The organism is Pseudomonas sp. WSY_20 (assembly GCF_043104335.1).
Taxonomy (GTDB): domain Bacteria; phylum Pseudomonadota; class Gammaproteobacteria; order Pseudomonadales; family Pseudomonadaceae; genus Aquipseudomonas; species Aquipseudomonas parafulva_B.
This window is the reverse complement of record NZ_JBICKP010000017.1, coordinates 170857-225736: the sequence shown is the minus strand read 5'-3', so window position 1 is coordinate 225736 and position 54880 is coordinate 170857. Positions and strand designations below refer to the sequence as shown.

The window sequence follows — 54880 nt, the reverse complement described above, 5'->3', positions numbered from 1 at the left end:
CATTGGCGTAACAGCCTTTGGACGTGGCGAATCGGCCATCCGTTACCGCGGAGTGTGGCGTGCGTCACATTGGGCGCCTAACTAGCACATCCGTACTATTTCACCGTCTTGGGTCGCTCCCGATACTCCCCCTGTTTACCGCCGTACACAGGAACGCCAAGCCCTTGGGGCGCGGTGGCCACGCTGGTGGCATCTCATGGAGTCTCCGGAGCCGTTATGAACCCCTTATTCAAGTTATCACCCCTCACCTTCGCGATTACGCTCGCCCTGGCCCCCGGCGCGTACGCAGCCGACTACGTGCTCGACAGCGGTCAGGACACTTTCAGCAGCGACCGAGGCATTGATGGCGCTGTGGTGCTACGCCCCAGCAACGGCACGCCGTCCACCCTCACCCTCAACAATGGCGCCCAAGTCACCAGCTTCGGCGGCCGGATCGGTGGATCGTCCACCAACGACGCTGCCAGTACGGCCATGGCCACGGTCGTCGTACAGGGCCCTGGTACACGTTGGAACGTGCCACGCACCGGCGCGGTGCTGGGCAACACCATCGTGATCGGCGGCGCCGGGCAAGGCACTCTCAACGTGCTTGGCGGCGGGCAGGTGTCGGTCCGGGACCTGCAGCTGAGCGACAATGGCAATGCCGGCAACGCACTGTCCCGGGCCAACCTGCTGGTCAGCGGCCAGGGCTCAAAAGTGGACACGGTCAACGTCACCTCCGGTGGCGTGTTCCTGTACGACTCGCGCATCAACCTCAAGGATGGCGGGCAACTGGCCAGTGAGCGTGTGGCCATCAACTCGATCAGCGAACTGTCGGGCGCTGGCACGCGCTGGGACAACACCGGCACCTTCAGAAACCGCAACGACCTGAGCCTGAGCGACGGCGCCGTGTTGACCAGCGACTCCATGGCGCTGGGGTCGGCCAACGTCAGCCGCAACACCCAGGTCAATGTCTCCGGTGAAGGCACCCGCCTGGCCACGCGTGCCATGACACTGGGCACCACGACTTCCAGCACCATCCTGACCCTGTCCAACGGCGCCGAGCTGAGCAGCACCGACGGGATCGACATCAGCGAGCTGACCAGCATCAACTCCGCCGCCCGTGGCACGCTCAGCATCGGTGGCGCCGTCGTGCGGGACGATGCGCGTACCGACATCGATGCCATCAGCGCCGGTACCGCCCAGGCGGCGGGCCGCCTCGACCCGCAAACGGCCATTCGCTTCGGCGCCGGCAGCGGTGCGCTGGCGTTCAACCACACCGACAGCAACCTGCAAGTGAACAACCGCATCAGTGGCGCTGGCCGTGTGTACGCGTTCAGCGGCGACACCACCTTGGGCGGCGACCTGACCGGCCTTTCGGGGAGCACGGTGGTACGTGGTGGGCGGCTGGTACTGGGCGGCGACGTGGACCAGACCAACCCACGAGGCACATCATTGCTGAGCGTGGGCAACGGCACCTTGGTGGTCAACGGTACCGTTGGGCATACCGACGCTTCAGGCAACTACAGCAACCGTGCCCAAGTATTGGCCGGTGGCGTGCTGGCGGGTAACGGACAGGTCGGGAGCACGCAAGTGGCCTCGGGCGGTACGCTGTCGCCAGGTGAAGCAGCACTGGGCACCTTGAACATCAAGGGCGACCTGGACATGGCAGAAGGCTCCAGGTACGCCGCCGACATTGCTGGCAATGGCGGCTCGGACCGCGTCAACGTAAGCGGCAGCGCCACCCTGCGCGGTACGCGTGTGGACGTGACCACACTCAACGACGCTCAAAGCTACCAGACCGGGCAAACCTATACCCTGCTGGCCGCTCAAGGCGGTGTGGTGGAGGGCGCAGCGGCAGGTACCGCGTATGCGCAAGCGTTTACCAACTCGGCATTTCTCAATGTCAGCCTGCAGCGCACCGCCAATGAGCTGAACCTGACCATTGCGCAGAAAGGCACTACACCGCCTGTTGAACCACCCGTGGAGCCGCCTGTAGAGCCTCCCGTGAAGCCGCCGGTACAGCCGCCTGTAGAGCCCCCGGTCGAACCGCCCGTACAGCCGCCGGTCGAGCCGCCTGTTGAACCCCCGGTGCAGCCGCCTGTAGAACCGCCTGTCGAGCCCCCGGTACAGCCGCCGGTCGAGCCCCCAGTAGAACCACCGGTACAGCCACCCGTTCAGCCGCCGGTGCAACCGCCAACCACAGGCACCCCGGGCATCTTCCAGACGGTGGCGCTCACACAGAACCAGTGGAATACGGCGGGCGCCCTGAGTGCATTGCAACAGAGCGGCGACCCGCTGCGCCTGTACAACAACTTGCTGGTACTGGATGCAGCCAGTGCCCGCAATGCCATCGACCAACTGTCCGCTGATTATCACAGCAGCACGGGCACCGCGCTGATTGCCAATAGTCAAGTCGTGTCGGGCGTGCTCGGCACCCGCGTACGCGGCCTGTTGGACACTAACACCGTGCGCATGCCGCCAGGGGCATCGAACCTGATGCCGGCCACCCCCGAGGCGCAAGGCGGCGCGTGGGCGCAAGTGTTCGGCAACTGGTCGAAGCTCGATGGCAACAGCGGCGCCAGCGGCCTGCACCAACGCACCGGTGGTGTGCTGATCGGCGCGGACGGCAGCATTACCCAGGACTGGCGTGCCGGCGTGTACGGCGGTTACAGCCGCTCCAAGTTCGATGCCGATGACCGCGATGCCAAGGGCCACAGTGACAACTATCACCTGGGCCTGTACACCGGCGCCCAGATCGACGCGCTGCGCCTGAGTGCAGATGTGGGCTACACCTGGCACAAGCTCGACAGCAGCCGCAACGTGGCGTTTGCCGGTTACAGCGACCACCTCAAGGGCAAGCGCGACGCCAAAACGCTGCAAGCCAGTGGCGAGGCGGCCTACCGCATCGGCCTGGGCGCGGTGGCGTTGGAGCCGTTCGTAGGGGTGTCCCACGTGAACTACGACGCCGACCGTTTCCGCGAAAAGGGCGGCGCAGCGGCGCTGAACGTATCGAGCGAGAAACAGGACACCTGGTTCTCCACGGTCGGCATGCGGGCTTCAACCCACACACGTGTGGCCAATCACGATACGCAGCTGTTCGGCTCGCTGGGCTGGCGCCGGGCCTACGGCGACCTGGACCCACGCAATGAGCAGGCGTTTGCCGGTGGACCGAACTTTGAGGTGCAAGGGATTGCGCAGACGCGAAACGTGACACTCACTGAAGTGGGGGCAAAGGTACAGCTGAACCGTCAGACTGATGTAGGGCTGTCGTATCAAGGGCAGTTTGGTTCTGATACACGGTTCCATTCGGTCAATGCAGGCATCACGGTTCGCTTCTGAGGGGCGGCGGGGGCACAGCCCCCGTCGGACATAGTGACTGCGGCATCCAGGGCTTCCAGGCAGCCCTGGATGAGCACCGGCACTTCCTGCCTGGGGACCCACCAGTTTTGAGGTGCGCGGAATCTAGTCTCGCCAGGTCGCTGCCAATTCAGCGACCGGTTTTGACAGATCCCTGACGTTGCCTTCAGGTGCACACTTTCTATGGTGGCTGTACGTGTGGGCACCCCTGTGGTGCGCCCAGTGCCAACGTCTCGGTCTGTCAACCCGCGTACAGCTGCCACCCTATTGTTTGACAGCAACAGTGAGGCGGCTCCACTCCCTACGTTGGAGTTGAACCATGCTCAAGATCGTCCCCGCCCCCCTCCCCACAATGCCTGCCTAGAAGACATTTTGATCCAGGCCACCGAGTACGCTACGTGCGCGGCCGCTGTAGTGCAACAGGCCTTGTCACTGGGTTCCAGGTCGCCCTCTTCGGTGCTGATGCTGACGTCTCTGCATGAGCTCGAAACGCTGAAAGCTCTGCTTGAGTCAGCGAGCGCTGGGCCAGCATTAAGCGTGCAGGCCCGCCCGAGCGCTACCCTGGCTGCGCCGGTTGCTTGCGATAGAGCGACGGCATGCAAGCAAACAATGCCAAACAGCTCAACACCGCCACCGCCCCGGCGAGCACACCGAAACCTGTGCCTAATACCGCGCTCACACCCATCGCCACAACGGCTGCGCTGCCAATCTGGCAAAACCCCACCAACCCCGAAGCGGTGGCTGCATGCCCATGTTCACTGGCGATAGCACCTGAGATTGCCAGTGAAAGCGATGACCCATTGGCCAGGCTGACCAGGCACATAGGCAGCACCACGGCCGTAACGCTGTGCCACCCCATGGCGTACGCCAGGAGAAACGCCATGGCGCCGAGTACGAAGCAGGTGATGCCGATCGCAACGATCCGGTCGTAAGGTAAGCGGTCAAGCAGCCGCCGGGCCAACAGGTTGGCCCCGATGATGCCCAAGGTAAGCGGCATATACAGCCAACCGCTTTGCGCCTCGCTCAAGCCTGCTTGTACGAAAAGGAACGGCGACTGCGTCAGATAAACGAACCAAGCACAATAGATAGAACACACCACTAACGTGTAGCGGCAAAAGCTGCGGTCACCCAGCACACGGCTAAAACCCGCAAAGGGGGCGTTCCTGCTCCGCGCCGCGACCGGTAGCGTTTCAGGTATTAAAAACAGCGCCAAAAGCAGCGCTAGCGCCCCGAATGCTGCGACGAACAGAAAGTCGGCTCGCCAGCCGAATGCGACGGCCAAGTGCCCACCGATTGCCGGGGCCAATGCCGGCGAGAGTGATACGAGGGGGTAAATCACGGCATAGACTTTCGCCGAGGTTCGCTTGTCGCAGGTGTCGGCGATCAACGCACGACCAATCACCAGCCCCGCCGCCGCGCCCACCGCTTCCACCATGCGCCACGCGATGAAGTCCATGTAGCTGCTGGACAGCGCGCAGCCCACGGAGCCCAGCAGATAGAGAACGCCACCGGCAAGCAGCGCTGGCTTGCGTCCTCCTCGGTCTGACATTGGGCCATAAGCCAACTGCGCAATGGCCAGTGCCAGTAGATAGAACGAAACGGTTTGCGGCATTTGCCAACTGGCAATGCCAAATTCAGTAGCCATGCCGGGCATCGCGGGTAGATAGATATCCGAGGCGACGAGGCCGAAGGCGCTCAGCATGGCGACTGTCAGGATGAAGGATAAGCGAGGCATTGTGCTCCCTGGCATCCGGCTTGGGCCGGCTGCGTGATGGACGATGAATGAACCTCGCTATGTTATGCAGCCTGCATCAATGCGAAAATGCACGTAATCGCAGCCCAGGGCTGCATATTTGCATCTTCAGGAAGCGCGCCACGATGAATTGGGATGACATACGCATTTTCCTCGCAGTGCACCGCGCCGGCACCCTGCGGGCTGCAGCCAAAGCTTTGGGCATCGACCAGACTACGGTCGGTCGGCGGCTGGCGGGGCTTGAGCAAACCTTGAGCAGCCGTCTATTCCTCCGCAGCACTGGGGGGCTGGCGTTGACGACCACCGGACAACAGCTCGTACAAAAGGCTGAGGAAATGGAGCGGATGGCCGTCTCCTTCGAGCGCCAGGCTGAAGGCAGCGACCCTCATCCGTCGGGTGAGGTGCGCGTCACCACCACCGATGCGCTGGCCGTTGATTTCGTCATACCCGCGATCGAGCAACTGCGGGCCACTCATCCTGAGGTGCGGGTCATTCTGACCACCACTACCCGGCTATTGGACTTGGGGCGCAGAGAGGCCGATATAGCCGTGCGCACGGTACGCCCAGAACAACCTGACCTGATCGTGCGACGGCTGGCTCACTGGACTGTCGGACTGTATGCGACACAGCGCTACCTTAAATTGCGTGGGAAGCCAGAGCCTGGTAGCGCCCTGGTGGGGCATGACATCGCCCTCTACCAGAAAGGTGTAACCGAGCGTCAGGATGACACGCTGGCAGGAGAACCCAGATCCGCAGGCTGTGTTGTCGCGGAGCTGGACTCGAGCCTCATGCTGGCAACCTTCGTACGCGCCGGCCTGGCCCTCGGTGAGTTGCCGGAATACATGGCCCGGCGAGATACCAGTTTGGTGCGAATTTGGCCTGATCGTAAGCGGGCCACGCCATATGAAGCCTGGCTTGTGCTGCATCGGGACCTGGCGCACACGGCAAGGGTGAGGGTTGTAGTGGACGCAATCGTTGCGGCATTTGCCAAATGAGGGCTACATGAGCGCTACTTGGCGCAACACCGCATCGGCGGTCAGACTGAAGCTCGCTGGGGCAGGACACCGTAGTGTGAAGTTCGGCTTGGTGAGTGATGGCATTGCGTTTCTCAGATGAGCTGTGTGTAACTGCTGTCGATCAACAGGTCTTCTGGAGCGTTTATGTTCAGCCACATTCAGCTCGGTGCTCGGGACCTGCCGGCCATGATCAGGTTCTACGATGCCGTACTCGCCACCCTGGGGCTTGTCCGCATGCCCGACAACCACGATGGCGGCCCCTGCGGCGCTGGATGGCAAAGGCCGGACAGGGAATGGCCGCAGTTCTATGTGCAACTGCCATTCAACGGACTGCCTGCGACATGGGGCAACGGCGTGCAAATAAGCTTTGCCGCCAGCTCACAGGATCAGGTGCAGGCGGCATGGCGCACAGCGTTGGCGATGGGTGCTCAGGATGAGGGCGCACCTGGGTTGAGGCCGCAGTATGGGCAGGACTACTACGGTGCCTACTGCAGGGATATTGAGGGCAACAAGCTTTGTTTCGTACATGCTTGCGGGCTCGCCCACCCTGATGTCCCATGAAGCAGACGCTCCAGTCTAATACCCCCCTGAATGGCACCATCGCTCGGTAGGCGCTAGGTGATGGCATATTGTTATTCATAAAAGATATTTAAGAAATTTCTTTTATTCCATTAGATTCTGACAGGTGACTTTGATGTAACAAGTCATTTCATCTACTGGGCTGTCACTGCGCACTACTAGGCAGCGGCCTATGACTTGGTCAACTTCCTGTCGGTTTCACATAATGAGTTTCGATGTTGCTTTCGCCCTGTCCACCTTACCCGCGTTCGTTTCGGCAGTCGGCGTCACATTACAAGTGGGGCTGATTGCCATCGTCACGTCACTCGGCGTGGCATCTCTAAACGCCGCGATTGTGATGTTCCGAGTGCCTGTGCTTCAACCGATGGTGCGGGTGTACGTTGAAATTGCACGGAACACGCCGCTGCTGATCCAACTGTTTTTCATCTACTTCGCCTTGCCCAGCATCGGCATACGGGTCTCTGGGTTCGCTTCGGCGATCATCGCCATGACCTTCCTCGGTGGCGCCTACCTCACGGAAATTCTGCGCGCGGGCATTGACGCCGTGCCTGCCGCCCAGATCGAGGCAGGTCTGGCCATTGGTCTGTCTCGCTGGCAGTTGCTTCGCCACGTCATCCTGCCGCAGGCCGGCATCCTCAGTACACCGGCGCTGTTCGCCAACTTCGTGTTTCTGCTCAAGGAAACCACAGTAGTGTCTGCTGTAGCGGTGCCGGAGATCCTCTACACCACCAAGAACTATATCGCCCTTTACTACAAGACCTACGAAATGCTTGCGGTCATGACGCTGCTCTGCGTTCTGCTGTTCGTCCCGCTATCGCTGCTGCTGCGTACGTTAGAAAGGAGGTTGCAACATGGCCAGTTCGGGCATTGATCTGTTGTGGGTGTCCGCGCCACAACTGGCGATCGGCATAGGCCGCACACTAGGAATCTCGTTGCTGGCCATAGTGTTCAGCAGCTTGGGCGGGATGCTCTACGGCGTAGTGCGCAACTTGGAGGTGCGCTGGATCGACGTTGTGCTGATCGTCTACCTGGAGATGTTCAGGGCCATACCGGTGCTGGTCTGGCTTTACCTGTTTTTCTTCGGTATGCCGATCTTTCTGGGATGGAGTATTTCGGGATTTTGGTGCGCTGTGCTGGTGCTGTCGCTATGGGGCGCTTGCGAAGTGGGTGAGGTGGTCCGTGGCGCGCTACGCTCCCTACCCCGCGGCCAACGTGAGGCGGGCCTGGCGATCGGCCTGAACCTGCCGCAATTATACGTCAAAGTGCTCCTGCCCCAAGCCTTGCGCAGAATGACGCCCCCGCTGATCAACGTGTTCACGCGGCTGATCAAGACAAGTTCGCTGGCAGTGCTGATTGGCGTGGTGGACGTGATCAAGATCGGACAGCAGATCATCGAGCGTACCTATGAATCGGTGCTGATCTACGGGTTTCTCTTCGCATTCTTCTTTCTGGCCTGTTATCCGCTGTCAGCCGCGTCGCGTGTGCTCGAACGGCGGTGGAATCACTCATGACTGCATTGATCGAACTGGCGGGATTCTCCAAGAACTTTGGCAGTAATCCGGTTTTAAACCATATCGACCTGTCCGTTCGTGAGGGTGAGGTGGTAGTGATTCTCGGCCCCAGCGGCTGCGGCAAAAGTACCTTGCTGCGCTGCCTGAATGGCCTCGAACTGGGTCACGCGGGAACATACCGCTTTGCTGGACGCCAATTGCCCGGCAATGGCGGTTGGCGTGCGGTGCGCCAAGAGATAGGCATGGTATTTCAAAGCTATCACCTGTTCCCGCACATGACCGTGCTTGACAATATTTTGCTGGGCCCTGTCAACGTGCAAAAACGCCCCGTTCACCAAGTGCGCGCCCAGGCCGAAACGCTGCTTGCGCGGGTTGGACTGCTGGACAAGCGCGATGCCTGGCCCCGCGAATTGTCTGGCGGTCAGCAACAACGAATCGCGATTGTTCGTGCCCTGTGCATGCACCCGAAGGTCATGCTGTTCGACGAGGTGACTGCCGCCCTCGACCCGGAAATGGTCAAGGAGGTGCTGGAGGTGATTCTGGACCTTGCCGACAGTGGCATGACGCTTTTGATCGTCACGCATGAAATGGCCTTTGCCCGTGCAGTGGCTGACCGGGTCCTGTTCATGGACGGCGGTCGTATCACTGAACAGAGTACCCCTGAAACATTCTTCAGCTCCCCGCAGACCGCACGCGCGCAGCAGTTTCTGGAGAAGTTTTCCTATGTAGAAAATCTGCCCAAGAGGAATGCATCGTGAAACTAAAATCTGCCCTCGTTTTTCCACTGCTGGCTGTCGGTCTGCTAATCGGCAGCGCCGCTGCCCACGCTGAAGGGTATCTGGATAAGATAAAAGCTCGGGATAAATTGATCGTAGGCGTATTCAGCGACAAGCCCCCCTTCGGTTTTGTCAACGAACAAGGCGATTACGTTGGCTTCGACACGGACCTTGGCCGCCGCTTTGCAAAGGATCTGCTGGGCGATGAAAAAAAGATCGAATTCGTCGTGGTAGAGCCAGCTAGTCGCATTCCGTTTCTGCAAAGCGACAAGGTGGACTTGATCCTGGCCAACATGACCGTGACGCCCGAGCGCGCTCAGGTAGTGGATTTCACCAACCCTAACCTGCGTGTGGCGGTGCAGGCATTGGTACCGGAGAAAAGCACGGTCCAACGCCTGGATGACCTGGCAAGCAAAACCGTCATTGTCACTGCAGGAACAACTGCTGACGTGTGGCTGACGAAAAATCACCCGGACTGGAAGCTGCTCAAGTTCGAGAAAAACTCTGAATCCTTGCAAGCGCTGGCAAATGGTCGCGGTGACGCCTATGCGCAAGACAACCTGGTGCTGTTCGGATGGGGCAAGCAGAACCCGGGCTATCGCCTATTGCCGCAGAAACTAGGCGACGAAGCGCCGATCGCGCCAGCGGTGAAAAAGGGCAATGCCGAGCTGCAACAGTGGGTCAATACCGAACTGGCGAGCCTGGGCAAGGAGAAGTACCTGCTCAAGTTGTATGATCAGTACGTGCGTGCACAACTGGCGGCCGATACCGATCCTGCTGCGGTGATTGTTGAAGGCGGTGACTGGAAGTAAGCCGTTCGAAGGTGGCAGGCTTGCCTGCCGCCTTGGACATCACTAAGCACTCGGCACCACAGCCGACATTCCTCGCAGACTGCTTGATTTGGTGGCAACTGAAGCGCCGGCGGTGAAGCCTGCGCGTGGATCTATCTGGTCTGCAAGAAGCCAGTATTCACCCGCTTGCAAGCCTTCATGAACGCCGACGATACCCGGCGATCAATAATGCCATCCCAGGCACCAGCATCCCCACTGCAGTGTAGCCAAAAGCGGCCTGCCCCGATGCGCCCACGGCGGCAAACGCCGCACCTACGGCGAGCAGCGGCATTGCAGCGAAGTAAAATGGTTTGGCTACCTTGCTCATATCGAACCTCCTGTTTGCAATTATCTGTGTGGGCATCCAAGCTTACATGCACGTGTACTCGGCAGGGTAGCCATGCTTGCGCACCTGCTTCAAACCAATGTGCAACTGACTGGTCAAGTCCACCGAGCTCTCGATTCAACGCTGATCGCCAACCTCATATTTTGGTCGGGCAAGCGCTCAAAAGAGCTGATGCGCGATGTACTTGGCAAAACGCTCAAGCCGGGATGTGGTTTTGGCGGACTCACCAAGTGGGGGGTTAGGTTCAAGTTCATTGATAAATCAAAAGACAATCCGCCCACTTCGCGCTGCGCTTGATTCGAAGGGCTAAGATCGCAGTCGATTAGCCAGATAACCTTTCACGCAGAGCCTAGCTGATCAAATTCGCCATTCTGATCGATGGCTATACCGCGTGCCCGACCTACCCCCCAAGCCAAGGCTCTGGTCATGGATTCTCCGGGTCGAGTTGAACGCATCTTCCAGGATCGGTAAGCCTCCTGAGGCGTAAATGCCTATGAACAATTGAGTGCTGCCTGTGCGCGAGAGACATACCTGCACATCAATGTATGTACCTTCGTTCAACACTTCTTCGTGTACTCGGTGATGGAGATTCACATCAGCCATCCCCAATAAACGCTGCCACGGCGCCGCATACCAGCCTCCTCCGACTTAAGTCGTACTCGAATGGTGAACCTAGAAGGTAGCTCTCTGTCTGGATGGCGCAACTTCAAAGCGGTATTACAGGAAAACACCTGACGACCGGCTCATTTACCCATACGCGCCCGACACCCCATACAGCTATAAGCACGGTACTCGCCGGCCCGCTGGTCAAAGGTGACCGCAATTCACACCTGGAGTATCCAGGCATTCTCAATTGCCACTGCCCAAGGCTTAGAGGCAGCAAATGAACTGTCGGTCACAGGTTCGTGCGTGCCTGTGCTAACTATTTTGAAGAGGAAGCAGGCGTAACAACCTGAGAAGTTACGTAAAAGTCACGCACATGAAAAAGGCCACCCCTTTCGGAAATGGCCTAAGTCATTGAATATAATGGTCGGGACGGAGTGATTCGAACACTCGACCCCTTGCACCCCATGCAAGTGCGCTACCGGGCTGCGCTACGCCCCGACTGGGCTTTGAAGCATGTTCTCGTTACCGCTGAGAACGATGAAGAATATACCCTAACCTTTTGATTAATGGAAGCTTTTTTTCAAAAATTTCCACTCATCCTAAACAACGGTCACTTCTTCAGCACCACCAACACATCTTCCAACTCGACAATCATCTGACGAATCAGCTGTTTGTACTGGCTCGACTCATCCTTGGCCTCATCACTGGAAAGCCGCAACCTCGCCCCGCCAATGGTGAAGCCCTGGTCGTAAAGCAGGGCGCGAATCTGGCGGATCATCAGCACGTCTTGGCGCTGGTAATACCGCCGGTTGCCCCGCCGCTTCACAGGATTGAGCTGATCGAACTCCTGCTCCCAATACCGCAACACGTGCGGTTTTACAGCGCAAAGTTCGCTGACCTCACCAATGGTGAAGTACCGTTTGCCCGGTATGGGGGGCAGTTCGTCGTTATGGCTTGGTTCCAGCATAGGCCTCAACCCGGGCCTTCAACTTCTGCCCTGGACGAAAGGTGACGACGCGCCGTGCGGTGATCGGGATTTCTTCCCCAGTCTTGGGGTTGCGGCCCGGCCGCTGGCGTTTATCGCGAAGGTCGAAGTTGCCGAAACCGGACAACTTGACCTGCTCGTTCTCTTCAAGTGCGTGCCGAATTTCTTCGAAAAACAGCTCGACCAGCTCCTTGGCCTCACGCTTGTTAAGCCCCAGCTCCTCGTACAGCCTCTCGGCCATCTCAGCTTTCGTCAGAGCACCCATGCCGTTATTTCCTTAACGTGGTGTTCAACCTTTGTTCGAGCGAGGTGAGGATAGTGTGCAAGGTAGTGTTCACCTCATCGTCGTTAAGAGTGCGCGATGGATGCTGCCAGGTCAAGCCGACTGCCAGGCTTTTTCTATCAGGATCAATGCCTTTACCCTGGTAGACATCAAACAGCCTGAGGTCTGTGAGCCATTCGCCTGCATTGTCACGAATTACGTCAAGCACGTCTTGAGACGCTACATCACGACCTGCGATCAACGCCAGGTCACGACGGGTTTCCGGGAACTTGGACAACTCGCTGAATTTCGGCAATCGGCCTTCGACCACATCGGCCAGCACCAGCTCGAAAACGAAGACCGGGCGGTCCAGGTCCAGGGCTTTTGCAAGCTCTGGATGAAGCGCGCCCAGATAGCCAACGGTCTTACCTTCACGCTGGATTTCGGCGGTCTGACCAGGGTGCAAGGCTGGATGCTTGCCAGCGACGAAGGTGAAGTCGCCCAACGCACCAGAATAACCCAGCAGGGCTTCCACATCGGCCTTCACGTCGAAGAAATCGATGGTGTCGCGGCCGTTGGCCCAGCCTTCAGGCAAGCGGCTGCCTGTAGCGACGCCGGCAATCATCGGTTCCTGTGCCAAGTTGCCTAACTGGCCAACGAAACGTAGGCCACTTTCGAACAAGCGCACGCGGTCCTGCTGGCGATTGAGGTTGTGCTGCAATGCCTTGACCAGGCCCGGCCACAGAGAGGCACGCATGGCCGCCATGTCGCTGGAGATAGGGTTGGCCAGCAACAGTGGCTCTACGCCTGGGCTGAACAGCTCGAACAGTTTCGGATCGATGAAGCTGTAGGTAATGGCCTCCTGGTAACCACGAGCAACCAGCAGACGACGCAGGTTTGGCAGCTCGCCACGGGTTTCCGGGCGTGCTTGCGGCGCCAGGCGCGCTTGCGGGTAGCGCACGGGCAGGTTGTTGTAACCGTACAGACGCGCGAGCTCTTCGATCAGGTCGACTTCGAGGCTGATATCGAAGCGGTGGCTCGGAACGTTGACCGTCCACTGCCCTGCTCCGTCTGCCTGGGTAGCCAGACCAAGGTTGTTGAGCAACTGCTCGACCTGGGACGGGTCCATTTCCATGCCAAGCATCTGGGCGATGCGATCGGCACGCAGGGTAACCGGGGCAATGCGGGGCAAGTGTTGCTCGCTGACGGCTTCAACGATAGGGCCGGCTTCACCGCCTACCACTTCCAGCAGCAATGCGGTCGCGCGCTCCATGGCCTCGCGGGCCAACTGGGAATCGACGCCGCGCTCATAACGGTGCGAGGCGTCGGTGTGCAGGCCGTAGGAGCGGGCCTTGCCTGCAACGGAAATCGGCTCGAAGAAAGCGCTTTCCAGGAACAGATCACGGGTTTTAGCGGTGTCGACGCCGCTGTGCTCGCCGCCCATGACGCCGGCGATGGCCAGGGCGCGGGTGTGGTCGGCAATGACCAGGGTGTCGGCACGCAGTGCAACTTCCTGGCCGTCGAGCAGCACGAGCTTCTCGCCTTCCTCGGCCATGCGTACGCGAATGCCGCCGTTGATCTCTGCCAAGTCAAAGGCGTGCATCGGCTGGCCGAGTTCGAGCATCACGTAGTTAGTGATGTCTACGGCAGCGTCGATGCTGCGCACGTCGCTGCGGCGCAGACGCTCGACCATCCACAGCGGCGTCGGCTTGCTCAGGTCGACATTGCGGATGACCCGCCCCAGGTAACGTGGGCAAGCTGCCGGCGCATGGACCTCGACTGGGCGCACTTCGTCGTGCGCGGCAGCCACGGCTGGCACCAGCGGGCGGGTAACCGGCACGTCGTACAGCGCGCTGACGTCGCGCGCCAGGCCGGCGATTGACAGGCAATCACCCCGGTTGGGCGTAAGCCCGATTTCGATGCTGGCATCATCCAGGCTCAGGTACTGGCGAATGTCTTCGCCTACCGGTGCATCGCTGGCCAGTTCGAGCAGGCCATCGTTTTCTTCACTGATCTGCAGTTCGGCCGCCGAGCAGAGCATGCCGAATGACTCCACACCGCGCAGCTTGGCCTTCTTGATCTTGAAGTCACCAGGCAGTTCGGCGCCGATCATGGCGAAGGGGATCTTGATCCCTGGCCGTGCGTTAGGCGCGCCGCAAACGACCTGGAACGATTCCTGACCATTGCTGACCTGGCACACACGCAGCTTGTCGGCGTCTGGGTGTTGTTCAGTGGCAAGGATTTCACCCACCACAATACCGCTGAACTGGCCGGCAGCGGGGGTCACGCTGTCGACTTCCAGGCCGGCCATGGACAGGCGGGCCACCAGTTCGTCACGGGAGACTTGCGGGTTTACCCAACCGCGCAGCCACTGTTCACTGAATTTCATGCTGTTCTTCTCCTGAAGGTTGCGTCGATTGGCTTAGCGGAATTGGGCTAAGAACCGCAGGTCGTTGTCGAAGAACAAACGCAGATCGTTGACGCCATAACGCAGCATGGCCAGGCGCTCGGCACCCATGCCGAAGGCGAAGCCCTGGAATTGCTCAGGATCAATGCCCGACATGCGCAACACGTTCGGGTGCACCATGCCGCAGCCCATTACTTCCAGCCAGCCGGTCTGCTTGCACACGCGGCAGCCATTGCCCGAGCACATGACGCACTGGATATCCACTTCGGCAGACGGCTCGGTGAAGGGGAAGAACGATGGACGGAAACGCACCGCCAGTTCTTTTTCGAAGAACACGCGCAGGAATTCTTCGATGGTGCCCTTGAGGTCGGCGAAATTGATGCCACGGTCGATCAGCAGGCCTTCGACCTGGTGGAACATCGGCGAGTGGGTGATATCCGAATCGCAGCGGTAGACGCGGCCAGGACAGACAATGCGAATAGGTGGCTGGGTCGACTCCATGGTCCGCACCTGCACCGGCGAGGTGTGGGTACGCAGCAACATGTTGGCATTGAAGTAGAAGGTATCGTGCATCGCCCGGGCCGGATGGTGGCCGGGGATGTTGAGCGCTTCGAAGTTGTGATAGTCGTCTTCGACTTCAGGGCCTTCGGCAATGCCGTAGCCAATGTGCGTGAAGAACTGTTCGATGCGTTCGAGTGTACGGGTGATGGGGTGCAGGCCACCGGTGGCCTGGCCGCGGCCTGGCAGGGTCACATCAATGCATTCGGCAGCCAGACGAGCGCTGAGCTCGGCTTCTTCGAAAGCTGCCTTGCGTGCGTTCAGCACAACGGTGACGCGCTCTTTGGCGTCATTGATCAGCGCGCCCACTTTGGGCCGCTCCTCGGCTGGCAGGTTGCCCAGGGTCTTCATCACCTGGGTCAGCTCGCCCTTCTTGCCGAGATAGTTGACCCGGATCTGTTCCAGGGCATTGATGTCTTCAGCGCGCTCCACGGCCTCCAGGGCTTGGGAGACCAGCGCATCCAGGTTTTCCATGTACAGACTCCAGATACGAAAATAGGGGAAGAGCTTTGAAGGCTCTTCCCCTATCGATGACGTTCAATGCCCGACGACGTAGGCGCCGCCGGGTGATTGTCGCGGGTACTTAAGCCAGAACGGCTTTAGCTTTCTCGACAATCGCAGCAAACGCCGCTTTTTCGTTCACTGCCAGATCGGCCAGAACCTTACGGTCGATTTCGATCGAAGCCTTTTTCAGGCCAGCAATCAAACGGCTGTAGGACAGACCGTTGGTGCGGGCACCGGCGTTGATACGAGCGATCCACAGTGCGCGGAACTGACGCTTCTTCTGGCGACGGTCGCGGTAGGCGTATTGGCCTGCCTTGATGACCGCTTGCTTGGCAACACGGAATACGCGCGAGCGTGCACCGTAGTAACCTTTAGCCAGTTTCAGAATTTTCTTGTGACGCTTACGAGCGATGACGCCACGCTTAACACGAGCCATGAGTAACTTCCTCTATCTTAACCAGAATTAACGTACGCGCAGCATGCGCTCGACTTTTGCCACGTCGGACGGGTGCAGCAAGCTGGCACCGCGCAGTTGACGCTTACGCTTGGTCGACATTTTGGTCAGGATGTGGCTCTTGAAAGCGTGCTTGTGCTTGAAGCCCGAAGCGGTCTTCAGGAAGCGCTTCGCAGCACCGCTCTTGGTTTTCATTTTTGGCATGTTGGAACTCCGCATTCGATAAAAATTACACAATAATCATCAGGCCTGCCGTGCCCGGGAGATTATTTCTTCTTTTTGGGGGCGATGACCATCATAAGCTGGCGTCCTTCCATCTTAGGATGCTGCTCGACGGAACCGTATTCGATCAGGTCAGCTTCAACCCGCTTCAACAGCTCCATGCCCAGCTCCTGGTGGGCCATCTCACGACCACGGAATCTCAGAGAGATCTTGGCCTTGTCCCCTTCGGTAAGGAAACGTACCAGGTTGCGTAGTTTTACCTGGTAATCCCCTTCTTCCGTCCCTGGACGAAACTTGATTTCTTTAATCTGGATCTGTTTCTGGTTTTTCTTGGCTTCGTTGGCCTGCTTCTTCTTCTCGAAGAGGTGCTTGCCGTAGTCCATCACCTTGCAGACGGGTGGAACCGCGTCTGCAGAGATTTCCACCAGATCCAGCTTCGCTTCTTCAGCGATACGAAGCGCTTCATCAATCGAGACGATGCCAACCTGCTCGCCGTCTGCGCCAATTAACCGAACCTCGCGGGCCGAGATATTCTCGTTGATCGGGGCCTTCGGTACAGCACGTTTATCATTTCTCATTTCACGCTTAATAGTCATTACTCCGTTGTTTGGCGACCACGCCGGGAAACCGCTTGCGTCAGGAGCTCAGCGAACTGGGCGACGGGCATGGAGCCCAGGTCAGCGCCTTCGCGAGTACGCACTGCTACGGTCTGCGTTTCGACTTCGCGGTCCCCTATAACCAAAAGGTACGGGACCTTGAGCAAAGTATGCTCACGGATTTTAAAGCCGATCTTCTCATTTCTCAAGTCCGACTTGGCACGGAAACCGCTACCATTCAGAGTTTTCTCAACCTCAAGGGCGAAATCGGCCTGTTTGTCGGTGATATTCATAATCACCGCCTGCGTTGGCGCCAGCCAGGCAGGGAATACGCCGGCGTAGTGCTCGATCAGCATGCCGATGAAGCGCTCGAACGAACCCAAAATGGCGCGGTGCAGCATGACCGGGCGCACGCGGCTGTTGTCTTCGGCAATGTAGCTGGCGTCCAGGCGCTCCGGCAGGTTCGGGTCGTACTGCAGGGTGCCGCACTGCCAGTTACGGCCAAGGCAGTCACGCAGGGTGAACTCGATCTTCGGCCCGTAGAAAGCGCCCTCCCCTGGCTGGTATTCCCACTCCAGGCCAGATTCATTCAGGGCATCGGCCAACGCTCCCTCGGCACGGTCCCACAGCTCTTCAGAGCCAACGCGCTTGGCCGGACGAGTAGACAGCTTCATGGCGATGTCGCTGAAGCCAAAGTCCTTGTAAACGTCCAGAGTCAGCCTGATGAAGTCGGCGGCTTCTTTCTTCACCTGTTCTTCGGTGCAGAAAATGTGGGCATCGTCCTGTACGAAGCCACGCACACGCATGATGCCGTGCAATGCACCAGACGGCTCATTGCGGTGGCATGCGCCAAACTCGGCCAGACGCAGCGGCAGGTCGCGGTAGCTCTTGAGCCCCTGGTTGAAGACCTGCACGTGGCACGGGCAGTTCATCGGCTTGACCGCGTAGTCACGGCTCTCGGACGAGGTGGTGAACATGTTCTCGGCGTAGTTGGACCAGTGGCCGGAACGCTCCCACAGGATACGGTCGACCACTTGCGGGGTCTTGATTTCCTGATAACCGTTCTCGCGCTGAACGTTACGCATGTACTGCTCGAGCACTTGGTAGACAGTCCAGCCATTGGCATGCCAGAACACCATGCCCGGTGCTTCTTCCTGCAGATGGAACAGGTCGAGCTGCTTACCGATCTTGCGATGGTCGCGCTTCTCGGCTTCTTCGATGCGCTGGATGTAGGCCGCCAGCTGCTTCTTGTCAGCCCAGGCGGTGCCGTATACCCGCTGCAACTGTTCGTTCTTGGCATCGCCGCGCCAGTAGGCGCCGGACAGCTTGGTCAGCTTGAATGCCTTGAGGAAGCGGGTGTTGGGCACGTGCGGGCCGCGGCACATGTCCACGTATTCCTCGTGGTAGTACAGGCCCATGGCCTGTTCGTTTGGCATGTCCTCGACCAGGCGCAGCTTGTAGTCTTCGCCACGGGCAGTAAACACGTCGATGACTTCGGCGCGCGGGGTCATTTTCTTGATGACGTCGTAGTCAGTATCGATCAGCTGCTGCATGCGCTTCTCGATGGCCGCCAGGTCATCCGGCGTGAAGGGCCGCTCGTAAGCGATGTCGTAGTAGAAGCCTTCGTCGATCACCGGGCCGATCACCATCTTGGCGGTCGGATACAGCTGCTTCACCGCATGGCCAACCAGGTGGGCGCACGAGTGACGAATGATCTCCAGTCCCTCTTCATCTTTGGGGGTGATGATCTGCAGGGTAGCGTCGTTCAGGATCAGGTCGCAGGCGTCGACCAGCTTGCCATCTACCTTGCCGGCAACGGTGGCCTTGGCCAGACCGGCGCCGATGGATGCGGCGACCTCGGCAACGGACACGGGGTGATCGAACGAACGTTGGCTGCCATCGGGAAGAGTAATGGTGGGCATTGGCGCCTCCTCTCCTAGTGGTGACCCCTACCAAAGGTCACGTGGGTTGGGATGAGCCAGTACAAGATCCGAACCTGCCTTCCGTTGACGGGAAGCCTGCCTCACAGTGGCAGAAGCCTTTGGGCTTGCGGGGACGAACCAGAGTGACTGGAAAGAAAATAGAACTGCAGCGGGGACGTTCTCAGCTGCAAGCCGGGCATGCTAGCACGCAGTCAGAGCCGCGCGCAGGAATATTTGGAAATTGCCACTGATGGTGAACTTCCGCGACAGCTTCCCTATCAGACGTGTGGAAACAACTACTCTTGATGAGAACTGACCCAAGGAGTAATCGGTTATGCGAGTTCCGTCTCTTCTGGCCCTGGCGGCCGCTGGCGCCCTGCTGATGCCAATGGCCGCGAACGCCGGCAACTTCCCTGCCGGCAAGGAAGGTGCCTATATGGCCCAATGCACGCAAGTTGCCGCTGGCCAGGGCGTTGATGCCGCCGCAGCGAAAAAGCACTGCGAATGTGGTGCACAAGCGATCAAGAAGAATTTCTCCGACGCTGAAATTGCTGACCTCGACAGCAAGGATGGCGTGGACGCCAAACTCATGCAAAAGGCGCAAAACGTCGTTAAACAGGCCTGCGCACCTAAAAGCTGATGTTATGTAGCTGCGCGTGTCCGGCGATAAATTGCGCTGGATCAACCTGCCACGAAGGTAAAAAGACGCGACAGCTGCAGAATTAGACTATGATGTACCGGTGCTCCGTAGCTTTGGCCGCATTGCACCACCGAAAATACTAAATGTTCTGGAGATTCACCCATGTCCAATCGCCAAACCGGCACCGTCAAATGGTTCAATGATGAAAAAGGCTATGGCTTCATCACTCCACAAGGCGGCGGCGACGACCTGTTCGTTCACTTCAAAGCCATCGAATCTGACGGATTCAAGAGCCTGAAAGAAGGCCAAACTGTTTCCTTCGTCGCCGAGCGCGGCCAGAAGGGCATGCAGGCTGCGCAGGTTCGTCCGGAGTAATTCGGACAGCCGTAAAAAAACCCGCCCCCGTGGCGGGTTTTTTTGAGTTGGCTTTGACAGCTCAACGCGCACAGGGCACTGATGCCCTCCATACGCGAGGCAAATCTTAGCCGCAGTTAACGCGTGTTACACGCCCTTGCTCATCGACATTCAAGTTCAGCCGCTCCGAGCGGTATTCCAGGGTGACCACATCGTGGGGTTTGAGTATGCGCGCCATTTGCGAGCCGCTCGCCTTGCGGGCCTGCTCCAGCAGCTCTGCACTACCCATCTTGCCCACTGCAAAATCAGCGCCGCTGGCCTGGCAGCGACCATCATCGCCCGCAGGTGCCTCAGGCACTTGACCGCCACTGGAGTCGCCACCAGTGCTGCAGCCTGCCAGGACAGCAGCCACCGCCAGGGTCGCCAGATAAGCACGGGTACGTAACATTAAGCCTCCTAGATCATTTGGGAACTGCCTGATCCGACAGCCCCACCCTAAATTCGTTGCAAAACTCGCCAAGTCTGCACCATCCCGGCGGCTGATGGGGGAAGACAATCGTGACCGAATTTTACCATTCGGCCCACACGCCGCTTGGTTTGGCCTGCAAAGTCATGATTTACTTTAAGAAGTGAAGGCATAGTGCCTGCTACGAATACCCGGTTTGGTCATTCGTTCTTTCATCCCGCGCCGCAAGCGAGAGCTTTTCATGAGCACCCACAGCATCGATGCCGACATCAAGGTCAAATGGGCCGAGGGCCAGAGCGCCTATAGCCCCAGCACCCCGGAGGAGCTGCTGCTGATCGCCATCGACCTCCTGGTACGTGACCGCGGCGCAGAAGCAGCGCGCGGCTTCATCGACCAGGTGGTCGAACGGTATGCACCACGCCCTGCTACTTTAAACGCGCCAACCGCTCGCTGAGCAGGTCGAACAGCCCCTGAGCATCCCCCTCCTCCACCCACATGACATTGGCCGGTTGCTTGAGCACCCCGTACCAATCAGCCACGGTCTGGCCGAAGGTAGGGCCCTCGCGGGTATCGATTGACATGTGAATGCGCCGGCCGCTGAACTGCTGGGGTCTGAGCAGATAGGCAATGACGCTGGCGTCATGCACCGGGCCGCCGGGCATCCCGTACAACGCCATGTCATGGGTGATGTAGGCATTGAGGATATCCACCACACGCTTGCTGGCCTGCGTATTGACGCCAGCCAGTTGCTTGAGCCGTGCTTCGCTGGTCAACAGCTTATGGGTCACATCCAGGGGCAGGTAGGTCAACGGCACGCCACTTGCCAGCACCACAGCGGCCGCGTGCGGGTCGGCATACAGGTTGAACTCGGCCACAGGCGTGATGTTGCCACCGTTAAAGTGAGCCCCGCCCATCACCACCACTTCCTTGATGCCCTGAGCGATCTCCGGGCGCTGTATCAAGGCCAGGGCCAGGTTGGTCTGCGGACCGAGCATGGCCAGGGTCACGCTGTGTGGCGGCGCCGCACCTAGGGTGTCGACCAGGTACTGAACAGCGTTGCCGCTCGCCAAAGGCTGCTTGGGTTCATGCACTTCAACCCCGGTGACGCCTTCTTCGCCGTGCACTTCAGCCGCGTAGATCGGGGCGCGCACCAAGGGGCGACCCGCACCGGCGTATACCGGGACATCCTCGCGACCGGCCCACTCACGGGCTAGGCGAGCGTTACGTGCGGTCTTCTCCAGGCGCACATTGCCGGCGACTGTCGTGATGGCACGAATTTTCAGCTCATCAGGCGAGGCCATGGCCAGGAACAGGGCCACCAGATCGTCAGCCCCCGGATCGGTGTCGATGATCAGGTCGATAGGTGCCGCTTGTATGGCAGACGCTGCAGCCATGAGTGCGAGTCCTTGAAGCAGGGGTTTTAGCATGACGAGGGCACTCCTGTTGCCAGTGGATATCGAGTAAGGACCGTCGGTGTCAGAAGGTTACACCGGACACCAGGGCGATGTTGCTGTAAGGCTGGCACTCGCCCGTGCGCACCATGGCCCGGGCCTTGCGCGACAGCATCTTGAACGCTTCGTGGGGCATGTATTCACGCTCGCCCAGCGTGTCGCTCAGGCGCTCGATTTCTGCAAACGCCGGCGGCTCCACGGTTTGTATCTCTTCAGCCAGCACGTGCCGCTCGACCTGCAGCTCGCTCAGGACGCACCGCAGCACACTGGCAAAGTCAGGCAGCCCTGGGATGACAGCCAAGTCGATCAGCTCCACGCCGTGCGGTACGGGCAACCCGGCATCGCCGATGATCAGGATGTCGCCATGGCCCATGCTGGCAATGGCCCGAGACAGTGCAATGTTCAGCAGCGGCGTCTTCTTCATGGCAGCAGCTCCGCGAGCCTGGGGATGGAAGGTTGCGCGCCGGCCCGGGTCACCGACAGGGCAGCCGCCCGTTGCCCGAAGCGGATTGCCTCGCCCTCCTCCAGGCCCTGCACCAACCCCGCCGCAAAGCCTCCGATGAAGGTGTCCCCTGCAGCGGTGGTGTCCAAGGCTTTTACCACGGGTGCCGGATAATGCTGGTGGCCATCGGGCGTGATCAGCAAGGCACCTTGGGCGCCGAGGGTAATGATCACTTTGCCAGCTCCCAGCGCGAGCAGGCGCGTGCCTGCCAGTAAAGCGCTGGCCTGATCATGCACGGCAACACCGGTCAACGCCTCGGCCTCGCTTTCGTTGGGCGTGAGGTAGTCGACATGGTTGAACCATTCGGCGGGCAGCGGCCCTGTTGCTGGCGCTGGGTTGAGTATCACCCGTTTGCCGAGCTGACGGCCTCTGGCCAAGGTCCAGGCCACGGTAGGCAATGGCACTTCAAGTTGGCAGATGATCACCTGCGCCGCCTGCAGCAAGCCGTCGAAGCGCGCTACGGCGTCGGGTACCAGCAACCCATTGCCCCCAGGCACAATGACGATGCAGTTCTGGCTGGCCGCGTCGACGGTGATCATCGCCACCCCCGTGGACACGCCGGCGCAGGTGACCACGCCCTGACAGTCAATGCCTTCCACTTCCAGGGCATTGCGCAATTGCAAACCGTAGGCGTCGTCGCCGACGCAGCCGATCATTGCCGCGCTGGCGCCCAGCCGCGCGACCGCCACGGCCTGGTTGGCACCCTTGCCTCCGGCAGCGGTGAAGAAGGTATCGCCGGCCAATGTCTCGCCAGGCCGTGGCAGGCGCTGAGCGCGCGCTACCAGGTCCATGTTGAGGCTGCCGACTACCACGACCTTGGCACTCATGCGGTTTCCTTAGCGGTAATCGTTGAACAGATCCGGGCGCGGCCCGGTGGACTCGCGCAACACGATGCGCGGGGTGACGATGCGCTGCTGCGCCGAGCTATTGCGAGGCTGAGCGATACGCGCCAGCAGCAGCGCCGCAGCGCTCTCGCCAAGCTCGCGGATGGACTGCCCCACAGTGGTCAAGGGTGGGTAGACGTAGCGGCTCAGCTCGATGTCGTCGAAGCCGATCACCGACAGCGCACCCGGCACGTCGATGTGGCGCTCGGCCGCTGCGCGCAATACGCCGAACCCGATCATGTCGTTGCCCGCAAAAATGGCCGTCGGCCGCGGCCCTGCCAGCAGCTCGGCAGCTGCAGCGTGACCGCCTGGGCTGGTGAAGTCACAATGGCGCACACGCTCAGGGGCCACGGTGACGCCCGCCTCGGCCAAGGCTCGACGAAAACCGCCCAGGCGCATCTGCGTCACCCCGGTTTCTGCTGGCCCACCGATGTAGGCGATATCCCGATGGCCAAGCTCCAACAGATGGCGCGTAGCCAGGTAGGCGCCCAGCTCATGATCGATCCGCACCAGATCGGCATCGACGCCTTCGAGCTCTCGGTCCACGATGACCATGGGTGTGCGCACCTCTGCCAGGCTTTGCAACAAGTCGTCATCCTGCCCTACCGACCCGACCACCAGCCCATCGATGCGCTTTTCCAACAGCACCCGCAGGTAATTACGCTGCTTTTGAGGGTCGTCGTCGGAATTGCACAGGATCACGCAATAGCCATTGCGCTCGCACGCGTCTTCAATGCCGCGGGCCAGCTCGGCGAAATAGGGGTTGACGCTATTGGGCACAAGCAAGCCGATGGTGGCCGTGCTGCGTGCCTTGAGCGACCGCGCGACGGCGCTGGGCACGTAGTCAAGCTCCCGTATGGCGGCCTCGACTTTGAGCCGAACAGGCTCGCTCACCGGCCGCGTTTTGTTCAACACGTGGGACACGGTGGTGTAAGAAATCCCCGCCAGGGCCGCGACGTCTTTGATGGTTGCCATGGTTCAGTTCCGCCGGGCTGCGCGCCGGCTGCGATAAGTGTCGAGCACCACGGCAATGACGATCACAGCGCCGGTAATGATGCGTTTGGTTGGCTCGCTGGCACCGATCTGCGCAAGGCCCGCTGCCAGCACGGAAATGATGAGCACGCCAAAAAAGGTGCTGATGACCGAGCCACGCCCACCCATCAGGCTGGTACCGCCGATCACGACGGCGGCAATCACCTGCAACTCCAGGCCGGAGCCCGCATTGGGGTCGGCCGCCTCCAGGCGCGACACCTGAAACAACGCAGCCAGGCCAGCCAGCAGCCCCATCAGGGCGAAGACCAGTACCTTGTAGGGGCGCGGGTCGATACCAGCCAGGCGCACGGCTTCTTCATTGGTGCCGATCCCGATCAGGTAGCGCCCGAATACGGTACGGGTGAGCACCAGGTGAGCGATTACGATCACCAGCAAGGCGATGATGAACGCGGGTGATATACCGAAGGCTATCGGGTTGGAGAACCAGGCATAGGCATCGCCGATGTAGGCCGTGCGCGAATCGGTGAACTGGTAGGCCAGGCCGCGGGCCATTTCCAGCACGCCCAACGAGACGATGAACGAAGGGATGCGCCAGGCCACGGTGACGACGCCGGTAACGCTGCCAGCCAATGCGGCCACCGCCATGCCCAGCAGTGCAGCCGGCACGATGCTCCAGCCCCAGCCAAGAATCGCAACGCTGACTGTCGATGCGGCCAGGGCCAGCACCGAACCGACCGACAGGTCGATGCCGCCGATGATCAGCACGAACGTCATGCCCACGGCCAATACCATCAAGTCAGGTATCTGGTTGGCCAGGGTACTGAACGTACCGTATGACCAGAAATGGCTGCTCAGCATCGAGAACAGCACGATCATCGCCAGCAAGGCGCCGGCCAGCCCCAGGTAAGTACCAAGGCCCAAGTAGGTGCCGCTGCGGCGTGCCGGGGCAGCGCTTTGGTTTTCGAGCGGTGTGGTTTTCATGCGTCCATCCTGGGGGCTGCAGGGTGCAGCAGTGCGTCACGTTTCTGATAGCCGGCGAAGGCTGCCGCCAGCAACTGGTCCTGGGTCCAGTGGTCACGTTCGAAGGTGTCGATCAACCGACCGGCAGACAAGACCGCAATGCGGTCGCAGATCAGCATCAACTCGCGCAGATCGCTGGAGACCACGACCAGGGCCTTGCCCTGCCGAGCGAGTTCGGCGAGCAAACCGTAGATGTCGAACTTGGCACCGACATCGATGCCGCGCGTAGGCTCGTCGAACAGCAAGACCCGGCAATCGCGCTCGAGCCAGCGGCCGATCACCACCTTCTGCTGATTACCACCAGACAGCTCGCCGACCACTTGATCAGCGCCGGCACTGCGAATGCGCATGGCCTGTATTTGCCGCTCGGCCAAGTCGCGTTCGGCTTGGCGGTCCAGGACGCCAGCCCGCGACACCGCACCCAGGTTGCCCAAGGCGATGTTGGCGCTGATCGACTGGCTCAACAGCAGGCCTTCGCCTTTGCGATCTTCGGTGATCAGGGCAATACCCGCGTTGACGGCGGACTTTGGCGAATCGATGGTGACGGGCAGCGGCGGCTGGCCCAGGGCAATGCTACCGCTGTCGGCGCGGTCGGCGCCGTAGATCAACCGCAGAAGCTCTGTACGGCCCGCGCCGATCAGCCCGGAGATACCGAAGATCTCCCCAGCACGGACTTCAAAGGATACCTCCCGCACCTTCTCGCCCCGGCTGAGCTTGTCCACCCTGAGCAGTGGACCACCTACCGAGCAGCGGCCCAGATCGATGTGTTCGCCCAGTTCACGCCCAACCATCAGGTTGACCAACTCGGCGCTGCTGTAGCGCTGGATCGGTTCGTCGCATACCAGCCTGCCATCGCGCAGCACGACGATACGCTGAGCGACGCGCTGCAGTTCTTCGAGCCGGTGGGAGATATAGATGATAGCCACCCCCCGGGCGCGCAAGCGCTCGATCTGGGTGAACAGCAATTCCACCTCGCGTGCGGTCAGCATGGCGGTGGGCTCATCGAAGATCAGCACGTGGCAATCTCCGATCAGGTTGCGGGCAATCTCGACCATTTGCTGGTGACCGATGCCCAACTCTCCGACCGGGGTATCGGGGTCAATGGCCTCCAGCCCCACCTGGGCCATGGCATCGACAGCCATCTGGCGCAGGCGCTTCTGGCTGATCCAGCCGAAGCGGCTGGGCAGGTTGTCCAGGAACAGATTCTCTGCGACGGTCAGGGTGGGTAGGAGGTTCAATTCCTGCATCACCATGCGCACGCCGAGGCGCTCGGCCTCGCGGCGACTGGCCGGCGCATAGGCCTGCCCGCGGTAGAGCATGTGCCCGGCAGTGGGGGTTTCCAGGCCGCTGATCAACTTGGACAAGGTGCTCTTGCCAGCGCCGTTTTCGCCGGTCAAGGCCAGCACCTCGCCGGCACGCAGCTCCAGGCTCACCTCGCCCAGCACCGGCTGGGCGTACGTCTTGCCGAGGCCGCGGGCAGCCAGGACCACATCATGGACCGATGCGGACATCGCCGTGTCTCCTGGCAGCATCAAGGTTGCTTCGTGATCAGTTCGACCGGGGTCTGGATGACGTTATCGGCATCCACATCCGGCTTCTCGCCCTTGACCATTTTCAGCGCGGCCTGGATACCGAAAACGGCTTGCTGACTGGCTGCCTGATCAAGCGTGGCCAGTACGCGGCCGTCGGCAATCATGGGTTTGATGGCATTGATGTTATCGTAACCGACCACCTGCACCTGGCCAGCCTTGCCAGCCGCGCGCACCGCCGAGACCGCACCCAGGGCCATGCTGTCGTTGCCTGCCAGCAATGCCTTGAGATCGGGGTATTCGTTAAGCATGGACGCGGCGACGGCATTGCCTTTGTCGATTTCCCAGTTGCCGCTCTGCGTGGAGACGATCTTGATCTGTGCAGCGCCCATCGCATCCTTGAAGCCTGCGGTACGCTGCTGGGCATTGGTGGTGGTCGGCACGCCTTCGATGATGCCCACCTGATCGCCCGCCTTGAGTTTTTCCGTGGCCAAGTATTCGCCCACCAGGCGCGCGCCCTTGCGGTTGTCAGGGCCTACAAAGGGTACGCTGATGCCTTTACTCTTGAGCAGCTCGGGGTCAAGTCGGTTGTCGATGTTGATTACCACCACACCCTTGTCCATCGCTTTTTTCACAGCTGAGACCAAGGCTTTGGAGTCTGCCGGCGCGATCACCAGCGCCTTGGCACCGGCGTTGACCATCTGCTCGACGATGCGGATCTGCTCGCCTGTGTCGGTCTCGTTCTTGATGCCGTTGGCAACCAGGTCGAATTCGCCTGCGTGGGTTTGCTGGTAGGCCTTGGCACCGTCTTCCATGGTGCGGAAAAACTCATTGGCCAATGATTTCATGACCAACGCCACCTTGGGCTTGTCTTCGGCATGAGCCGCCGAAAATGGCATGGCGATGGACAAGGACGAAAGAACAGCGACGGCCAGCAAGCGGCCTGGGAACGGCAGTTTCATGGGCGATGACTCCGAATCTTGTTTTTTTGTCGGAAAGCAAACGTTTGCGCTGAGTAACTATGCGAACGCGCCAAGCGTTTGTCAAATACGCTCAGCTGACTCCCGGGCAAGATTATCCGTAAATTTCCGGATAACCGAACACGTTTTCCTACAAATATTCGGGTTTTCGAATGAAATACTTCCGACCCTGATTGCGCACGTCATTCGACCGCCTAACAAGACGTCACCCTCATCACGCACGAGGTAGGGTTGAGCCTGCCCAAACGCTATGTCACGAGTTGTTACAGAGGCTATTGGCGATCTGGTACGGAACATGCCTTAGCGACTGCGCGACGCACTAAAAATCATCTCATTAGGAAGAGAGCACAAAAACGATGAATGCCGCACTGAAATCCTTTGCCCCCAGCGCACTCGCCCTGCTGCTGATCCTGCCCGCTACGGTTTCGGCCGATCAAGCCAAGACCCAGCAAAAGCTCGCCAACGTGGTCATCCTGGCAACCGGCGGCACGATTGCCGGGGCCGGTGCCAGCGCCGCCAATAGCGCTACTTACCAGGCCGCCAAGTTGGGCGTCGACAAACTGATCGCCGGCGTGCCTGAACTGGCAGACCTGGCCAACGTGCGTGGCGAACAGGTCATGCAGATCGCCTCCGAGAGCATCTCTAACGACGATCTGCTCAAGCTGGGCAAGCGGGTGGCTGAGCTGGCCGACAGCAAGGACGTGGATGGCATCGTCATCACCCACGGTACCGATACCTTGGAAGAAACCGCCTACTTCCTGAACTTGGTCGAGAAAACCGACAAGCCTATCGTGGTCGTCGGCTCCATGCGCCCCGGCACCGCCATGTCGGCAGACGGCATGCTCAACCTGTACAACGCCGTCGCCGTCGCCAGCGACAAGCAGTCGCGTGGCAAGGGCGTGCTGGTGACGCTCAATGATGAAATCCAGTCGGGCCGTGACGTCAGCAAGTCCGTGAACATCAAGACCGAGGCCTTCAAGAGCGCTTGGGGCCCGATGGGCATGGTCGTGGAAGGCAAGTCCTACTGGTTCCGCCTGCCAGCCAAGCGCCACACCCTGGACTCGGAATTCGACATCAAGCAGATAAGCAGCCTGCCTCAGGTGGACATTGCCTATGGCTACGGGAACGTGACCGATACCGCCTACAAGGCGTTGGCACAGAACGGCGCCAAGGCGCTGATTCACGCAGGTACCGGCAACGGTTCGGTGTCTTCGCGCGTGGTGCCTGCACTGCAGGAGCTGCGCAAGAACGGCGTGCAGATCATTCGCTCTTCCCACGTCAACCAGGGCGGTTTCGTGCTGCGCAACGCCGAACAGCCTGACGACAAGAACGATTGGGTAGTGGCCCATGACCTGAACCCGCAGAAAGCGCGCATCCTGGCCATGGTCGCCATGACCAAGACCCAGGACAGCAAGGAGCTGCAGCGGATTTTCTGGGAATACTGATCCCATCAACGCTGGAGCCGATCATCGGCTTCAGCGTTACCAGGCACCCTATCTGAACTGATATTCCAAGCCAGCACCGGCGTACCATGAACGCCCCGGGGCTGCCTCGTAATAGCGTTTGTTGCTGTCACCGACAATCACCGAACCCACGTACTGACGGTCGAACAGGTTGTCCAGGCGCACCAGCTGATGGAACGTCCAAGGGCCGACCTGTTGCTCGAAGCGCGTGCGCCAGTTGAACACAGCATAGGCAGGCGCAGCTTTCTGCTGGTTGCTGTCCTCAACGAACACCTTGCTGCGGTACTGCCCCTCGAACCCCATGCTGACCGACGTGGTGGGTTTCCACACCACTTCTGCATACAGGTTGTCTCGCGGCACACCTGGCAAGCGGTTGCCACTGTCGATGACTTGTCCGCCTTGCTTGAAGTCGTCGGCATAGCGAGCGTCGGTATGGGTGTACACCCAAGTGGTCTGCCAGCGCTCGGCAAGGTCGCTCTGTAAGCTGGCTTCGAAACCACGGCGCACGGTCTGCCCGGCATTGTGGTAACTGGTGCGACCGTTGGTGGCATTATCGACCACGATTTCGTTATCCGTACGGATCTCGAACAGGGCTGCGTTCAGCCGCGTGGCGGCGCCCAGGCGATATTTCACCCCTAGCTCATATTGCTTGCTGGTGGCAGGTTCCAGCCCGAAGTTGAAGCTTTCCTGCAGGCCTGGCGCATAGGCCATTTCGGCCTGTGTAGGCGTTTCGAAGCCCTTTCCTAGGCTGGCGTAGCCACGCAGATCAGGCGTGAAGGCATACATCACAGACAGCGTCGGGTTGGCCTGCTGATACCGCTTGGCACCGCTGGCGTCACCGTTTTCCAGATAGTGGTCATCGACCTTCATCTTCATAGTGCTGTAGCGCACACCCAGCTCGCTGGTCCAGTTGCCAATTTCCCAGCGCGCCTGCACATACGGGTCGAGGCTGGTAGCGATGTCTTTCTCGTCGCGCTTGAGCTCGCCCTTGACCCCAAGTTGGTCGCCACGGAAGTTCTGGTAGCCCCTGCGGTCATCCGTACTCTGGTCGTAGTCGGCACCCACGGTGAACGTGAAATGCCCAGGCACGGCCAGTACCGGCTGAATCCAGCGCAGCGTACCGCCGTGAAACTCGCGGTCAAAATCGACCACACCGCCACCGCGCTGACTGTTGGAGTCGCGCTCAGAACCACTCAAACCAGCTTCACGCTGTCTGTTGAAACTGTCCGGCCGAGGAATCGACAGGTACTGCACCACGCTCCGGCGCCCTGCGTAGAGATTGAACTGAAGGGTAGCGTCGCCAACGTAGCGTTCGTAGTTCATGCCCACCTGTTGGTGGTCGATACTCTTGCGCGTGTTGTAGGCCCTTGCGCCATCAGCGACCGAACGTGGGTCGTGCTTGTAGCTGGACCAAAGCTGACCCAGCGGGTCTTGCGTGTTGTTCTGTTCCAGGCTGCTATAAATCAGCGCCAGGCGTGAATCGGCGTCCGGCTTGATGTGCACCTTGGCGAACGTCTGGTCGCGCTTGGCCGCGCTATGGTCACGGTAACCATCGGTGTCCATACGCGAAGCATCCAGCACGAAACCACCGATCTCGTTGCCCCCTTGCGCCGACAGGTGATGCTTGCTGAAGCCATCGCTGCCAAATGTTGTTTCGGCACCAAGGCGAGCCGGCCCTTCCCCATCACGGCTGAACATCTGGATGACACCGCCAGCGTTGCTGCCATACAGCGTAGCGGCCGGGCCACGCAGTACCTCGATGCGGTCGGCCACATCCAGGTTCAGCGTGGCTGCCTGACCCTGTCCGTCTGGGGTGCTGGCGGGGATACCATCGCTGAGCAGCTTGATACCGCGTACGCCGAACGCAGAGCGAGCACCAAAGCCACGTGACGATATCTGCAGGTCCTGGGCATAGTTCTGGCGATTCTGTACTACGAGGCCAGGGACTTTGGTCAGGACCTCTGACAAGTTGACGCCAAGTTGGCCATCCGTGCCATTGGACAGGTCGACCGTGTCCACCGAAAACGGTAGGTCGAAGCTGCTGGTAGGGGCGTAGGCGCCGGTGACGACCATCGGATCGATAACGATCGCGGTCGACGGGTCGGCCCAGGCCTCAGTGTGAGCAGTAACACCACCGACAAACAGCAAAGCGAGGTGTGTGGAAGAGGTAAGGCGTAAGACCAATCGATACATGAGCAATTTCCGGAAAGTGCCGCTATTACAGCAGACCTTGGCCTGGATCGCGAACATGACGAGGACGAGCCGCAGAACTTTCCCTTCAAGCTGTTGCGAAATCCCTTACAGTGAAATACTGTACGTGCATACAGCAAAACAAGGAAATGCCTGTGTCTATCTCCTCGCCCTCACCTGCCAGCTACCAACAATTGGGCATGCGCATCCAGAAAATCATCAACAACCCCATTGCCCAGCGCAGCCGGGCGGCTTTGATCTTTCGCCTGGAACAGGAAACACCGGAGGACTGGGACACGTTGCTGGCCGAGATTGCCGAAAATGACAATGTCACCCTCGCCCACCGTGACGATGGCGGCGTACAGATTTTCTGGACTGTGCCCAAGGAAGACTGACCGCGCATGAGAGTTTCGCTTATTGCAGCTGCCTGCCTGCTGATGGCTCCGCTTGCCCATGCCGATGCGCCCCGTACGTTCCAGGAGGCCAAGAAGGTCGCCAGGCAACTCTACGCACCACAATCCACCGAGTTCTATTGCGGTTGCAAATACAACGGCAACAAAGTCGATATGGCTTCATGTGGGTATACACCACGCAAGAATGCCCAACGCGCTTCACGCATCGAGTGGGAACACATCGTGCCGGCCTGGCAAATCGGCCATCTGCGCCAATGTTGGCAAAGCGGCGGTCGCAAGGCCTGCTCGCAGCACGACGAGGTATACAAACGCGCCGAAGCCGATCTGCACAACCTGGTGCCAAGCGTGGGAGAGGTCAACGGCGACCGCAGCAACTACAGCTTCGGCTGGCTGCCAGAGCAACGCGGGCAATACGGCAAGTGCCTAACCCAAGTGGACTTCAAGGCCAGAAAGGTCATGCCGCGGCCTTCGATCCGCGGCATGATTGCACGCACCTACTTCTATATGAGCAAGCAATACAATTTGCGCCTCTCCAGGCAGGACCGTCAGCTATTCGAGGCGTGGAACAAGACGTATCCGCCGCAGCCTTGGGAATATCAACGCAACCAGCGGGTTGGGTGCCTGATGGGGCGCGGCAATGAGTTCGTGGGACCGGTCGACCTCAAGGCGTGTAGCTGATCGACCGGCTACGAGCGCTTAGCGGGCTGCGCCGTGCTGGATGACCACTGAATCGGTGCCAAGCTTGGCCATGACTTCATCGCGACGGGCCTGCGCCTGCTCCCGGGTCGGAAATGGCCCCAGCAGGACCACAGGCTTGCCGTCCCGGTACTCCACCGAAGACGGTATGCCCTTCTCGATCAGACGCGCGGTCATGTCGCTCAGTGCACCCATGTTGGCGCCCTGGATGACTTCGACGTCCCATCCCTCTGGCGCGGGCTCACCTTCGAGCGCCTGCGCACGGCGCTGCAATTCGGCACCCCCGCACAGCTCTCGGATACGCAGGTTATTGCCATTGTCGTCGACAATGATTTCGTACTGACCGTCGCGTTTGATGGCCACATAACTGCGGTAGGCCTGGTATTGGCCGGCATCGTCCTTACCACGCACCTGACCGCAGATCGTACCCTGGGTATCAATGCGCACGTTACCGAACTTGGCGGTCTTGGGGTTTTGCAGGTATTCGGCCACACGCCTGTGCACGCCCTCCACCTCGTTGTCACACCCCGCCAGGGCCAGTACTGCCATTACCACCGCCAGTTTGCGCACGCGTCTACCTCCAGGTTGGAAGAGGCGGATTCTACCACGCGAGGCCATGAACCGGACTGCGGCCAAAGGTTACACGCTGATTCAAGCAGACATGCAAAAAGGGCGACCATTTCTGATCGCCCTTTTTGGGATTTGGTAGGCACAATTGGACTCGAACCAACGACCCCCACCATGTCAAGGTGGTGCTCTAACCAACTGAGCTATGTGCCTGTCGTGTGGTGCGCATATTAGAGATCTGCTAAGCACCTGTAAAGCTTTTTTTCGATATAAATCAGAAACTTTCGAACACGGCTCGGACGGGAGCCATGCCAAACTTTCCCACGCCAAACGCAAGAAGGGTGACCCTTTCGGATCACCCTTCTTTGATTTGGTAGGCACAATTGGACTCGAACCAACGACCCCCACCATGTCAAGGTGGTGCTCTAACCAACTGAGCTATGTGCCTGTCGTGGTGCGCATTCTACGTAATTACAAAAGCGTGTCAACAGTTTTTTTTGCGCTAACTCACTGAATTGCAAACTCTTTATAAAGAAGCACCAGACGCAGGCGGTGTTCATGATTTTCAGTGGATGACTAGCGGGTGTTTATTATTATTGATAGCATCGCTACATTCGTTAAAAATATAAAACACGAGGTTCTGCAGCATGGCTAACACCCCCTACCCCCAGTCCTACTACGCCGCCTCGGCCAACCCGGTGCCGCCACGTCCGGCGCTGCAGGGTGAGGTGCAAACCGATGTCTGCATCATCGGCGCAGGCTACACCGGCTTGTCCAGTGCCCTGTTCCTGTTGGAAAACGGCTTCAAGGTCAGCGTCGTCGAAGCAGCCAAAGTTGGTTTCGGCGCATCGGGCCGCAACGGTGGCCAGATCGTCAACAGCTACAGCCGCGACATCGATGTCATCGAGCGCACCGTGGGTGCCCGCCAGGCGCAGCTGCTGGGCGAAATGGCCTTCGAGGGCGGGCGCATCATCCGCGAGCGGGTGGCCAAGTACAACATCCAGTGCGACCTCAAGGATGGTGGCGTTTTCGCTGCACTGACCAGCAAACAGATGGGTCACCTGGAATCGCAAAAGCGCCTATGGGAACGTTTCGGCCACAACCAGCTGGAGCTCATGGATCGACAGCGCATCCGCGAAGTGGTGGCCTGCGACAACTATATCGGCGGCATGCTCGACATGAGCGGCGGTCATATCCATCCGCTCAACCTGGCCCTCGGCGAAGCTGCTGCCGTCGAATCGCTGGGTGGTACCATCTATGAGCAAACCCCGGCCGTGCGCATCGAGCGTGGCGCCAACCCGGTCGTGCATACCCCACAGGGCAAAGTGCGCGCCAAGTTCATCATCGTGGCGGGCAACGCCTACCTGGGCAACTTGGTCCCAGAGCTTGCCGCCAAGTCCATGCCCTGCGGTACGCAGGTCATCACGACCGAACCCTTGGGCGATGAACTGGCGCGTACCTTGCTGCCGCAGGACTACTGCGTCGAAGACTGCAATTACCTGCTCGACTACTATCGCCTGACCAGTGACAAGCGCCTGATCTTTGGTGGCGGCGTAGTATATGGGGCACGGGACCCGGCCAACATCGAGGCGATCATCCGTCCGAAGATGCTCAAGGCCTTCCCGCAGCTGAAGAACGTCAAGATCGATTACGCCTGGACCGGCAACTTCCTGCTGACGTTGTCGCGCCTGCCACAAGTAGGCCGGATCGGTGACAACATCTATTACTCCCAGGGGTGTTCGGGCCACGGGGTCACCTATACCCACCTGGCAGGCAAAGTCCTGGCCGAGGCGATGCGTGGCCAGGCGGAGCGGTTCGATGCCTTTGCCGGGCTGCCGCACTACCCGTTCCCGGGCGGTCAGATGCTGCGCGTGCCTTTCAGTGCCTTGGGCGCTTGGTACTACAGCCTGCGTGACCGCCTGGGCTTCTGAGCTAAGGCATGGCAGCCCGTAAAGGGCTGCCACTTGGCGTGATGCTGTTCATTCGATATCGCTGGGCCGTAGCCGCTCCGGCGCCCCGTCAAGGCCGCTCTTACAGTGACCGCGTGACGCTTGATGCGAGCGGTCTCACTTGATGCTGTCCAGGGCCTGCCTGGCCGCTAATTCCTGACCCGCACGCGCCAGTTCGTCAGCGGCCTGCAGCCAGCGCTGACGATCGACGTTCGCCGGCAACTGCCCCGGCGGCTGCACCAGAATTGCCCAGCGCCCCTCCTTCGCCCAGGCAGAGGCGAAATCGTCGAATGCCATCACCAGGCGGCGTTGCATGCCTGCACGCATCAGCACGCGCTGTTTGTACCGGTCATACCCTATCAAGACCGCATACCTGGGTTCGCTCCACCATGCCGAACCGTCCTGATAGCGAACCAGCACCGGGTTTCCAGCGGCAACCTGCGTCAACAAGGCATCGAGCCGCTTGTCCAAGGGGTACACCACCCTCCCGTAGTCCCGCGCAACGCGCGCAATGCTGGTATCGAGGCTGTCGAGGCCCATGGGCAGGTTCAGCGGCTGATCGAGCAACCCTGGCGTGATGGGCGCACCTTGCTGCGACAGGACCGCGGCCAATGCCATGGCTGCGCTGTGGTTGGCGTTACCGCGGTAGAACGGAACGCTGCTGAGCTCCACCCGCTGGGGCAGGCCCTGGAGGGCGGTAGAGGGTGTCCCGGCACAACCTGCCAAGGTGACACCCAACCAACACGCCAGGATGAGCTGACGAACGGCCTTGGTCGGCGACGACGAGGTGAAAGTGGGCATGGGGTACTCGCTTGCTCAAACGCAGGGCAGGCAGCGCCCTGCTGTGTTCGCGATGATAGGTCCCACAACAGCGGCGGTACAGTCCGACAGGGCATGTTGGCGAATCAGCTCGGCGCCGCAGGCGTTATTCGATGGAACGTACCGACGCAGGGGCTACACTAATCAAGTGTCTGGAAGGCAATCGCTGGCGTATCAAGCGCTCGCCGTAGAGATGGAGGCACGAATGAATATGACCTTGGCAATCATCATGTTGGTGTGCATGTGGCTCAGCGTTGCGGTGGCCATGCTCTGGGGCGTACTGCGCATCGCACGGCGGCACGCTCAACCCGTTGCGCAAACACAGCCACGCCCTCAACCCGCCCCTGCACGGCGTGCTCCACGCGCAGCAGCGGCGCACTGACCCCACCCGAAACATGCAGCGAATGGGGCGCCATGCGCCCCGCCTGCTGTCATCCTTGCTTGGCCTCACGCTTGAGGCGTGCCCGACGTGCCAGAATATTCAGAATCTCGATAGCGGTCGAGAATGCCATGGCCGCATACACATAGCCTTTGGGCACGTGGGCGCCGAACCCCTCGGCGATCAATGTCATGCCAATCATGATCAGGAAACCTAGCGCCAGCATGACAACGGTAGGGTTGTCGTTGATGAAGTTGGCCAACGGATCGGCCGCCACCATCATCACGATCACGGCAGTAATCACGGCGATGATCATGATCGGCAAATGTTCGGTCATGCCTACGGCAGTGATAATGCTGTCTACCGAGAACACGATATCGAGCAACAGAATCTGGAAAATCGCTGCGGCAAAGCCCAAGGTGACGGTAGAAGAAGCCTTGGACTCTTCCTTGGCACCGTGTGGGTCGACGTTCTCGTGAATTTCCTTGGTGGCCTTCCACAGCAAGAACAGGCCGCCGGCAATCAGGATCACATCCTTCCAGGAGAAGGCGTTGCCAAACACCTCGAACACAGGGTCGGTCAGTTGCACGATCCAGGCAACGGTGCTCAGCAGTGCCAGACGCATCACCAGTGCCATGCTGATACCGATGCGACGTGCCTTGGAGCGATACGCAACGGGCAACTTGTTGGTCAGGATGGAGATGAAGATAAGGTTGTCGATACCCAGTACTACTTCCATGGCCACCAGCGTGGCAAGCGCCACCCAGGCTGTGGGGCTAGCGGCAAGTTCCAGCAAATATTCCATTGTTCACATCCTGTCACGCGGGTTGGGGATCAAATGTCCTGGGTTTTGGAGGCAGGGTCATCTTGCTCGGGCTCTTGCTTCTCGGGCCCCAGCGCGTCGCTCAGGGCCTGCTGGGCAGCCTGATTGGTTTGCTCGATAACCTGCTGAGCCGACTTCGCTGCCTGGTCCAGCACCTGCTGCGCAGACTTCTCAGCCTGATCACAGCCGGCCAGTACTATCAGCGTCATGCCCATGACCAGCGCAGTACCCATTGATTTGAAATACAGCATAGGCGCCTCCGGAATGATGTGCGCAGGCTCGTATCAGCCTGAATGATGTGGATTCTAGTCGGCGCAACACTTCTGTAAAATTCGTATTTTCAAGCGATATACTTCGGTTTTTTCGAATTGGCCTTTGCGCTCATGCTTAACTATCGCCAGCTTCACTACTTCTGGGTGGTAGCCCGAACCGGCAGCATCGTTCGCGCCAGCGAGCAATTGAACCTGACGCCACAGACCATCAGCGGGCAGATCACTCTGTTGGAACAGGCTTATGGCGTCGAGTTGTTCCAGCGGGTGGGTCGGCAATTGGAATTGACTGAAACCGGACGCCAGGCGCTCACGTACGCCGAGCAGATGTTCCAGCTAGGGGGAGAGCTTGAAGCCATGCTGCGTGCCGGCCCCCAGGAGCAGATTCTGTTCCGGGTCGGGGTGGCTGACGTGGTGCCCAAATCCATTGTCTATCGATTATTGGCACCCACCATGGAGCTTGAGAATGTGCTGCGCATCAACTGCCGTGAAGACAAGCTGGAGCGCCTCCTGGCCGACCTTGCCATTCAGCGACTGGACCTGGTCATTTCAGACAGCCCGATGCCGCCGCACCTGGACATCAAAGGCTATAGCCAGAAACTGGGAGAATGTGGCCTGAGCTTTTTCGCAACCCCAACATTGGCCCACCGGCATGACGGCCTGTTCCCGGAGTGCTTGCACGATGCACCGCTGCTCATACCCGGGCAGGAAACCGTACTGCGCAGCCGCCTGCTGCGCTGGCTTGGTGAGCAACATATCCAACCGCGTATCGTCGGCGAGTTCGACGACAGCGCCCTGATGCAGGCGTTCGGGCAGTCTGGCAGTGGCATCTTCGTGGCGCCCAGCGTAATTGCCGAAGAAGTGTGTCGCCAATATGGCGTACAACTGATCGGACAAACCGAGGCCGTGAACGAGTCCTTCTACGCTATTTCAGTCGAGCGCAAGGTCAAGCATCCTGGCATCGTTGCCATCACTGAAGGGGCACGACGCGAACTGTTCAACTGGTAGCGTTTCCTGACAACGGCCAGCAAGTGCCTGACCAAGGTCTATGGTAAAGTCCAGCCCTTTTCAGATTTCGGGACCTCGCTGCGCATGACACCGCTCCTTCGCCTTCTCAACCGCACCGGCCTGGTGACGCAAATCGTGATCGGTCTGGTGGCAGGTATCGCCCTTGCCCTGATCGCGCCAGCCGTCGCCCGCGACCTGGGCTTTTTCGGTACGGTGTTCGTCAGTGCCTTGAAGGCGGTGGCACCCGTGCTGGTATTCATCCTGGTCATGGCATCGATTGCCAATCATCGACACGGACAGGAAACCCACATCCGTCCCATCTTGTGGCTGTACTTGCTCGGCACGTTCGCCTCGGCTGTCGTGGCGGTGGTTGCCAGCATGATGTTTCCTTCGCACCTGGTACTGAACGCAGCCGACGCCACCCTAAGTGCACCGGGCGGCATCAACGAGGTGTTGAAGAACCTGCTGCTCAGTGCGGTCGACAACCCGATCAACGCGCTGCTCAACGCTAATTTCATCGGTGTGCTGACTTGGGCGATCGGCCTGGGCATCGCATTGCGCCACGCCGGTGACACCACCCGCAAGGTGGTCGACGACCTGTCCAATGGCGTTACGCTGATCGTGCGCATTGTCATTCGCTTTGCGCCACTGGGCATCTTCGGCCTGGTCACCTCCACCTTGGCTCAGTCCGGGCTGAAAGCGATGCTGGGGTACCTGCACCTGCTGGCGGTACTGATCGGGTGCATGCTGTTCGTCGCTCTGGTCATGAACCCGCTGATCGTGTTCTGGAAAACCCGTCGCAATCCCTACCCGCTCACCCTGCTGTGTCTACGCGAAAGCGGTATTACTGCATTTTTCACCCGCAGTTCGGCAGCCAATATTCCTGTGAACATGGCGTTGTCCGAACGGCTTGGGCTGCATGAGGATACTTATTCGGTATCCATTCCGCTGGGGGCCACGATCAACATGGCCGGCGCTGCAATCACCATTACCGTATTGACGCTGGCGGCGGTGCACACCTTGGGCATTCCCTTGGATCTCCCCACGGCCGTGTTGCTCAGTGTGGTAGCGGCGGTCTGTGCTTGCGGTGCGTCAGGCGTGGCCGGCGGTTCCTTGCTGCTCATCCCGCTGGCCTGCAGCCTGTTCGGTATTCCCAGTGAAATCGCCATGCAGGTCGTGGCGGTGGGGTTCATCATCGGCGTGCTGCAGGATTCCGCCGAAACCGCACTCAACTCCTCCACCGACGTGCTGTTCACTGCAGCCGCTTGCCAGGCCGAGGAGCGCCGCAGCGCCTGATTCAGCCGGGCCGTCTTGCGGCCCTCCCCTCATTTACCTACGCTAATGGCCTTTTCCCAGCAATGAGACAGGGCCATGTCCGAGCAAGACACCCCCACTGAAGGTCGCTTGAACAGCGTCGAGATTCGCGTGCTCGGCTCGCTGATCGAAAAACAGGCCACCAGCCCGGAAAGCTACCCACTCACCCTCAACGCCCTGCTCCTGGCCTGTAACCAAAAGACCAGCCGCGAGCCGGTGATGAACCTCACCCAAGGCCAAGTGGGCCAGGCGTTGCGCAGCCTCGAAGCACAACAGATGGCACGCCTGCAGATGGGCAGCCGCGCCGATCGCTGGGAACACCGGGTGGACAAGGCGCTGGAATTGGTGCCTGCACAGCTGGTGCTGATGGGGCTGATGTTCCTGCGTGGCCCGCAGACCCTCAGCGAGTTGCTAGCCCGCAGCAACCGCCTGCACGACTTCGACGACACTGACCAGGTCCGCCACCAGCTCGAGCGCCTGGTATCACGTAACTTGGCCGTGCACCTGCCGCGTCAGGCCGGTCAGCGGGAAGACCGTTACACGCATGGGTTGGGTGACCCGGCAGAGATCGAAACCATTCTGGCCGCAAGGCAGCAGGAAGGTCCAACGCGCAGCGGTACCGGCGCGGCCGCGCAGGATCGAATCGAAGCACTGGAAGCGCGTATCGCTGCATTGGAAGCTCGCCTGGACGCACTTGGCGGCTAGGCTTCAACGGTCTGATTTGGGGAAGTTGCGGCAGCTCTTGCGCTCGGCCATTTCACGATCGCTTGGGCGCTGATCGACGAATACGGTGTGGCCGTTACTGTAGATCTCAAGGTAGCCCCAGTGCAGGTCTTGTTCAGTCTGCCCAGGCTTTGGCGGCACTAGCCACCAGGGTTCGCGGCTGATCAGGGTCATGGCGTGGCTCCTGAAGGGTCTGCATGTAAGCATAGACACCCTCATGCCACGGGGGTTTAGCCAGGCCCATGACAAAACCCCCGCATGCGCTGCGCCGTAGAGCACGGCCAGTGCATGCGAGGGTTGCGGCTCTGCCCAAATGTCGCTTATGCAGGGGCCGAGGTGCGGATCAGGTGGTCGAAGGCGGCCAGAGACGCCTTCGCCCCTTCGCCTACGGCGATCACGATCTGTTTGTAGGGCACCGTCGTCACGTCACCTGCAGCGAACACACCCGCAATACTGGTCTGCCCCTTGGCATCGACGATGATTTCGCCGCGTGCCGACAGTTCAACGGTGCCTTTGAGCCAATCGGTGTTCGGCAACAGACCGATCTGAACGAAAATCCCCTCCAACGCCAGCTCATGTTCGATGTCGCTGGTCCGGTCCTTATAACGCAGGCCAGTTACTTTTTCGCCATTGCCGATCACTTCGGTGGTCAGTGCCTGGGTGATGACCGTCACGTTAGGCAAGCTGTGCAATTTGCGTTGCAGCACCGCATCGGCACGCAGCTGGCTATCGAATTCAATCAACGTCACCTGCGCCACGATACCTGCCAAATCGATCGCCGCTTCCACGCCGGAGTTACCGCCACCAATCACCGCCACGCGCTTGCCCTTGAACAATGGGCCATCGCAGTGCGGGCAGTAGGCCACGCCGCGGCCACGGTATTGCTGTTCACCCGGTACATTCATCTCGCGCCAGCGAGCGCCGGTGGCCAGGATGACGGTCTTGGCCTTGAGCGAAGCCCCGCTCGCCATGCGCACTTCATGCAGGCCGCCGTCGGTAGCCGGAATCAGTGCTTCACCGCGCTGCAGGTTCATGATGTCCACCTCGTACTGCTTGACGTGTTCTTCAAGCGCGGTGGCCAGTTTCGGGCCTTCGGTTTCATGGACGGACACAAAGTTCTCGATGGCCATGGTGTCGAGCACCTGCCCACCGAACCGTTCGGCGGCCACGCCGGTGCGGATACCCTTGCGCGCTGCATAGATGGCGGCAGAAGCACCTGCCGGGCCACCGCCCATGACCAGTACATCGAACGCCTGCTTGGCATTGAGTTTCTCGGCCTGACGCGCGCCGGCGTTGGTGTCGATCTTGCCAAGAATTTCCTCAAGACCCATGCGCCCCTGGCCGAACACCTCACCGTTGAGGTACACGCTGGGCACGGCCATGATCTGGCGGGCATCGACTTCAGCCTGGAACAGTGCACCGTCGATGGCCACGTGGCGTACGTTGGGGTTGAGCACCGCCATCAGGTTCAACGCCTGAACCACATCCGGGCAGTTCTGGCAGGACAGCGAGAAGTAGGTCTCGAAGCTGAACTCCCCTTCCAGCGCCTGGATCTGCTCGATCACTTCCAGGCTGGCCTTGGAGGGGTGGCCGCCCACTTGCAGCAGCGCCAGTACCAGGGACGTGAACTCGTGGCCCATGGGAATGCCGGCGAAACGCAGGCTGATGTCGCCGTTGGGGCGATTGAGCGAGAACGAAGGGCGGCGGGCGTCGTCGCCATCGGCTCGCAGGGTGATGAGGCTGGACAAGCCGGCGATTTCCACCAGCAGGTCGTGTAATTCGCGGGACTTCGCACCGTCGTCGAGGGAAGCAACGATCTCGATCGGCTGGGTGACCCGCTCCAGGTAGGTTTTCAGTTGCGATTTAAGCGTGGCGTCCAACATACGGGCGATTTCCTTTTTCAAAACTCGGATACAAAAACGCCCAGGCGAAGTCGCCCGGGCGTTTGACGGGGCGGTAAGTGGTTCAGCTGTGGCGGCTGCTTACCGCCCGCGTATGGCACATGACTGGCTGATCTCCCCGCAAGGCCTGCGCGGCGCTGCCGCGGCACAGGCGCTTATCGGGCGAGAATCAGATCTTGCCGACCAGATCCAGCGACGGCGCCAGAGTAGCCTCGCCTTCTTTCCACTTGGCTGGGCAGACTTCGCCTGGGTGCGCGGCGACGTATTGGGCAGCCTTGACCTTGCGCAGCAGCTCGGTAGCGTCACGACCTACACCACCATCGTTCAGCTCGACGATCTTGATCTGGCCTTCGGGGTTGATCACGAAGGTACCGCGGTCAGCCAGGCCGGCTTCTTCGATCAGTACGTCGAAGTTGCGGGCGATCACATGGGTCGGGTCGCCGATCAGTGGGTACTGAATCTTGCCGATGGTGTCCGAGGTGTCGTGCCACGCTTTGTGGGTGAAGTGGGTGTCGGTGGAAACACCGTAGATCTCAACGCCCAGTTTCTGGAACTCGGCGTAGTTGTCAGCAAGGTCACCCAGCTCGGTCGGGCACACGAAAGTGAAGTCGGCTGGATAGAAGAACACGACAGACCATTTGCCTTTCAGGTCGGCTTCGCTGACCGGGACGAACTCGCCCTTGTGGTAGGCAGTGGCGTTGAACGGTTTGACCTGGCTGTTGATGATAGGCATGAGAGACGCTCCTTCATGGGTTGAAATCAGTTGACGGAGAGAATCCTAACCGCATGGACCGATAAAGGCTCATTGGCAAACCTGATGCTTATGATTGGTTTTGGCTATGAGCCAGACCGGTCAAGGGCTGCCTAGCCCGGTGTTGCCCAAGCGGGCGACAACCCATGGATGCGGCGGCGTGGGGGCTGCGGCTCGTTAACCCCCACCCCGCAACCAGGCCGCACGTTGCGTGCGGCCTGGGTTGAGTCAGCGAGTCACCGTGCGCATGGTCACGAATTCTTCCGCTGCCGTGGGGTGCACGCCGATGGTTTCATCGAACTGTTGCTTGGTCGCGCCCGCTTTGAGCGCGATGCCCAGGCCCTGGATGATCTCGCCTGCATCCGGCCCGACCATGTGGCAACCGAGCACCTTGTCGGTCTTGGCATCCACCACCAGCTTCATCAGGGTCTTTTCCTGGATGTCGGTGAGGGTCAGCTTCATGGCGCGGAAGCGGCTTTCGAAGATCTTGACCTCATAGCCCTGCTCGACAGCCTGTTCTTCGGTGAGCCCTACCGTGCCGATAGGCGGCTGGCTGAACACTGCCGTGGGGATATTCTGGTAGTCCACGGGGCGGTACTGCTCCGGCTTGAACAAACGCCTGGCCACGGCCATACCTTCAGCCAGTGCCACAGGCGTCAGTTGCACGCGGCCGATCACATCACCAATGGCCAGGATCGAGGGCGCCGTGGTCTGGTATTGATCGTCTACTCGCACATACCCCTTGTCATCCAGTTCGACGCCGGTGTTTTCCAAGCCAAGGTTGTCCAGCATCGGACGCCGGCCGGTGGCGTAGAAGATGCAGTCGGCAACCAGTTCCCGCCCGTCCTTGAGCGTCGCCTTGAGGCTGCCATCCTCGAGTTTGTCGATGCGCTGGATGTCAGCATTGAACTGCAAGTCGAGCCCGCGTTTTTCGAGCTCTTCCTTGAGGTGGGTACGCACCGAACCATCGAAGCCGCGCAGGAACAGATCGCCGCGATACAGCAACGTGGTCGCGGCGCCCAGCCCCTGGAAGATCCCGGCGAATTCCACCGCGATGTAGCCGCCGCCCACCACCAGCACCCGCCGCGGCAGGTCCTTGAGGTAGAACGCTTCGTTGGAGGTGATCGCCAATTCCTTGCCAGGGATGTCCGGCACCTGGGGCCAGCCGCCGGTGGCGATCAGGATGTGCTCGGCGCTGTAGCGCTGACCTTCGACCTCGACTTCGTTGGGCCCGGTCATGCGCGCATGGCCTTGAATCAGGGTTACGCCGCTGTTGACCAGCAGGTTGCGGTAGATGCCATTAAGCCGTTCGATTTCACGGTTCTTGTTGGCGATCAGCGTACCCCAGTCGAAGTGCCCTTCTTCCAAGGTCCAGCCGTATCCAGCCGCTTGCTCCAGTTCGTCGGCCACATGGGCGCCGTACACTAGCAGCTTTTTAGGCACACACCCCACGTTGACACAGGTGCCGCCCAGGTAGCGGCTCTCGGCAACCGCTACCTTCGCGCCAAAACCGGCAGCGAACCGTGCGGCGCGCACGCCACCGGAGCCGGCGCCAATCACGAACAGATCAAAATCGTAGGCCACTTTTCGTTCTCCAAAAAAAAGCTGCAAGCTTCAAGCGGCAGACTGCACAACGGGCAGCGTGGCTTGTCACTTGCAGCTTGGTACCGGCAGTTTCAAGCTTCAAGCATCAGGCGGCAAGAAAAAACGCGCCTGGCTTGCAGCAGGGGCTCAGTAGGCCTTGCCGGTCTTGTAGTAGTTCTCGAAGCAGAAGTTGGTCGCGTCGATGTAGCCTTCGGCGCCACCGCAGTCGAAACGCTGGCCTTTGAACTTGTACGCGATTACGCAGCCATTCTGGGCCTGTTGCAGCAAGGCGTCGGTGATCTGGATTTCGCCGCCCTTGCCGGGTTCGGTATTGGCGATGATGTCGAAGATATCCGGGGTCAGGATGTAACGGCCGATGATGGCGAGGTTGGACGGGGCATCTTCAGGCTTTGGTTTCTCTACCATGTTGGTCACACGGAAGATGTCGTCACGAATCATGTCGCCGGCAATGACACCGTACTTGTTGGTTTCCTGCGGATCGACTTCCTGAATGGCGACGATCGAGCAACGGAACTGGTTGTACAGCTTCACCATCTGGGTCAGCACGCCGTCGCCTTCAGGGTTGACGCACAGGTCGTCCGCCAGCACTACGGCGAAGGGCTCGTCGCCGATCAGCGGACGGCCGGTAAGGATAGCGTGGCCCAGGCCTTTCATCTCGGTCTGACGGGTGTAGGAGAACGAGCACTCGTCCAGGAGGCGACGAATGCCTACCAGATATTTCTCCTTGTCGGTACCCTTGATCTGGTTTTCCAGCTCGTAGCTGATGTCGAAGTGATCTTCCAGCGCGCGCTTACCGCGACCGGTAACGATGGAGATCTCGCTCAACCCTGCATCCAATGCTTCCTCAACGCCGTACTGGATCAACGGCTTGTTGACCACTGGCAGCATTTCCTTCGGCATGGCTTTGGTGGCGGGCAGGAAGCGAGTGCCATAGCCGGCTGCCGGGAACAAGCATTTCTTGATCATAAACGTCCTTAACAAAGGCTAGGCCTGGGGGTTACGGCGCAGTCTAATCAGGCGGCGGTCACCTTACAATGCCCCGCCTGTGGCCGATCGTTGGGAACATAGAGGCAACCGCTCACGGATAGTTCAAAGGGTCGCCCAATATTCCTGACCGGTACGTCACCCCTCCAGGCCCTTGCCCGGTCATCAGTGACCGGTGCCCTGCCCGATCAACACCCCCTCGACCTTCTGGCCATAGAGGTTGACCCCGTCATTGGCATGGAACTTCAGGCGCGTTTTCTCGATGGAGCCCTCTACCAACCGTGGGTCCTGGGGCCGCTCGTGCCGGTTTATCCATGCCGCCACATCCCAGGCCTGCTGGTCGCTGAGCGAACCCGGTCGACCCAGTGGCATGTTGTACTTGATGAATGACGCCGCCGTATTGATCCGGTGCATGCCCGCCCCCCAGTTGTAGGCCTCCCTGCCCCAGAGCGGCGGCATCACATACTCGCCCGCCACCTTCTGCCCTTCGCCCTGCTTGCCGTGGCAGATCGCACATTGTTCGAGATACACCTTCTGCCCACGCGTGAAGTCATAGCCACCCGCTGGCGGCGCCACTTCCGGATAACCTCGCCCGGCCAACTCGACCCCGGTCGGCGCCTTGGTAGAAAGCCAGTAGGAATAAACCGACAGCGCAGTCATCTGCGGACTGTCAGCCGCCGGCGGCTTGCCGTTCATGCTGAACTGAAAACAGCCTTGGATTCGCTCGGCATAGGTGTTGACCTTGTCGTTTTTCTTGCGGTAAGCCGGGTACATCGGATAGGCGCCCCACAGGGGAGCCGAGTGCGCCATGCGCCCTTGATCTAGGTGGCAGTTACTGCAGTTCATGCCGTTGCCAACCGCTTCAGGCATCAGTCGCCGGGTATCGACGAACAGGGCGTGCCCCTCGCGCACCATCTTGCCAAACGCATTGTCCGGCAACTCGCCCTCGGCCGGCGGCACGAAGCGCGGCTGCACCTGTGCATCCGGCACCTTGAGCTGGGACTGGTCCTCCATGGTCACGGGGTTGGCGTGAGCGCTGCCTGCGGCCAGCAGCAGGGCTGTAAGCAAAGGCTTCATGGCTTGGCCTCCAGGTTAGCGGGATGGGCGAAAAACTCGGCAACGGCCGTGATCTCGTCAGGGGTCATGGCCTTGGCCACGCCGACCATCAGCTGGTTGGGATCGTTACTGCGCGTTCCATCCCGCCAGGCGTTGAGTTGTGCCACCAGGTAAGCTGCAGGCTGGCCAGACAACGGAGGGAAGTGCTCGCCCACCCCGCCACCGCCAGGGCCGTGACACTGGATACATCCGGGGATATGCCGCTCCCAGTCGCCATAAAGCGCAAGCCGCAGCGTTGGATCATCGGCAATTTGCTGACGGCGCAGGTCACCGGTTGGCGGTGCCGGCAAGCTGGCCAGGTAGGCGCTCACTGCCGTGATCTCGTCCTCGGACAACGCCTTTGCCAAGGGCGCCATTACTGCCTGCTGTCGAGTACCCCTGCGCCAGTCATGCAATTGCTTGCTCAAGTACGAGGCCGGCAGGCCAGCGAGCCTGGGGAAGCCTGCTGCGCCGATGCCGTTGCCATCGGCACCGTGGCACCCGATGCAGGCCAGGGCAGCGGGGTCGGCGCCCCCTTGGGTAAAGACTTTCTGGCCATCTGCAGCGTGGGCCGATGCCCAGGCCAGGGACATCAGGCCACCGATCACCATGACGCTGAACGGTCTCATCATGAACCTCCTTTTCTATTGTTATATGCTTAGGCCCAAAACATATAAGCAAAAGGAGGATGGTCACTTGCGCTGGGTCAATCCCCGGAAATACAAGCCGTCGCGGCTTTGCGCACATCACCCGGGCGCAATGGGAAGTTGCTCAGACGCTCATGCAACTTGATGCTGCTGCCATTGTTGCTACGCTGGCTGATATCCAGGAGCGCGCCTGGGCCCTCGCCTGGCGAGAACTTCTGCGGCACGATCAGACGCAATCCATCGCCGCGTTTCTCTTCCGTCAACGGGCCACGCGAGTCGGCCAGGCGGGCCTTCACGCAGTCGGCATATTCACGTGGCGTCTTGCCTGACATCACATCCATCGTCTCATGGGACTGTTCAAGGTCAGACACACTGGCGCACCCGGCCAGGGTCAGCATCCACGCCGCCAACATCCACTTCATCTGCTGCACCTCTGTCATCACGAACCCCGTTCGACCGTGATCTGGCTCTTTTGCTCCCTGGACTGGCAGATTTATCTGCGCCCGATCAGCCGCCCGGCGCGCTCACCGCGCATCGTGGTATCGTGCGCGTTTGCAAAACCAGACTTTGCGGAGCCACACATGAAATTCGTACACCAGCGCGAGCACCTCAACGAGGACGATATCGTCGTCATCGAGTGTTCCCAGCGCTGCAACATCCGTCTGATGAACGACGCCAACTTTCGCAGCTTCAAGAATGGCGGTCGTCACACCTATCACGGCGGCCACTTCGACAAGTTCCCCGCCAAGATCACCGTGCCCAGCACCGGTTTCTGGAACATCACCATCGATACCGTGACGACCCGTCCGATCTCGGTCACGCGCAAGCCCAGCCTCACGCACAAGATCAAGATCATCCGCCGTTCCTCGTCGCAACTCAGGTAAGGCCAGCCATGACCCAGACCATCAAGTACGTCATCAAATACAAGCTCGAAGGCCAGCGCCGCTGGGATTTCGCCCTCATGTCAGACGACTCTCCGGAACAGGCCCTGCAAGCCCTGCGCAAGATCCATGGTGACGACGTCGACAAGGTCAGCGACATCCAGGTCAGCAAGGCACTCTAATCGCCCAGTCCCCATTCACCGCGCTTGAAGGAGCTTCGCATGAGTCAGTGGCCCGATCGCCGTATTCTCGATTTGCTGGGTATCGAACGGCCCATCCTTCAAGCGCCGATGGCTGGGGCATCGGGCACGGCGATGGCCATTGCGGTAAGCCAGGCTGGTGGTCTGGGCGCCCTGCCTTGCGCCATGCTCACTCACCAGCAGGTACGCGAGCACATCGCGGCCTTTCGAGCTGCCAGCCCTGGCCGCGCCCTGAACCTGAACTTCTTCTGCCATCAGGTGCCGGCTTGCGATGCCGACGCCCTGACCGCGTGGAAGCAGACGCTTGAACCCTACTATCGAGCACTGGGGGCTGATTTCGAAGCACCTGCGCCGGCGTCTAATCGCGCCCCTTTCGACGAACAGAGCTGCCAGCTGGTTGAGGAACTGCGCCCTGAAGTGGTGAGTTTCCACTTCGGCCTGCCTCAGGTTGACCTGCTACGCAGGGTCAAAGCCAGCGGGGCCCGGGTACTGTCCAGTGCCACCACTGTCGAAGAGGCGCGCTGGCTACAGGACCGTGGCTGCGATGCGATCATCGCCATGGGCTATGAGGCTGGCGGGCATCGCGGCATGTTCCTCAGTGAAGACATCACCACCCAAATCGGTACGCTTGCGCTGGTGCCGCAAGTGGCCGATGCCGTTGATGTACCGGTGATCGCGGCCGGTGGTATTGCCGATCACCGTGGTCTGCTGGCCGCATTGGCACTGGGCGCTTCTGCGGTGCAGATCGGCACTGCTTACCTGTTCTGCCCTGAGGCAAACGTGTCGTCGTTTCACCGGCAGGCGCTGGACAGTGCACCGGCCAGCGACACGGCCCTGACCAACTTGTTCACTGGCCGCCCGGCCCGCGGCATCAATAATCGCCTGATGCGCGAGCTGGGCCCCATGAGCGCGCAGGCGCCGCGGTTTCCACTGGCAGGTGGCGCGTTGATGCCGCTGCGGGCGATCACTGAGGCCCAAGGCGACAGTGGCTTCAGCAACCTTTGGGCAGGCCAGGCACTGCGCCTTGGCCGGCACATGTCCGCTGCAGACCTGACCCGTGACATTGCAGACAAAGCATTGGCTCGACTAAGCCGCTAATCGGACCGCTCGAAACTTGCTCCAACCGCTATTTAACAAAAACAGCTGCAGGCAACTGGCGAAGCGCTATATAGTCAGGCATATAACGAAAACCAGGAGCTGTCCCAATGCGTTCTCGCCTGCCCTATCTAGCCGCCCTCGCCAGCCTGATCATGCTGAACACCGCCTGGGCCGACGAGGTCCAGGTGGCTGTCGCTGCCAACTTCACCGCGCCAATCCAGGCCATCGCCAAGGATTTCGAGAAGGACACCGGCCATACGTTGATCGCAGCCTACGGCGCTACCGGGCAGTTCTATGCCCAGATCAAGAACGGTGCCCCCTTCGAAGTGTTCCTGGCAGCAGACGACAGCACCCCGGCCAAGCTCGAGCAAGAGAACGCCATCGTGCCGGGCTCACGCTTTACCTACGCCATCGGAACACTGGCCCTGTGGTCGGCCCAGCCTGGGTATGTGGATGACAAGGGCGCGGTCTTGCAAGGCAATGCCTACAAGCACCTCTCACTCGCCAATCCAAAGACCGCGCCGTATGGCCTGGCGGCCACGCAAGTGCTGGAAAAGCTCAAGTTGACCGAGGCGACGCGCGCCAAATGGGTCGAGGGTCAAAATATCACCCAAGCCTTCCAGTTCGTATCTACCGGTAATGCAGAGCTGGGCTTCGTGGCGCTGTCGCAGATCTTCAAGGATGGCAAGGTACAGAGTGGTTCGGCCTGGATCGTCCCGGCTTCCTTGCACGACCCCATCCGCCAGGACGCAGTGATCCTGAAAAAAGGCAAGGACAACCCGGCTGCCAAGGCCCTGGTGGACTACCTCAAGGGCCCCAACGCTGCTGCGGTAATCAAAGCCTACGGCTATGAAATCTGATGCCGCTCGATGCCAGTGACCTTGGCGCCATCTGGCTTACCCTGAAGCTGGCCAGCCTGACCACCCTGATCCTGTTGATCGTGGGCACACCCATCGGCTGGTGGCTGGCACGCACCCGGTCATGGCTTCGCGGCCCGATAGGTGCCATCGTTGCCCTGCCTCTGGTGCTGCCGCCTACGGTGATCGGGTTCTACCTGCTGATTGCACTAGGCCCGCATGGCTGGCTTGGCCAAGCGATTGCAGCACTGGGCCTGGACAGTGTGGTGTTCAGCTTCTCGGGCCTTGTGATCGGCTCGGTCATCTACTCGATGCCCTTTGTGGTCCAGCCGCTGCAAAACGCTTTTGCCGCCATCGGTAAACGCCCCATGGAAGTGGCGGCCACGCTGCGCGCCGGGCCGTGGGACAGTTTCGTGCACGTGGCGCTACCACTGGCCCGTCCTGGCTTCATCACTGCCAGCATTCTGGGTTTTGCCCACACCGTAGGCGAGTTTGGTGTCGTGCTGATGATCGGTGGCAACATTCCCGACAAGACCCGCGTGGTGTCCGTGCAGATTTTCGACCATGTCGAGGCGATGGCCTACACCCAGGCTCACTGGCTCGCAGGCGCCATGCTGGTGTTCTCTTTCCTGGTGCTGCTGTTGCTGTACGCAGGCAAACGCGGCAATACGGGCTGGAACTGACATGACGCACTTGATCGTGGCACGCCTGAAACTGGCACGCGACGCTTTCACGCTGGACGTCGACCTGCAACTGCCAGGGCGCGGTATCAGCGCCTTGTTTGGGCACTCCGGGTCAGGCAAAACCAGTTGCCTGCGCTGCCTGGCCGGCTTGGAGCGCCCTGGTCAGGCGTATGTGCAAGTCAATGGCGAGGTCTGGGAGGACACCGCTCGCGACGTCTTTCTACCGCCCCACCAGCGCCCGGTGGGCTACGTTTTCCAGGAGCCCAGCCTGTTTGCGCACCTGAGCGTACGGGGCAACCTGGAGTTCGGCTGGCGCCGTGTCCCGTCGAGCCAGCGCAAGGTAAGTCTGGAACATGCCAGCGAGCTGTTGGGCATCAGTCACCTGCTGGCGCGCCGACCTTCGACGTTATCGGGGGGCGAGGCGCAACGCGTCGGGATTGCCCGTGCGCTGCTCAGCAGCCCCCGACTGTTGCTGATGGATGAGCCCCTGGCCGCTCTTGACGGGCCCCGCAAACGCGAAATCCTGCCTTACCTCGAGCGCTTGCACGAGGAGCTGGACGTACCCGTGGTCTATGTCAGCCACGCCCAGGACGAAGTGGCACGCCTGGCGGACCATGTGGTGCTGCTCGAGCACGGACGTGTGGTGGCAAGCGGTTCGGTTGCGCCTACCTTGGCCCGTCTGGACTTGTCGCTGGCCCAGGGCGATGACGCCGGTGTGGTGCTCGAAGGCCAGGTGACAGGGCACGACCCGCACTACGATCTGCTTGAGCTGCGCCTGCCTGGCAACAAAGGGCTCGTCTTACGTTGCGCACACCCCATGCGCGCCCTGGGCAGCGCCTTGCGGGTCAAGGTCCATGCGCGCGACGTAAGCCTGGCGCTCACCGCTGACGGCACCTCAAGTATCCTCAACCGAGTGCATGTTCAGGTACGCGACACCCACGCTGCTGACAACCCAGCCCATCTGTTGGTCAGCCTGGATGCCGACGGTAGCATCCTGCTCGCCCGCATTACCCGTTTCTCGGCGGACCAGCTTGGGGTGCACCCAGGCCAGCGCCTGTATGCACAGATCAAATCGGTTGCATTGCTCAGCTGACGTGCGGAAATGGAGCAACGGCCAAGCGGCTGTTGTCCATTGATCAGTGACTTGATCGAGGCCTGCCGCCCATGCTCGACTGCCCGCTTCCCGAAACGCTGCATTACGTCGACGACACCCAGCCCGGTTTGACTCGCCGCCGCTGGCGCGACCGCTTCATCTACCTGGATGCCAACGGTGAACGGGTACGCGACCCCGAAACACTGGCACGTATCGCTGCACTGGTAATCCCACCGGCCTACACCGATGTCTGGATATGCGCCGACCCGCAAGGGCACCTGCAGGCCACTGGCCGCGATGCCCGTGGCCGCAAACAGTACCGTTATCATGCCCAGTGGCGTGAAACCCGTGACCAGCACAAGTACGGCCGCATGCTCGCCTTCGCCCAGGCGTTGCCAAAGCTGCGCTCACAACTGGAAGCCCACTTGTCTCGACCCGGCCTTGACCGTGAAAAGGTCATGGCCCTGGTGGTCAGCCTGCTGGACCATACCCTCATCCGCATTGGCAACCAGCGCTATATGCGCGACAACAAGTCCTACGGGCTGACAACCCTGCGTAATCGACATGTAGAGGTCAAGGGCAGTACCATCCGCTTTCAGTTCCGCGGCAAGCGTGGTGTCGAACACGATGTAACGCTGCGCGACCGACGCCTGGCGGCCTTGCTCAAGCGTTGCATGGAACTGCCCGGCCAGGCACTGTTCCAGTATCTCGATGCCGATGGCCAGCGTCACAGCATTGGTTCGAGCGACATCAATCAGTTTCTGCAACAGCTGACTGGCGCCGACTTCACGGCCAAGGACTACCGTACCTGGGCCGGCAGCAGCCTTGCGCTGGACCTGCTCAGGCCCTTGGCCTGGGAGCCGGAGACCGAGGCCAAACGCCAGGTCGCTGCCATCGTCAAGCAAGTCGCCTCGCGCCTTGGCAACACCCCTGCGGTATGCCGACGCTGCTACATCCACCCAGCGGTACTGGAGCACTACACGCTCGGGCGCCTGGCCGCCTTGCCCAAGAGCCGAGTACGCAAGGGGCTGGACCCGGAAGAGGTCGCTTTATTGGTCTTTCTCAAGGCATTGGAACAGCAGGCCGCACATTGAGTGCGTCTATCCAACCGATGATGCAAAGGTATTTCCCATTGAACGACGCCATCACTATCCTTCAACACAGAGCACCTTGTCCTACAAAGCCTTCATGGGACGCCTGTTTGTCCGCTTCCCCTTTGCGTGCCATAGATTTTGACATTCTGGGAATTACTAGGCCTCTGAAGCGTCTTTAATGAGAAGGAAAAGGGATAGGCTCCCACCGCCAGGGCACATTGCCTGCGGACTTTTTTATCACCAAGGAGAAGTACATGCTGATACTCACCCGTAAGGTTGGCGAGAGCATCGTCATCAACGACGACATCAAAGTCACCATTCTGGGCGTCAAAGGGATGCAGGTGAGGATAGGCATCGACGCACCCAAGGATGTTCAAGTGCACCGCGAGGAGATTTTCAAACGCATCCAGGCCGGCAGCCCGGCCCCTGAAAAGCAAGACGACTGACACTGGTCATTCAAGCGGGCAGCAGGGATGCGCCCAAAGCCTCAGCCGCCCAATAGGCCACGCACGGTCGCAATCATCTCGCCCATGTCGAATGGCTTGTCGAATATTGCTGCGAATAATGCCGGGCATCCCTCGTTGGCCTGTGCGCCGCTCATGAGGATGACCGGCAGCGTCTGTAACGCAGGGTCAGCCCGCATGGCACGCACCAGCTCCTGGCCGTTGAGTACGGGCATCATGTAGTCGGTGATAACCAACTGCACCTGCACCCGGTTGAGCACCTCCAGTGCTTTCTGGCCGTTACTCGCCTTTTCGATCGCATACCCTTCATCCTCCAGGGCAAACCCCAGGATGTCGGCTATCAGGTATTCGTCGTCGACGATCAGCACGGTCTTCATGTAACTGAAACCTACAGGCTCCCTTGCGGCACAGCTGTGCCAGAGAGGGCCCCACTTGTGCCTTCGAATGCTCTGCGCAGTGTGATTCCCGTTGAAGCGATCACAAGCTCATGCAAGGACGCGTCGTGAGCACTGTCGCGCACTTTGAGAATTGAGAGCATGCGGCGCAAGGTGCCGTCATGCTCCACGAATCGCATCAGCACCAGGTTGTCGACGATGCTGGACAAGTCGGGCGCCGGCGCGCTGATCTCCGCACCGAAGATATCGCGCATTTCCCAGGTCAGCATCACACTCACCTGGCGAGCGCGCAGCTCCCCGGTCAGCGCGCGAAAGAAGGCATTCAGGCGCCCGGGTTCCGTGGCCAGGCGGCTCAACGCACCCAGGCTGTCGATCAGTACTCGCTTGGCGCCGGTTGCCTGTACCTGTTCGATCAAGCGCGCACCCAGCTGGTCCAACAGCACCTGCGTACTGGGCTCCCAGCACAGTGTCAGGCTCTGGGCCTGTTCCATGGCTGCAAAGTCGTACCCCAGTAAAGCCGCCTTGCTGTGCAGGCGATCGGGTGATTCATAGAAGCCGAAATGCAAACCGGGGGCCTGGGGTGTGCTGGCCGCCAGAAATGCCATGCCCAGCGACGTCTTGCCAATGCCCGAGGGGCCCATCAGCAGCGTGACCGATGCGGCGGACAGACCGCCATCGAGCATGTCGTCGAGCGCCGACACACCGCTGCTGATTCGTGATGCGGCTGCATTGCAGGGCCCAATGGGCTTGGCGAACAAGGACTCCAGACGTGGAAACACCGTCACACCGGTATCGTCTATCAGGCACTCGTGGCGCCCGGACAAGGCGCCACTGCCACGGGTCTTGCGCAACTGAATCGTGCGAACGGCGCGGCTACCCACCATCTGCTCACCCAGTTCGATCACGCCGTCGACCATCGTGTGCTCAGGGCTGCCTTCCTCAAGCCGCGCACTGGTCAACAACAGTACGGTGCAGCCGGCAAAAGCCGCATGACCTTGTAGTGCCGAGACGAATTTTTTGGTATCGAGCGATGTTTC

Annotated in this window: 59 protein-coding genes, 3 tRNA genes and 3 pseudogenes (1 of these 65 cut by a window edge); 28 read left to right on the top strand and 37 right to left on the bottom strand. The window is 60.2% G+C overall.

The genetic code is table 11. The features are described 5' to 3' along the window. Positions 1-297: 297 nt before the first annotated feature. Positions 298-3318, top strand: a complete 3021-nt coding sequence (locus ACF8E5_RS04210; RefSeq protein ID WP_392474949.1) for an autotransporter domain-containing protein — start codon at positions 298-300, stop codon at positions 3316-3318. 337 nt (positions 3319-3655) lie between these two features. Beyond that, a pseudogene (locus ACF8E5_RS04205) lies at positions 3656-3858 on the top strand (hypothetical protein); the annotation flags it as partial. 34 nt (positions 3859-3892) lie between these two features. Here the strand turns inward: ACF8E5_RS04205 and ACF8E5_RS04200 are convergent. Continuing rightward, the gene (locus ACF8E5_RS04200) at positions 3893-5071 is read right to left on the bottom strand and encodes a multidrug effflux MFS transporter (protein ID WP_326383597.1); all 1179 of its coding nucleotides are present in this window, start codon (positions 5069-5071) and stop codon (positions 3893-3895) included. 143 nt (positions 5072-5214) lie between these two features. Here ACF8E5_RS04200 and ACF8E5_RS04195 point away from each other — a divergent pair, with 143 nt between their 5' ends. The 6 genes from ACF8E5_RS04195 (at position 5215) to ACF8E5_RS04170 (ending at position 9783) form a co-directional block, all read left to right on the top strand. After that, positions 5215-6084, top strand: a complete 870-nt coding sequence (locus tag ACF8E5_RS04195) for a LysR family transcriptional regulator (protein WP_392474945.1) — start codon at positions 5215-5217, stop codon at positions 6082-6084. Between the two features lie 165 nt (positions 6085-6249). Then, on the top strand, positions 6250-6666 hold the full coding sequence (locus tag ACF8E5_RS04190) for a VOC family protein (RefSeq protein WP_196121455.1): 417 nt from the start codon (positions 6250-6252) through the stop codon (positions 6664-6666). Between the two features lie 223 nt (positions 6667-6889). Continuing rightward, a complete protein-coding gene (locus ACF8E5_RS04185) occupies positions 6890-7555 on the top strand; it encodes an amino acid ABC transporter permease (protein ID WP_078478466.1) in 666 nt (221 codons plus the stop codon). Beyond that, positions 7536-8195 (top strand): amino acid ABC transporter permease, encoded by a 660-nt coding sequence (locus ACF8E5_RS04180; protein WP_058639939.1) that lies wholly within the window; start codon positions 7536-7538, stop codon positions 8193-8195. The genes ACF8E5_RS04185 and ACF8E5_RS04180 overlap by 20 nt, the downstream gene beginning before the upstream one ends. Continuing rightward, entirely contained in the window at positions 8192-8953 is a 762-nt protein-coding gene (locus tag ACF8E5_RS04175) for an amino acid ABC transporter ATP-binding protein (protein ID WP_145254863.1), read from the top strand. Before ACF8E5_RS04180 ends, ACF8E5_RS04175 begins: the two co-directional genes overlap by 4 nt. Continuing rightward, positions 8950-9783 (top strand): transporter substrate-binding domain-containing protein, encoded by an 834-nt coding sequence (locus ACF8E5_RS04170; RefSeq protein WP_392474944.1) that lies wholly within the window; start codon positions 8950-8952, stop codon positions 9781-9783. Before ACF8E5_RS04175 ends, ACF8E5_RS04170 begins: the two co-directional genes overlap by 4 nt. 175 nt (positions 9784-9958) lie before the next feature. Here ACF8E5_RS04170 and ACF8E5_RS04165 read toward each other — a convergent pair whose 3' ends face one another. After that, positions 9959-10129: a hypothetical protein gene (locus ACF8E5_RS04165; RefSeq protein ID WP_178091252.1), complete on the bottom strand. Its 171-nt coding sequence runs from the start codon at positions 10127-10129 to the stop codon at positions 9959-9961. A 72-nt stretch (positions 10130-10201) separates the two neighbouring features. Between ACF8E5_RS04165 and ACF8E5_RS04160 the strand changes: the two genes are divergently transcribed. After that, on the top strand, positions 10202-10444 hold the full coding sequence (locus ACF8E5_RS04160; protein WP_196125596.1) for a hypothetical protein: 243 nt from the start codon (positions 10202-10204) through the stop codon (positions 10442-10444). A gap of 41 nt (positions 10445-10485) precedes the next feature. Here the strand turns inward: ACF8E5_RS04160 and ACF8E5_RS04155 are convergent. The 10 genes and pseudogenes from ACF8E5_RS04155 to thrS all read right to left on the bottom strand — a co-directional run bounded on the left by ACF8E5_RS04155 (position 10486) and on the right by thrS (position 18663). Then, positions 10486-10779 (bottom strand): annotated as a pseudogene (locus ACF8E5_RS04155) (hypothetical protein). A gap of 395 nt (positions 10780-11174) precedes the next feature. Beyond that, positions 11175-11251, bottom strand: a tRNA-Pro gene (locus tag ACF8E5_RS04150). Positions 11252-11363: 112 nt separating this feature from the next. Next, positions 11364-11720, bottom strand: a complete 357-nt coding sequence (locus ACF8E5_RS04145) for a MerR family transcriptional regulator (protein ID WP_003250681.1) — start codon at positions 11718-11720, stop codon at positions 11364-11366. Next, the gene (gene ihfA, locus ACF8E5_RS04140) at positions 11701-12003 is read right to left on the bottom strand and encodes an integration host factor subunit alpha (protein WP_003250679.1); all 303 of its coding nucleotides are present in this window, start codon (positions 12001-12003) and stop codon (positions 11701-11703) included. The genes ACF8E5_RS04145 and ihfA overlap by 20 nt, the downstream gene beginning before the upstream one ends. A 4-nt stretch (positions 12004-12007) precedes the next feature. Beyond that, positions 12008-14389: a phenylalanine--tRNA ligase subunit beta gene (gene pheT / locus ACF8E5_RS04135; protein ID WP_392474942.1), complete on the bottom strand. Its 2382-nt coding sequence runs from the start codon at positions 14387-14389 to the stop codon at positions 12008-12010. Between the two features lie 33 nt (positions 14390-14422). Continuing rightward, complete coding sequence (gene pheS / locus ACF8E5_RS04130) at positions 14423-15439, bottom strand: phenylalanine--tRNA ligase subunit alpha (protein ID WP_058603341.1); 1017 nt, start codon at positions 15437-15439, stop codon at positions 14423-14425. A 109-nt stretch (positions 15440-15548) separates the two neighbouring features. Next, a complete protein-coding gene (rplT, locus tag ACF8E5_RS04125) occupies positions 15549-15905 on the bottom strand; it encodes a 50S ribosomal protein L20 (protein WP_003250671.1) in 357 nt (118 codons plus the stop codon). Positions 15906-15932: 27 nt separating this feature from the next. Then, a complete protein-coding gene (rpmI, locus tag ACF8E5_RS04120; protein WP_003250667.1) occupies positions 15933-16127 on the bottom strand; it encodes a 50S ribosomal protein L35 in 195 nt (64 codons plus the stop codon). Between the two features lie 62 nt (positions 16128-16189). Next, positions 16190-16741, bottom strand: coding sequence for a translation initiation factor IF-3 (gene infC / locus ACF8E5_RS04115; RefSeq protein ID WP_178091251.1), 552 nt, complete (start codon positions 16739-16741; stop codon positions 16190-16192). Continuing rightward, complete coding sequence (gene thrS / locus ACF8E5_RS04110) at positions 16741-18663, bottom strand: threonine--tRNA ligase (RefSeq protein WP_058637781.1); 1923 nt, start codon at positions 18661-18663, stop codon at positions 16741-16743. The genes infC and thrS overlap by 1 nt, the downstream gene beginning before the upstream one ends. 334 nt (positions 18664-18997) lie before the next feature. Here thrS and ACF8E5_RS04105 point away from each other — a divergent pair, with 334 nt between their 5' ends. Together ACF8E5_RS04105 and ACF8E5_RS04100 are read left to right on the top strand one after the other, a co-directional pair. Then, positions 18998-19303 carry a hypothetical protein gene (locus ACF8E5_RS04105; RefSeq protein ID WP_058637782.1) on the top strand — a complete coding sequence of 102 codons (306 nt, stop codon included), beginning with the start codon at positions 18998-19000 and terminating at the stop codon, positions 19301-19303. Between the two features lie 162 nt (positions 19304-19465). Then, entirely contained in the window at positions 19466-19678 is a 213-nt protein-coding gene (locus tag ACF8E5_RS04100) for a cold-shock protein (protein ID WP_038413369.1), read from the top strand. A gap of 106 nt (positions 19679-19784) precedes the next feature. Here the strand turns inward: ACF8E5_RS04100 and ACF8E5_RS04095 are convergent, their stop codons facing one another. Continuing rightward, positions 19785-20105: an I78 family peptidase inhibitor gene (locus ACF8E5_RS04095; protein ID WP_058637784.1), complete on the bottom strand. Its 321-nt coding sequence runs from the start codon at positions 20103-20105 to the stop codon at positions 19785-19787. A gap of 259 nt (positions 20106-20364) precedes the next feature. On the opposite strand from ACF8E5_RS04095, the gene ACF8E5_RS04090 reads away from it, so the two are divergent. Next, positions 20365-20577, top strand: a complete 213-nt coding sequence (locus tag ACF8E5_RS04090; protein ID WP_058637785.1) for a hypothetical protein — start codon at positions 20365-20367, stop codon at positions 20575-20577. Here ACF8E5_RS04090 and ACF8E5_RS04085 read toward each other — a convergent pair. Genes ACF8E5_RS04085 through ACF8E5_RS04055 form a run of 7 tightly spaced genes read right to left on the bottom strand, consistent with a single transcriptional unit; the run spans position 20549 to position 27464 of the window. Then, positions 20549-21550 (bottom strand): nucleoside hydrolase, encoded by a 1002-nt coding sequence (locus tag ACF8E5_RS04085; RefSeq protein ID WP_058637786.1) that lies wholly within the window; start codon positions 21548-21550, stop codon positions 20549-20551. The two genes, ACF8E5_RS04090 and ACF8E5_RS04085, sit on opposite strands and share 29 nt — an antisense overlap. Positions 21551-21599: 49 nt before the next feature. After that, the gene (rbsD, locus tag ACF8E5_RS04080; RefSeq protein ID WP_392474941.1) at positions 21600-21998 is read right to left on the bottom strand and encodes a D-ribose pyranase; all 399 of its coding nucleotides are present in this window, start codon (positions 21996-21998) and stop codon (positions 21600-21602) included. Next, entirely contained in the window at positions 21995-22903 is a 909-nt protein-coding gene (gene rbsK / locus ACF8E5_RS04075; protein ID WP_058637788.1) for a ribokinase, read from the bottom strand. Before rbsK ends, rbsD begins: the two co-directional genes overlap by 4 nt. A gap of 9 nt (positions 22904-22912) precedes the next feature. Then, a complete protein-coding gene (locus ACF8E5_RS04070) occupies positions 22913-23935 on the bottom strand; it encodes a LacI family DNA-binding transcriptional regulator (RefSeq protein WP_078478397.1) in 1023 nt (340 codons plus the stop codon). A gap of 3 nt (positions 23936-23938) precedes the next feature. After that, a complete protein-coding gene (locus ACF8E5_RS04065) occupies positions 23939-24934 on the bottom strand; it encodes an ABC transporter permease (protein ID WP_058603349.1) in 996 nt (331 codons plus the stop codon). Continuing rightward, positions 24931-26484, bottom strand: coding sequence for a sugar ABC transporter ATP-binding protein (locus ACF8E5_RS04060; RefSeq protein ID WP_392474940.1), 1554 nt, complete (start codon positions 26482-26484; stop codon positions 24931-24933). Before ACF8E5_RS04060 ends, ACF8E5_RS04065 begins: the two co-directional genes overlap by 4 nt. Before the next feature lie 20 nt (positions 26485-26504). Further along, entirely contained in the window at positions 26505-27464 is a 960-nt protein-coding gene (locus ACF8E5_RS04055) for a sugar ABC transporter substrate-binding protein (protein WP_392474939.1), read from the bottom strand. A 374-nt stretch (positions 27465-27838) separates the two neighbouring features. Between ACF8E5_RS04055 and ACF8E5_RS04050 the strand changes: the two genes are divergently transcribed. After that, positions 27839-28927, top strand: a complete 1089-nt coding sequence (locus ACF8E5_RS04050; protein ID WP_058603352.1) for an asparaginase — start codon at positions 27839-27841, stop codon at positions 28925-28927. 48 nt (positions 28928-28975) lie between these two features. Here the strand turns inward: ACF8E5_RS04050 and ACF8E5_RS04045 are convergent, their stop codons facing one another. Continuing rightward, the gene (locus ACF8E5_RS04045; protein ID WP_326383606.1) at positions 28976-31018 is read right to left on the bottom strand and encodes a TonB-dependent receptor; all 2043 of its coding nucleotides are present in this window, start codon (positions 31016-31018) and stop codon (positions 28976-28978) included. 266 nt (positions 31019-31284) lie between these two features. Here ACF8E5_RS04045 and ACF8E5_RS04040 point away from each other — a divergent pair, with 266 nt between their 5' ends. Continuing rightward, positions 31285-31530, top strand: coding sequence for a DUF1654 domain-containing protein (locus tag ACF8E5_RS04040; RefSeq protein WP_196125767.1), 246 nt, complete (start codon positions 31285-31287; stop codon positions 31528-31530). Positions 31531-31536: 6 nt separating this feature from the next. Further along, the gene (locus tag ACF8E5_RS04035; protein WP_058603355.1) at positions 31537-32226 is read left to right on the top strand and encodes an endonuclease; all 690 of its coding nucleotides are present in this window, start codon (positions 31537-31539) and stop codon (positions 32224-32226) included. 18 nt (positions 32227-32244) lie between these two features. Here ACF8E5_RS04035 and ACF8E5_RS04030 read toward each other — a convergent pair whose 3' ends face one another. The 3 genes from ACF8E5_RS04030 to ACF8E5_RS04020 all read right to left on the bottom strand — a co-directional run bounded on the left by ACF8E5_RS04030 (position 32245) and on the right by ACF8E5_RS04020 (position 33259). After that, positions 32245-32814, bottom strand: coding sequence for an SPOR domain-containing protein (locus tag ACF8E5_RS04030; protein WP_392474938.1), 570 nt, complete (start codon positions 32812-32814; stop codon positions 32245-32247). A 133-nt stretch (positions 32815-32947) separates the two neighbouring features. Continuing rightward, positions 32948-33024: transfer RNA gene (locus ACF8E5_RS04025), tRNA-Val, on the bottom strand. A 158-nt stretch (positions 33025-33182) separates the two neighbouring features. Then, positions 33183-33259: transfer RNA gene (locus ACF8E5_RS04020), tRNA-Val, on the bottom strand. 199 nt (positions 33260-33458) lie between these two features. Between ACF8E5_RS04020 and ACF8E5_RS04015 the strand changes: the two genes are divergently transcribed. Continuing rightward, positions 33459-34742, top strand: a complete 1284-nt coding sequence (locus tag ACF8E5_RS04015) for an NAD(P)/FAD-dependent oxidoreductase (protein ID WP_392474937.1) — start codon at positions 33459-33461, stop codon at positions 34740-34742. 135 nt (positions 34743-34877) lie between these two features. Here the strand turns inward: ACF8E5_RS04015 and ACF8E5_RS04010 are convergent. After that, a pseudogene (locus ACF8E5_RS04010) lies at positions 34878-35580 on the bottom strand (peptidase C39 family protein). Positions 35581-35784: 204 nt separating this feature from the next. On the opposite strand from ACF8E5_RS04010, the gene ACF8E5_RS04005 reads away from it, so the two are divergent. Further along, positions 35785-35961 (top strand): hypothetical protein, encoded by a 177-nt coding sequence (locus ACF8E5_RS04005; RefSeq protein ID WP_178091250.1) that lies wholly within the window; start codon positions 35785-35787, stop codon positions 35959-35961. 49 nt (positions 35962-36010) lie between these two features. On the opposite strand, the gene ACF8E5_RS04000 is transcribed toward ACF8E5_RS04005, so the two are convergent. Both ACF8E5_RS04000 and ACF8E5_RS03995 read right to left on the bottom strand, forming a co-directional pair. Beyond that, positions 36011-36763, bottom strand: coding sequence for a TerC family protein (locus ACF8E5_RS04000; RefSeq protein WP_027916097.1), 753 nt, complete (start codon positions 36761-36763; stop codon positions 36011-36013). A 29-nt stretch (positions 36764-36792) separates the two neighbouring features. Beyond that, positions 36793-37032 carry a hypothetical protein gene (locus tag ACF8E5_RS03995; protein WP_058637795.1) on the bottom strand — a complete coding sequence of 80 codons (240 nt, stop codon included), beginning with the start codon at positions 37030-37032 and terminating at the stop codon, positions 36793-36795. Between the two features lie 132 nt (positions 37033-37164). Between ACF8E5_RS03995 and nhaR the strand changes: the two genes are divergently transcribed. The 3 genes from nhaR (at position 37165) to ACF8E5_RS03980 (ending at position 40077) form a co-directional block, all read left to right on the top strand. Next, entirely contained in the window at positions 37165-38058 is an 894-nt protein-coding gene (gene nhaR, locus ACF8E5_RS03990) for a transcriptional activator NhaR (protein WP_058637796.1), read from the top strand. Between the two features lie 84 nt (positions 38059-38142). Continuing rightward, on the top strand, positions 38143-39354 hold the full coding sequence (gene sstT, locus ACF8E5_RS03985; RefSeq protein WP_058637797.1) for a serine/threonine transporter SstT: 1212 nt from the start codon (positions 38143-38145) through the stop codon (positions 39352-39354). Positions 39355-39429: 75 nt separating this feature from the next. After that, a complete protein-coding gene (locus tag ACF8E5_RS03980; RefSeq protein ID WP_196185397.1) occupies positions 39430-40077 on the top strand; it encodes a YceH family protein in 648 nt (215 codons plus the stop codon). 3 nt (positions 40078-40080) lie between these two features. Here ACF8E5_RS03980 and ACF8E5_RS03975 read toward each other — a convergent pair whose 3' ends face one another. From ACF8E5_RS03975 to ACF8E5_RS03940, 8 genes are all read right to left on the bottom strand, one after another. After that, on the bottom strand, positions 40081-40269 hold the full coding sequence (locus ACF8E5_RS03975) for a hypothetical protein (protein WP_058603364.1): 189 nt from the start codon (positions 40267-40269) through the stop codon (positions 40081-40083). Positions 40270-40415: 146 nt separating this feature from the next. Then, on the bottom strand, positions 40416-41978 hold the full coding sequence (ahpF, locus tag ACF8E5_RS03970) for an alkyl hydroperoxide reductase subunit F (RefSeq protein ID WP_392474936.1): 1563 nt from the start codon (positions 41976-41978) through the stop codon (positions 40416-40418). A gap of 187 nt (positions 41979-42165) precedes the next feature. Beyond that, positions 42166-42729 carry an alkyl hydroperoxide reductase subunit C gene (gene ahpC / locus ACF8E5_RS03965; protein ID WP_028686434.1) on the bottom strand — a complete coding sequence of 188 codons (564 nt, stop codon included), beginning with the start codon at positions 42727-42729 and terminating at the stop codon, positions 42166-42168. A 246-nt stretch (positions 42730-42975) separates the two neighbouring features. After that, complete coding sequence (gene gorA, locus ACF8E5_RS03960; RefSeq protein ID WP_196121534.1) at positions 42976-44331, bottom strand: glutathione-disulfide reductase; 1356 nt, start codon at positions 44329-44331, stop codon at positions 42976-42978. 147 nt (positions 44332-44478) lie between these two features. Then, a complete protein-coding gene (gene galU / locus ACF8E5_RS03955; RefSeq protein ID WP_058603367.1) occupies positions 44479-45318 on the bottom strand; it encodes a UTP--glucose-1-phosphate uridylyltransferase GalU in 840 nt (279 codons plus the stop codon). Between the two features lie 183 nt (positions 45319-45501). Beyond that, positions 45502-46413, bottom strand: coding sequence for a c-type cytochrome (locus tag ACF8E5_RS03950; RefSeq protein ID WP_392474935.1), 912 nt, complete (start codon positions 46411-46413; stop codon positions 45502-45504). Next, a complete protein-coding gene (locus ACF8E5_RS03945) occupies positions 46410-47060 on the bottom strand; it encodes a cytochrome c (RefSeq protein ID WP_197843864.1) in 651 nt (216 codons plus the stop codon). Before ACF8E5_RS03945 ends, ACF8E5_RS03950 begins: the two co-directional genes overlap by 4 nt. 77 nt (positions 47061-47137) lie before the next feature. Continuing rightward, positions 47138-47500 (bottom strand): hypothetical protein, encoded by a 363-nt coding sequence (locus ACF8E5_RS03940; protein WP_058637940.1) that lies wholly within the window; start codon positions 47498-47500, stop codon positions 47138-47140. A gap of 159 nt (positions 47501-47659) precedes the next feature. On the opposite strand from ACF8E5_RS03940, the gene ACF8E5_RS03935 reads away from it, so the two are divergent. The 8 genes from ACF8E5_RS03935 (at position 47660) to csrA (ending at position 53430) form a co-directional block, all read left to right on the top strand. After that, positions 47660-47962 (top strand): DUF1883 domain-containing protein, encoded by a 303-nt coding sequence (locus tag ACF8E5_RS03935; RefSeq protein ID WP_027916110.1) that lies wholly within the window; start codon positions 47660-47662, stop codon positions 47960-47962. 8 nt (positions 47963-47970) lie between these two features. Continuing rightward, positions 47971-48141 carry a hypothetical protein gene (locus ACF8E5_RS03930; RefSeq protein ID WP_182138763.1) on the top strand — a complete coding sequence of 57 codons (171 nt, stop codon included), beginning with the start codon at positions 47971-47973 and terminating at the stop codon, positions 48139-48141. A 39-nt stretch (positions 48142-48180) separates the two neighbouring features. Then, a complete protein-coding gene (locus ACF8E5_RS03925; RefSeq protein ID WP_392474934.1) occupies positions 48181-49257 on the top strand; it encodes an NAD(P)H-dependent flavin oxidoreductase in 1077 nt (358 codons plus the stop codon). Between the two features lie 107 nt (positions 49258-49364). Next, entirely contained in the window at positions 49365-50117 is a 753-nt protein-coding gene (modA, locus tag ACF8E5_RS03920) for a molybdate ABC transporter substrate-binding protein (protein ID WP_058637804.1), read from the top strand. Beyond that, complete coding sequence (modB, locus tag ACF8E5_RS03915) at positions 50117-50797, top strand: molybdate ABC transporter permease subunit (RefSeq protein WP_058637805.1); 681 nt, start codon at positions 50117-50119, stop codon at positions 50795-50797. The genes modA and modB overlap by 1 nt, the downstream gene beginning before the upstream one ends. A gap of 1 nt (position 50798) precedes the next feature. Further along, positions 50799-51890, top strand: coding sequence for a molybdenum ABC transporter ATP-binding protein (modC, locus tag ACF8E5_RS03910; protein ID WP_078478387.1), 1092 nt, complete (start codon positions 50799-50801; stop codon positions 51888-51890). Positions 51891-51961: 71 nt separating this feature from the next. Then, positions 51962-52984 carry a DNA topoisomerase IB gene (locus ACF8E5_RS03905; RefSeq protein ID WP_196185390.1) on the top strand — a complete coding sequence of 341 codons (1023 nt, stop codon included), beginning with the start codon at positions 51962-51964 and terminating at the stop codon, positions 52982-52984. Between the two features lie 254 nt (positions 52985-53238). Beyond that, positions 53239-53430, top strand: a complete 192-nt coding sequence (gene csrA, locus ACF8E5_RS03900) for a carbon storage regulator CsrA (protein WP_058637808.1) — start codon at positions 53239-53241, stop codon at positions 53428-53430. A gap of 41 nt (positions 53431-53471) precedes the next feature. On the opposite strand, the gene ACF8E5_RS03895 is transcribed toward csrA, so the two are convergent. Next, positions 53472-53825 carry a response regulator gene (locus tag ACF8E5_RS03895; protein ID WP_392474932.1) on the bottom strand — a complete coding sequence of 118 codons (354 nt, stop codon included), beginning with the start codon at positions 53823-53825 and terminating at the stop codon, positions 53472-53474. Between the two features lie 11 nt (positions 53826-53836). After that, positions 53837-54880, bottom strand: the 3' portion of a protein-coding gene (locus ACF8E5_RS03890; protein WP_058637810.1) for an ATPase domain-containing protein. Its footprint extends 402 nt past the window's final position; the window shows 1044 of its 1446 coding nt (coding positions 403-1446); its start codon lies beyond the right edge, outside the window; the stop codon is at positions 53837-53839.

Coding starts and splice junctions, on each gene's coding strand:
- ACF8E5_RS03945 (WP_197843864.1), bottom strand. CDS start 47,060: ATGAGACCGTTCAGCGTCATGGTGATCGGTGGCCTGATGTCCCTGGCC.
- modC (WP_078478387.1), top strand. CDS start 50,799: ATGACGCACTTGATCGTGGCACGCCTGAAACTGGCACGCGACGCTTTC.
- ACF8E5_RS04145 (WP_003250681.1), bottom strand. CDS start 11,720: ATGCTGGAACCAAGCCATAACGACGAACTGCCCCCCATACCGGGCAAA.
- ACF8E5_RS03940 (WP_058637940.1), bottom strand. CDS start 47,500: ATGAAGTGGATGTTGGCGGCGTGGATGCTGACCCTGGCCGGGTGCGCC.
- modB (WP_058637805.1), top strand. CDS start 50,117: ATGCCGCTCGATGCCAGTGACCTTGGCGCCATCTGGCTTACCCTGAAG.
- rpmI (WP_003250667.1), bottom strand. CDS start 16,127: ATGCCAAAAATGAAAACCAAGAGCGGTGCTGCGAAGCGCTTCCTGAAG.
- ACF8E5_RS04000 (WP_027916097.1), bottom strand. CDS start 36,763: ATGGAATATTTGCTGGAACTTGCCGCTAGCCCCACAGCCTGGGTGGCG.
- ACF8E5_RS04165 (WP_178091252.1), bottom strand. CDS start 10,129: ATGAGCAAGGTAGCCAAACCATTTTACTTCGCTGCAATGCCGCTGCTC.
- ACF8E5_RS03895 (WP_392474932.1), bottom strand. CDS start 53,825: ATGAAGACCGTGCTGATCGTCGACGACGAATACCTGATAGCCGACATC.
- ihfA (WP_003250679.1), bottom strand. CDS start 12,003: ATGGGTGCTCTGACGAAAGCTGAGATGGCCGAGAGGCTGTACGAGGAG.
- ACF8E5_RS03995 (WP_058637795.1), bottom strand. CDS start 37,032: ATGCTGTATTTCAAATCAATGGGTACTGCGCTGGTCATGGGCATGACG.
- ACF8E5_RS04070 (WP_078478397.1), bottom strand. CDS start 23,935: ATGGCAACCATCAAAGACGTCGCGGCCCTGGCGGGGATTTCTTACACC.
- galU (WP_058603367.1), bottom strand. CDS start 45,318: ATGATCAAGAAATGCTTGTTCCCGGCAGCCGGCTATGGCACTCGCTTC.
- infC (WP_178091251.1), bottom strand. CDS start 16,741: ATGACTATTAAGCGTGAAATGAGAAATGATAAACGTGCTGTACCGAAG.
- pheT (WP_392474942.1), bottom strand. CDS start 14,389: ATGAAATTCAGTGAACAGTGGCTGCGCGGTTGGGTAAACCCGCAAGTC.
- ACF8E5_RS04185 (WP_078478466.1), top strand. CDS start 6,890: ATGAGTTTCGATGTTGCTTTCGCCCTGTCCACCTTACCCGCGTTCGTT.
- pheS (WP_058603341.1), bottom strand. CDS start 15,439: ATGGAAAACCTGGATGCGCTGGTCTCCCAAGCCCTGGAGGCCGTGGAG.
- csrA (WP_058637808.1), top strand. CDS start 53,239: ATGCTGATACTCACCCGTAAGGTTGGCGAGAGCATCGTCATCAACGAC.
- ACF8E5_RS04190 (WP_196121455.1), top strand. CDS start 6,250: ATGTTCAGCCACATTCAGCTCGGTGCTCGGGACCTGCCGGCCATGATC.
- ACF8E5_RS04085 (WP_058637786.1), bottom strand. CDS start 21,550: ATGCTAAAACCCCTGCTTCAAGGACTCGCACTCATGGCTGCAGCGTCT.
- ACF8E5_RS04200 (WP_326383597.1), bottom strand. CDS start 5,071: ATGCCTCGCTTATCCTTCATCCTGACAGTCGCCATGCTGAGCGCCTTC.
- ACF8E5_RS04035 (WP_058603355.1), top strand. CDS start 31,537: ATGAGAGTTTCGCTTATTGCAGCTGCCTGCCTGCTGATGGCTCCGCTT.
- ACF8E5_RS04100 (WP_038413369.1), top strand. CDS start 19,466: ATGTCCAATCGCCAAACCGGCACCGTCAAATGGTTCAATGATGAAAAA.
- ACF8E5_RS04195 (WP_392474945.1), top strand. CDS start 5,215: ATGAATTGGGATGACATACGCATTTTCCTCGCAGTGCACCGCGCCGGC.
- thrS (WP_058637781.1), bottom strand. CDS start 18,663: ATGCCCACCATTACTCTTCCCGATGGCAGCCAACGTTCGTTCGATCAC.
- ACF8E5_RS04160 (WP_196125596.1), top strand. CDS start 10,202: ATGCTTGCGCACCTGCTTCAAACCAATGTGCAACTGACTGGTCAAGTC.
- ACF8E5_RS04050 (WP_058603352.1), top strand. CDS start 27,839: ATGAATGCCGCACTGAAATCCTTTGCCCCCAGCGCACTCGCCCTGCTG.
- ACF8E5_RS03905 (WP_196185390.1), top strand. CDS start 51,962: ATGCTCGACTGCCCGCTTCCCGAAACGCTGCATTACGTCGACGACACC.
- ACF8E5_RS04090 (WP_058637785.1), top strand. CDS start 20,365: ATGAGCACCCACAGCATCGATGCCGACATCAAGGTCAAATGGGCCGAG.
- ACF8E5_RS04015 (WP_392474937.1), top strand. CDS start 33,459: ATGGCTAACACCCCCTACCCCCAGTCCTACTACGCCGCCTCGGCCAAC.
- ACF8E5_RS04055 (WP_392474939.1), bottom strand. CDS start 27,464: ATGAAACTGCCGTTCCCAGGCCGCTTGCTGGCCGTCGCTGTTCTTTCG.
- modA (WP_058637804.1), top strand. CDS start 49,365: ATGCGTTCTCGCCTGCCCTATCTAGCCGCCCTCGCCAGCCTGATCATG.
- rplT (WP_003250671.1), bottom strand. CDS start 15,905: ATGGCTCGTGTTAAGCGTGGCGTCATCGCTCGTAAGCGTCACAAGAAA.
- ACF8E5_RS04045 (WP_326383606.1), bottom strand. CDS start 31,018: ATGGTCGTCACCGGCGCCTACGCCCCTACCAGCAGCTTCGACCTACCG.
- ACF8E5_RS04040 (WP_196125767.1), top strand. CDS start 31,285: ATGCCTGTGTCTATCTCCTCGCCCTCACCTGCCAGCTACCAACAATTG.
- ACF8E5_RS04175 (WP_145254863.1), top strand. CDS start 8,192: ATGACTGCATTGATCGAACTGGCGGGATTCTCCAAGAACTTTGGCAGT.
- sstT (WP_058637797.1), top strand. CDS start 38,143: ATGACACCGCTCCTTCGCCTTCTCAACCGCACCGGCCTGGTGACGCAA.
- ACF8E5_RS04060 (WP_392474940.1), bottom strand. CDS start 26,484: ATGTCCGCATCGGTCCATGATGTGGTCCTGGCTGCCCGCGGCCTCGGC.
- ACF8E5_RS03980 (WP_196185397.1), top strand. CDS start 39,430: ATGTCCGAGCAAGACACCCCCACTGAAGGTCGCTTGAACAGCGTCGAG.
- ahpF (WP_392474936.1), bottom strand. CDS start 41,978: ATGTTGGACGCCACGCTTAAATCGCAACTGAAAACCTACCTGGAGCGG.
- ACF8E5_RS03950 (WP_392474935.1), bottom strand. CDS start 46,413: ATGAAGCCTTTGCTTACAGCCCTGCTGCTGGCCGCAGGCAGCGCTCAC.
- ACF8E5_RS03935 (WP_027916110.1), top strand. CDS start 47,660: ATGAAATTCGTACACCAGCGCGAGCACCTCAACGAGGACGATATCGTC.
- ahpC (WP_028686434.1), bottom strand. CDS start 42,729: ATGCCTATCATCAACAGCCAGGTCAAACCGTTCAACGCCACTGCCTAC.
- ACF8E5_RS04105 (WP_058637782.1), top strand. CDS start 18,998: ATGCGAGTTCCGTCTCTTCTGGCCCTGGCGGCCGCTGGCGCCCTGCTG.
- ACF8E5_RS03975 (WP_058603364.1), bottom strand. CDS start 40,269: ATGACCCTGATCAGCCGCGAACCCTGGTGGCTAGTGCCGCCAAAGCCT.
- nhaR (WP_058637796.1), top strand. CDS start 37,165: ATGCTTAACTATCGCCAGCTTCACTACTTCTGGGTGGTAGCCCGAACC.
- ACF8E5_RS04180 (WP_058639939.1), top strand. CDS start 7,536: ATGGCCAGTTCGGGCATTGATCTGTTGTGGGTGTCCGCGCCACAACTG.
- ACF8E5_RS04005 (WP_178091250.1), top strand. CDS start 35,785: ATGAATATGACCTTGGCAATCATCATGTTGGTGTGCATGTGGCTCAGC.
- rbsD (WP_392474941.1), bottom strand. CDS start 21,998: ATGAAGAAGACGCCGCTGCTGAACATTGCACTGTCTCGGGCCATTGCC.
- ACF8E5_RS04095 (WP_058637784.1), bottom strand. CDS start 20,105: ATGTTACGTACCCGTGCTTATCTGGCGACCCTGGCGGTGGCTGCTGTC.
- ACF8E5_RS03930 (WP_182138763.1), top strand. CDS start 47,971: ATGACCCAGACCATCAAGTACGTCATCAAATACAAGCTCGAAGGCCAG.
- ACF8E5_RS03925 (WP_392474934.1), top strand. CDS start 48,181: ATGAGTCAGTGGCCCGATCGCCGTATTCTCGATTTGCTGGGTATCGAA.
- rbsK (WP_058637788.1), bottom strand. CDS start 22,903: ATGAGTGCCAAGGTCGTGGTAGTCGGCAGCCTCAACATGGACCTGGTA.
- ACF8E5_RS04065 (WP_058603349.1), bottom strand. CDS start 24,934: ATGAAAACCACACCGCTCGAAAACCAAAGCGCTGCCCCGGCACGCCGC.